The 57671-nt window shown below is 65.9% G+C and carries 42 protein-coding genes (1 of these 42 running past the window's edge); 24 read left to right on the plus strand and 18 right to left on the minus strand.

The features are described from left to right. Positions 1 to 469: 469 nt before the first annotated feature. Positions 470 to 1345, plus strand: coding sequence for an HNH endonuclease (locus VF632_RS18895; protein ID WP_331024491.1), 876 nt, complete (start codon positions 470 to 472; stop codon positions 1343 to 1345). A 48-nt stretch (positions 1346 to 1393) separates the two neighbouring features. Here the strand turns inward: VF632_RS18895 and VF632_RS28285 are convergent, their stop codons facing one another. The 5 genes from VF632_RS28285 to VF632_RS18915 all read right to left on the minus strand — a co-directional run bounded on the left by VF632_RS28285 (position 1394) and on the right by VF632_RS18915 (position 12896). After that, on the minus strand, positions 1394 to 2206 hold the full coding sequence (locus VF632_RS28285; protein ID WP_414682905.1) for a hypothetical protein: 813 nt from the start codon (positions 2204 to 2206) through the stop codon (positions 1394 to 1396). Further along, positions 2109 to 7685 (minus strand): hypothetical protein, encoded by a 5577-nt coding sequence (locus VF632_RS18900; protein WP_331024492.1) that lies wholly within the window; start codon positions 7683 to 7685, stop codon positions 2109 to 2111. The genes VF632_RS28285 and VF632_RS18900 overlap by 98 nt, the downstream gene beginning before the upstream one ends. Further along, complete coding sequence (locus VF632_RS18905; protein WP_331024493.1) at positions 7682 to 8209, minus strand: hypothetical protein; 528 nt, start codon at positions 8207 to 8209, stop codon at positions 7682 to 7684. The genes VF632_RS18900 and VF632_RS18905 overlap by 4 nt, the downstream gene beginning before the upstream one ends. Before the next feature lie 983 nt (positions 8210 to 9192). After that, positions 9193 to 10149: a hypothetical protein gene (locus VF632_RS18910; RefSeq protein ID WP_331024494.1), complete on the minus strand. Its 957-nt coding sequence runs from the start codon at positions 10147 to 10149 to the stop codon at positions 9193 to 9195. 1445 nt (positions 10150 to 11594) lie between these two features. After that, the gene (locus tag VF632_RS18915; protein ID WP_349264016.1) at positions 11595 to 12896 is read right to left on the minus strand and encodes a DNA cytosine methyltransferase; all 1302 of its coding nucleotides are present in this window, start codon (positions 12894 to 12896) and stop codon (positions 11595 to 11597) included. Between the two features lie 738 nt (positions 12897 to 13634). Here VF632_RS18915 and VF632_RS18920 point away from each other — a divergent pair. Beyond that, complete coding sequence (locus VF632_RS18920; protein WP_331024496.1) at positions 13635 to 14396, plus strand: hypothetical protein; 762 nt, start codon at positions 13635 to 13637, stop codon at positions 14394 to 14396. A gap of 18 nt (positions 14397 to 14414) precedes the next feature. After that, positions 14415 to 14624, plus strand: a complete 210-nt coding sequence (locus tag VF632_RS18925) for a hypothetical protein (RefSeq protein ID WP_331024497.1) — start codon at positions 14415 to 14417, stop codon at positions 14622 to 14624. Between the two features lie 78 nt (positions 14625 to 14702). On the opposite strand, the gene VF632_RS18930 is transcribed toward VF632_RS18925, so the two are convergent. From VF632_RS18930 to VF632_RS18940, 3 genes are all read right to left on the minus strand, one after another. Beyond that, positions 14703 to 15116, minus strand: a complete 414-nt coding sequence (locus tag VF632_RS18930) for a lipocalin family protein (RefSeq protein ID WP_331024498.1) — start codon at positions 15114 to 15116, stop codon at positions 14703 to 14705. A gap of 71 nt (positions 15117 to 15187) precedes the next feature. Continuing rightward, positions 15188 to 15745 (minus strand): hypothetical protein, encoded by a 558-nt coding sequence (locus VF632_RS18935; protein ID WP_331024499.1) that lies wholly within the window; start codon positions 15743 to 15745, stop codon positions 15188 to 15190. Positions 15746 to 16423: 678 nt separating this feature from the next. Continuing rightward, positions 16424 to 18889 carry a S9 family peptidase gene (locus tag VF632_RS18940; RefSeq protein ID WP_331024500.1) on the minus strand — a complete coding sequence of 822 codons (2466 nt, stop codon included), beginning with the start codon at positions 18887 to 18889 and terminating at the stop codon, positions 16424 to 16426. Between the two features lie 175 nt (positions 18890 to 19064). Between VF632_RS18940 and VF632_RS18945 the strand changes: the two genes are divergently transcribed. The 8 genes from VF632_RS18945 to VF632_RS18970 all read left to right on the plus strand — a co-directional run bounded on the left by VF632_RS18945 (position 19065) and on the right by VF632_RS18970 (position 27758). Beyond that, complete coding sequence (locus VF632_RS18945) at positions 19065 to 19370, plus strand: hypothetical protein (protein ID WP_331024501.1); 306 nt, start codon at positions 19065 to 19067, stop codon at positions 19368 to 19370. Beyond that, positions 19367 to 19645, plus strand: coding sequence for a hypothetical protein (locus VF632_RS18950; RefSeq protein WP_331024502.1), 279 nt, complete (start codon positions 19367 to 19369; stop codon positions 19643 to 19645). Before VF632_RS18945 ends, VF632_RS18950 begins: the two co-directional genes overlap by 4 nt. A 935-nt stretch (positions 19646 to 20580) precedes the next feature. Further along, positions 20581 to 23115 (plus strand): vitamin B12-dependent ribonucleotide reductase, encoded by a 2535-nt coding sequence (locus tag VF632_RS18955; protein ID WP_331024503.1) that lies wholly within the window; start codon positions 20581 to 20583, stop codon positions 23113 to 23115. A gap of 67 nt (positions 23116 to 23182) precedes the next feature. Continuing rightward, positions 23183 to 24700 (plus strand): DMP19 family protein, encoded by a 1518-nt coding sequence (locus VF632_RS18960; protein ID WP_331024504.1) that lies wholly within the window; start codon positions 23183 to 23185, stop codon positions 24698 to 24700. A gap of 242 nt (positions 24701 to 24942) precedes the next feature. Then, positions 24943 to 25155 carry a KTSC domain-containing protein gene (locus VF632_RS28105; RefSeq protein ID WP_349264015.1) on the plus strand — a complete coding sequence of 71 codons (213 nt, stop codon included), beginning with the start codon at positions 24943 to 24945 and terminating at the stop codon, positions 25153 to 25155. Positions 25156 to 25190: 35 nt separating this feature from the next. Next, complete coding sequence (locus VF632_RS28290; RefSeq protein ID WP_414682906.1) at positions 25191 to 26099, plus strand: TIR domain-containing protein; 909 nt, start codon at positions 25191 to 25193, stop codon at positions 26097 to 26099. A 5-nt stretch (positions 26100 to 26104) separates the two neighbouring features. Next, positions 26105 to 26797, plus strand: coding sequence for an adenylate/guanylate cyclase domain-containing protein (locus VF632_RS18965; RefSeq protein WP_331024546.1), 693 nt, complete (start codon positions 26105 to 26107; stop codon positions 26795 to 26797). A 709-nt stretch (positions 26798 to 27506) separates the two neighbouring features. After that, a complete protein-coding gene (locus VF632_RS18970; protein WP_331024505.1) occupies positions 27507 to 27758 on the plus strand; it encodes a hypothetical protein in 252 nt (83 codons plus the stop codon). A 148-nt stretch (positions 27759 to 27906) separates the two neighbouring features. On the opposite strand, the gene VF632_RS18975 is transcribed toward VF632_RS18970, so the two are convergent. From VF632_RS18975 to VF632_RS18990, 4 genes are all read right to left on the minus strand, one after another. Then, on the minus strand, positions 27907 to 28263 hold the full coding sequence (locus tag VF632_RS18975) for a hypothetical protein (RefSeq protein WP_331024506.1): 357 nt from the start codon (positions 28261 to 28263) through the stop codon (positions 27907 to 27909). A gap of 154 nt (positions 28264 to 28417) precedes the next feature. Further along, positions 28418 to 29236 (minus strand): hypothetical protein, encoded by an 819-nt coding sequence (locus VF632_RS18980; RefSeq protein WP_331024507.1) that lies wholly within the window; start codon positions 29234 to 29236, stop codon positions 28418 to 28420. Further along, positions 29237 to 30586, minus strand: coding sequence for a hypothetical protein (locus VF632_RS18985; RefSeq protein WP_331024508.1), 1350 nt, complete (start codon positions 30584 to 30586; stop codon positions 29237 to 29239). It lies immediately after the preceding gene. Then, on the minus strand, positions 30583 to 32037 hold the full coding sequence (locus VF632_RS18990) for a hypothetical protein (RefSeq protein WP_331024509.1): 1455 nt from the start codon (positions 32035 to 32037) through the stop codon (positions 30583 to 30585). The genes VF632_RS18985 and VF632_RS18990 overlap by 4 nt, the downstream gene beginning before the upstream one ends. Positions 32038 to 32493: 456 nt before the next feature. Between VF632_RS18990 and VF632_RS18995 the strand changes: the two genes are divergently transcribed. From VF632_RS18995 to VF632_RS19020, 6 genes are all read left to right on the plus strand, one after another. Beyond that, entirely contained in the window at positions 32494 to 32865 is a 372-nt protein-coding gene (locus tag VF632_RS18995; protein WP_331024510.1) for a hypothetical protein, read from the plus strand. A gap of 261 nt (positions 32866 to 33126) precedes the next feature. Further along, positions 33127 to 34707, plus strand: coding sequence for an Ig-like domain-containing protein (locus VF632_RS19000; RefSeq protein ID WP_331024511.1), 1581 nt, complete (start codon positions 33127 to 33129; stop codon positions 34705 to 34707). Between the two features lie 350 nt (positions 34708 to 35057). Then, on the plus strand, positions 35058 to 35447 hold the full coding sequence (locus tag VF632_RS19005; RefSeq protein ID WP_331024512.1) for a hypothetical protein: 390 nt from the start codon (positions 35058 to 35060) through the stop codon (positions 35445 to 35447). Between the two features lie 214 nt (positions 35448 to 35661). Beyond that, positions 35662 to 36048, plus strand: a complete 387-nt coding sequence (locus VF632_RS19010; protein WP_331024513.1) for a hypothetical protein — start codon at positions 35662 to 35664, stop codon at positions 36046 to 36048. An 867-nt stretch (positions 36049 to 36915) separates the two neighbouring features. Continuing rightward, positions 36916 to 37968 (plus strand): MBL fold metallo-hydrolase, encoded by a 1053-nt coding sequence (locus VF632_RS19015; RefSeq protein WP_331024514.1) that lies wholly within the window; start codon positions 36916 to 36918, stop codon positions 37966 to 37968. A gap of 300 nt (positions 37969 to 38268) precedes the next feature. Then, complete coding sequence (locus VF632_RS19020; protein WP_331024515.1) at positions 38269 to 40755, plus strand: patatin-like phospholipase family protein; 2487 nt, start codon at positions 38269 to 38271, stop codon at positions 40753 to 40755. A 248-nt stretch (positions 40756 to 41003) separates the two neighbouring features. On the opposite strand, the gene VF632_RS19025 is transcribed toward VF632_RS19020, so the two are convergent. Continuing rightward, positions 41004 to 42251, minus strand: a complete 1248-nt coding sequence (locus VF632_RS19025; RefSeq protein WP_331024516.1) for a DUF1343 domain-containing protein — start codon at positions 42249 to 42251, stop codon at positions 41004 to 41006. Positions 42252 to 42427: 176 nt separating this feature from the next. Here VF632_RS19025 and VF632_RS19030 point away from each other — a divergent pair, with 176 nt between their 5' ends. Continuing rightward, complete coding sequence (locus VF632_RS19030; RefSeq protein WP_331024517.1) at positions 42428 to 45136, plus strand: DUF5916 domain-containing protein; 2709 nt, start codon at positions 42428 to 42430, stop codon at positions 45134 to 45136. A gap of 75 nt (positions 45137 to 45211) precedes the next feature. Here VF632_RS19030 and VF632_RS19035 read toward each other — a convergent pair whose 3' ends face one another. After that, positions 45212 to 46444 (minus strand): GAF domain-containing sensor histidine kinase, encoded by a 1233-nt coding sequence (locus tag VF632_RS19035; RefSeq protein WP_331024518.1) that lies wholly within the window; start codon positions 46442 to 46444, stop codon positions 45212 to 45214. A 313-nt stretch (positions 46445 to 46757) separates the two neighbouring features. Between VF632_RS19035 and VF632_RS19040 the strand changes: the two genes are divergently transcribed. The 5 genes from VF632_RS19040 (at position 46758) to VF632_RS19060 (ending at position 53708) form a co-directional block, all read left to right on the plus strand. Continuing rightward, the gene (locus VF632_RS19040) at positions 46758 to 47216 is read left to right on the plus strand and encodes a hypothetical protein (protein ID WP_331024519.1); all 459 of its coding nucleotides are present in this window, start codon (positions 46758 to 46760) and stop codon (positions 47214 to 47216) included. Positions 47217 to 47668: 452 nt separating this feature from the next. Continuing rightward, complete coding sequence (locus VF632_RS19045) at positions 47669 to 49759, plus strand: hypothetical protein (protein ID WP_331024520.1); 2091 nt, start codon at positions 47669 to 47671, stop codon at positions 49757 to 49759. Positions 49760 to 49836: 77 nt separating this feature from the next. Beyond that, positions 49837 to 50400, plus strand: a complete 564-nt coding sequence (ytpR, locus tag VF632_RS19050; protein ID WP_331024521.1) for a YtpR family tRNA-binding protein — start codon at positions 49837 to 49839, stop codon at positions 50398 to 50400. 834 nt (positions 50401 to 51234) lie between these two features. Then, complete coding sequence (locus VF632_RS19055) at positions 51235 to 52425, plus strand: OmpA family protein (protein ID WP_331024522.1); 1191 nt, start codon at positions 51235 to 51237, stop codon at positions 52423 to 52425. Between the two features lie 101 nt (positions 52426 to 52526). Next, positions 52527 to 53708, plus strand: a complete 1182-nt coding sequence (locus tag VF632_RS19060; protein ID WP_331024523.1) for a hypothetical protein — start codon at positions 52527 to 52529, stop codon at positions 53706 to 53708. Between the two features lie 208 nt (positions 53709 to 53916). On the opposite strand, the gene VF632_RS19065 is transcribed toward VF632_RS19060, so the two are convergent. Continuing rightward, complete coding sequence (locus VF632_RS19065) at positions 53917 to 54339, minus strand: response regulator (RefSeq protein WP_331024524.1); 423 nt, start codon at positions 54337 to 54339, stop codon at positions 53917 to 53919. 285 nt (positions 54340 to 54624) lie between these two features. Between VF632_RS19065 and VF632_RS19070 the strand changes: the two genes are divergently transcribed. Next, a complete protein-coding gene (locus tag VF632_RS19070; RefSeq protein WP_331024525.1) occupies positions 54625 to 55197 on the plus strand; it encodes a hypothetical protein in 573 nt (190 codons plus the stop codon). Positions 55198 to 55275: 78 nt separating this feature from the next. Here VF632_RS19070 and VF632_RS19075 read toward each other — a convergent pair whose 3' ends face one another. The 3 genes from VF632_RS19075 to VF632_RS19085 form a co-directional block, all read right to left on the minus strand. Beyond that, positions 55276 to 55980, minus strand: coding sequence for a hypothetical protein (locus tag VF632_RS19075; RefSeq protein ID WP_331024526.1), 705 nt, complete (start codon positions 55978 to 55980; stop codon positions 55276 to 55278). Next, positions 55980 to 57041, minus strand: coding sequence for a nucleotidyltransferase domain-containing protein (locus tag VF632_RS19080; RefSeq protein ID WP_331024527.1), 1062 nt, complete (start codon positions 57039 to 57041; stop codon positions 55980 to 55982). Before VF632_RS19080 ends, VF632_RS19075 begins: the two co-directional genes overlap by 1 nt. Before the next feature lie 97 nt (positions 57042 to 57138). Further along, positions 57139 to 57671 carry the 3' portion of a DinB family protein gene (locus VF632_RS19085; RefSeq protein ID WP_331024528.1) on the minus strand. 1 nt of this gene lie beyond the right edge of the window, so the window shows 533 of its 534 coding nt (coding positions 2-534); the start codon is cut by the window's right edge — 2 of its three bases fall inside, at positions 57670 to 57671; the stop codon is at positions 57139 to 57141.

Genomic DNA, 57671 nt, shown 5'->3' on the forward strand with positions numbered 1-57671 from the left:
CGCCTCCAGCCCCCGAATCGCCGCGCGCACTGCGGGCGAGAGGACTTCACCAGCCGCCTCCAGCTGCTCTATGATGCTCATGGGCCACAATATGTAGTGGCTCATGTGAACAAAGTCTACAGTTTTGTACAACCCACTGAACGGTTACGACAAATCAACAGCGGCGCGTCCGTCCGCCCTCTTACTCTGCTGCCTCACACCGTTCCCGTCAACGGTCGAACGGTCAAGCAGACTACTCCGGTCGCACCCCTCGCGGCCACTGTTCGTTTGCTCCGAGATCATCATGCGCCTCCAGCCCGTTGATGTACCCTTTCCAGCCACGCGCGTCACATTGCGGCTCTCGCAGCAAGGCCGTAGTATCACCTGTGTCGTCTAATGGACGCTCACGGCACCAGGCCGCCAGCTCTGGCGCATCGAACGCGATCGGTGTCTCGGAACGTGTTTACAACTTCATCAATCTTGGCCTAAGATGCCGCTCGTCCTCGTTGAGAATGAGCGTACTGCCGGCGGGCGCTACGATGCTTGGCAGGACCTCACTGGCCAAAGGTACCATTTTCCGAACGCATACCGCCTGATGGTGCGGGAGGGCGAGGAGTTCGTCTATTACCGAGGCGTGCGGGCGAGCGGCGGCAGGCGGAGAGCGCATCCAGAGTACTTTGGCTACGGACGTATTGGACGCGTATGGCCCGACCCCGCCAACGATGAATCCGCACCAAAGCGAACCCGCAGCTGGTTTTGCGAGATTTCTGACTTTCAGCGGTTCGCATCGCCGGTTCCCTGGAAGCGAGACGGGCTGACGATTGAGGAGATCCCGCGGAACCTGTTCGGCAATGGCGTGCGGAGGATATCTCAAGCCGTGCTAGACGAGATATTGGTATTGGCAAGCCTGCTCGACGGCAACAGCAGTTATTTGACGAAACAAGGCGAGATCACCATCGACAGACGTTCTCTAGGACGCGACGGGAGTCCGACCCCTCGTCAGACAATTGTTACTTCTCGGATCGTGAGAGATAGCCGGCTCGCACGTGCTTTGAAAGAACTTCACGGCAACAGATGCCAAATCTGCGGAGACACACTTCTTCTTCCGGATGGAACCAAGTACTCGGAAGCCCACCACATTCGCCCGCTCGGGCAGCCGCACAACGGGCCAGACGTCGCGGCCAACCTCCTCGTTGTGTGCCCGAATCACCATGCCCTTTGTGATCTCGGTGGAATAACGCTGGATCTCTCGATGTTGTGCCATCATCCCGGCCATGTCATCAGCGACGACAGCGTTACGTATCACAATTCTGTGGTTCTGATGGCAGGCAGCGCCTGCTGTTCGAACACGGGCTCCCATAGCTAGGCTGTGGGATACAAGAGATAGAACTCCGCTACCCTTGCACGGATGTAGCTAATCCGTTCCCTCCCACTCGGGATCTAAAGGGCTTCTGCCCAAGATGATTCGCCCGGTCTGGCACCTCTCAGCCAGGGGGCATTGCGCGCAGAGGGGGTTGCGCGGGCGGCAGATAAGTGAGCCCAGATCGAGTATCGCCCAGTTTATCTCCTTCGTGTCTGTGCCTTCCACTACCCTAAATGCGAGTTGTTGAAGGTACGGATCGTACCGGATATCAGCGAGTTTGCGCGGCCCAAAATAGCGCTCAAGGACGCGAGCCATGTTGGTGTCCAGGAGCGGGGCGGCCTGGCCATGAGCGAAAAGGAGTACAGCGCTCGCGATGTATTGGCCGACTCCGGGCAGGCTCTCAATCTCGTCACGTGTCTGCGGAAATGCTTCATCACGTCGAACAATCTCCTCCGCCAACAACTTAAGCGATGCCGCGCGCCGCTTCCAAAGGCCTAGTGGGCGGAGTTCGTTTCCTAAATCCTCCTCCGTCGTGCCTGCAATCGATCCCCAAGTTGGGAACCGCTCCAAGAACCTTGGAAGGAATGCTGCAACTGCCGTTGCAGTGGTTCGCTGAAGTAAAGCTTCAGAGACGACGCGCTCGTATAGCGAAGCATTCGGATATCGCCACGAGAACGACCGTCCATCGGTGTTGTACCAGGCCAACAGCTTGCGCCGAAATGCCATAACCCGGGCGACTGAGACGTCGTGATTCAAAGCTGTATCGCTATGTTGCTGCCAACGATGGGTCTCCAGATGACACCGAAATTCCATCTTGGACCAGGGAATAGAACGGCGTGCCGAGCACAATTTCCCCGGGAACATCGAATGTCTTGAACAAGCACTGGTGGTTTCCAAGCTGACGAATTCGGTCAGACAGATGAGTCGTGTTCCCGGTTAGACCGAGTGACGCAAGCTCCTGTGGTGACACGTTCGGCACCTTGTGAATGAACCAGGACAGGAGCGGCTCTCGGTAATCCGTCGCCCCAGCTTTGAAATGGCGCAGGTATTGTGAAGCGAGGATAACGCCAACCCCGAATTCACGACCCTGCAGGAGGATCTTCCGGAGGACGTCGAACTCGTAACGCATGATGTTATCCGCCTCGTCCACCAGGAGGTACGAGTCGATCGTGCGTAGTTGTGGATCGGTCCCGGTGTACGGGCGCTTCGGAATGTGCAACATGTGCTCGTAGAACATGTTGAGCATAATAGCAACGAGCATGTTTTTCGTGCGGTCGTCCTGACCGAGCGCGTCCAGCGACAGGACGACGACACCGTCTAGGAACTGGCCAAATGTCGTTGTGCTGCCGGCTTCCCGCGCGAACAGTTCCATGTCAACCATGTCGCCGATGATTGACATGGGAGCATCCGGCTTCCCTTGGACATGCGCCTTGTATCGATCGTAAACATCGTAGATCGTCGGCTGGCCTCCTATGGCCTGGGCGCCTTGGTACGAATCACGGACTGCTTGCTTCAGGTTTTCGCGCTGTACGGGCCCGACGTTGCTATAGATTTTGTCCAGCACGTCGGCGAAAAACTTGAACCGGTCAAGCCAGGGCGCGGCGCCGCCGTGGGACCCTGATATATCAAACATGTTCAGCGGCAAGTTATGCGGGGTGACAACCCGCGCACCTACAGCGTCAACGAAATCGGGGGAACTGTAGTCCTTCTTATAGTCGAAAATCAGGAAACGCGGTCGCACGCCCCCGTTCAGTTCGGCTGACCGAGAGATCTGGTAAACGAGCGATTTGACGAGCTGCGTTTTTCCGGTCCCCAGGTCCCCTACAACTCCCATGTTCAGCTGATTCAGTGCGGTGAGGCTAGGCCGCAGGAATTTCTGTTCCGTCGTAAAGCCATCGATCGTTGAGCCGACCAACACCCGTACCCCGCCCGGAGAAGACGGCGTCGACGGGGCGTTGCCGACGAGCGTCGATTGCTTCACCTGTTCCGCGGTGCCCTGGGCATCTTGGTTCGAAGGCGGCACTGGAGGAGCACTCTCCGGTGGCAGGCTTTCCACCGTAGCTGGGACCTCGGATAGATGCCTGGGATCGGTGCCCTGGCCACGTATGGTTTCCGACCCCGGCACTCCAGAGGCTTCCGTAAACTGTGAGGGAGCGGCTGCAGTGGGGCGAAGTCCCCAGTCCTGGATTGCATCGCGGACCCGCGCGTACAACAGGGAGGGTTGTCCGCTAACCATGCACCCCGCGTCTTCGGCACTAAACACAATGGTTTCCTTGAAACCATCGCCGTCTATGTCCCGCGGCTGACTTGAGGTAGATGCATCGAAAATCAAGGCCCGTCCAACCGGATCAACCTGGATTTGCGCTTCGTCGCCCAGGATAGCTGCGATCACCGTGTGGTGTAAACGCGACCACTCACCAGGGCTCTTTGCTGCCGCAAGTTGCTGGCTATAGACCCGGAATCCAAAGTCCAAGATCGAAACTAGCAGGTGCTGGAAAGCGAGCTTCCAAATTACTGAGCCAGCGATATTCCCTTGTTCCCAGAGTTTACTGAGCAACGCGGACAACGCCGCAGCCTGCGAGAGCGCGTCTCGGCACGCCGCCACATGCATCACTTCCTCGCGCCGGTATTTGACTTCGATCGGCGTGATACGGCAGCGAACGGAGGAATCGGTAATCGATATGCTCGCAACTACGAGATCCGGGCGTAGAAACTGGCCCGTCCCAAGGCTCCGCTGCAGGTCCAGCAGGTAACCGCGGAACGGGTCGACTGGAATTACGAGCGAAACCTCGTGAGCGTCACCATCGCGAGCGAGTACGGGTGTGATGCTGGGGCCAAAATCCGCACCCCGGAACTCGTCCTGCAACAAGCGGCCGGCGAGGAACAGCCCGAGATCGCCGGCTGCCCCCGAGGCACCGGAGGACAGGCCCCGGACGGTCGGGATGCCACGGCGTGCCACCTCAAGCAGGATATCGGTGATGACCTGCGATTCGAGAGATTCGCATCCGGGCAGTCGTGCAAGCAGATGCTGAAGTGCCTCGCAGTCGATCTTCTTGGCGCGAGAGAGTAGGTAATAACCGTTGGTATCGCCCGCACGATGTGAGTACGACGGTAATTCGTAATCCCAGAGGTACACGCCATCCAACCATCCCCCAAGAAAGCAGGCGGGGTCAACGGCTGATGATGATACCGCCACGTATTCCGCTCGCTGTCCGAACATCCCCTGGATCACCTGCACGCTCGGAGCAAAGGTGTAGCCCATGCGCTCGTCTCGAAGGTTCTCGAGGCGTGCAACACTCCGCATAACGGCGTCAGCGAGACCGTCACCCGATGCCGGGCCAGCAGCACCCGTTCGTGATTCACTCAAGAACGCGCCCGACCCGGCCGCGAGTTGGGCCCGGACTCGATGACGGATGAGGGCGCCAAGGCCGAGCGGGGAGCCGAGTTCCATCGGCTCGGCTGCGGCATTCGAGGTTTCGAGTTGTGCGATAATCCCGAGGTCAGGCCTAGCTTCCGGGGGTATGTGGGCAAACCACTTCACGGCTCCCGACGTGTCCTCCGTGAGATTCGCCACTGTGGCGTCTTCTGGCCGCGCGCCAGGAGGGCGCTGGTCAAAGACCTGTAGTTGCCGTGTACCGAAGAACGAGGTGAACGGCGGCGTTTCCTCGTTCAGTGAAAACCTATCGCGCGCCCACGTCATGATCCCATCATTGCACGCGTCGCTGTGCCCGGCATTGCTCGCTACGGCCACGTTGAGCACTGGCTTCGCAACCATCAGCGAAGCAACGTCGTCTAGTGACCGGCGGACCTGCGCCACGCTGAACCCGCTGGAAACCCCGCCCAGTCGAAGCCCAAGTTCCTCGTCGAAGGGCGCAGTGCCGGATCGATTCGGTAGTCGATCCAGCCGGCTTCCGTTCCAGAGCACCGACCAATAATCTGATGTGCACTCCGTCGCTAAGAACGTCACCTGTTTAGTAAACCCGCCAGGTGTTCGGAGCGCCAAGGAGAGGACGTCTGGTACAGCGTCTGGGTCGAGGATGCTCCCGGCGGGGCACGGGATGTCCGCTCTCCAAGCATCCCACAGCGCACGCTGTGCAAGGCAATGCCACCCGATCCTGACAGGGTGGAGAGGTGAAACAAGCACTGCGTCGGGTTCCTGGGACAACGTGCAGCCATCAGCCTCCAGTGGGCTGAACACCACCAGGTCCGCCCAGACGGCCGTTGCCGGGTCCTCTTCTAACCAACGCAGGTACGATCGAACGTACGCGTCGACGTGGGCGGCGAACACCCCGTCTCGCATCCACGCGCCAAGCTCCGCCTCTTCGATTAGCCCATCCCCTTCATTGCCACGAATCCGTTGCGCGAGCGCTAGCCGGGCGTCGATAAACTCCTGGGGCGGCGACATCGCGTCGGGCGCCGGCCGCGGGTCATGCAGGAACCGTCCTCGCGAGAGGATCGTGTCTTCCGATAGTCCCCAGCTTGGCCGCCGCCAGCGCTCGCGGCAGTCGCTCGCTAGGACCAACGGGTAAAAAGACCGGTGGACGTCGGCAGCATCGAGCGCCCAAGCCTGCAGGTCAGCTACTCGATGCTGGCGATCCACCTGGACGACGGACCCACCACGTCGGTCCTTCAATCGGTTCAGGCGGATCAGTCGCTCGAATTCGCTTCGGGAACCATCGTTTGGCGTCTCGTCGTCTGACGTAATGTGGAGGCGGAGCCGTTCCTTTGTGCCGTCACCTCGCGAGTAATCTAGGTCGTAATAGCACTCCGCGGTCGCCGCGATTTCCAGCCCTGAAGGGCCAGTGAATCCCCGCGCCGAGACAGAGACGATCGCTTCGAGCGGCTCGGCACCGGGAACAGAGATGTCGATCCCTACGGCTCGCTCGGGCAAAACGACACCCGGGGCGACATACAGGTCAAGTAGGTGCCTACCCTCTCCCGTAACGACGATCTCGCATTCAACCGTGTACTTGTTACCGGCTTTGGCCTTTGAGGGCAGTTTCAGCTTCGTGGCGGTTCGGCAGCCTATTACGATCCCCGGCTCCCACTGGGCAAGGGAAACGATGCGCAATGCTGTTTTCTTTAGACCAAGGGCAGAAACGGCAAAACGGATCGGCTGCCGGTGCTTGGGGGCATCACCATCAACGAGACTGGCATTCTCTTCTACATTGAGTTGCCACTCGCGGTGACTTGATTTAGGCCCGGCCTCGCGAGTGACGGTCACTGCGATTGGCGCAGCTATGTCGTCGGGCACGGCAACAGAGAGTTCTACTGCATCTGCCACTACATGGGGGAGGCCGCGACCGGGGGGAACGATCGTATTCGTGCAGTGGAGCTCGAGCGTTCCGAGGGATTTGCCGCCCTCTTGCTCCAACAGTTCAGCAAGCCGCTCAGTAGTCAGCACTGCCCACCAGGATGGTGGATCGTGGATGCTGGTACCGGAACCTGGTGCGTAGTAGAACGAGGCCGCTCGTGCCAACGCCAGGGATACGTCGCACCGCGACTGGAGATGTTCCAGGCACGCGTCGATCGCGCCCTGTTCCTCTTCGCTGGCGTTCCGCTTAAGGTGCTCGGCTGTTGCCGCATATCCGTCATCCACAATGGACGACATCAACGCGTTTAGTACTCGGACCTGCTCCTTCGCATCGATCCGGCCGTCCGCGAGTGGAGGAAATCCACAAGCGAGACTCCAGTACCTCCCCAATGGCACTTGGGATGTGCCGATCGACAACACGCGGGAGATCGCTGCCCAGCTCTGCTGACGCTGAGCGTCGTGGCGATCCCCTTCATCGGCGGCGAGCACCGCCCTTTCCAACAGTGCGTGGGCACCTTCTCGGTCGACGGATTCGTGTTCCGAATGCCGCTCGATCGCCCGTGTCACCAACTGCTGCACGAAAGCGTCGTCCCACCAGTCCTTCGCCGCGGCGCTGCCACCGTTGTTATCCGCGGACACCCCGAACGGGTCGGTTGCCTGGTCGACCGAGAGGATGCTGTGCCGCGCCGGAACGGCGAGTGCAAGAAACCTAGGGCATGAAGGGTGGTTTCGGAGATCCAGTAGGTAGTCCGCGTCACAAAACCCGGAACTCCCGACGGAGGGATTGGCGCTGCCGTCCGATAGCTGGTCGGTGGGGAGCAGCACCGGCACGACCACCTGCGAGCCGTCGCCTAGAGTTGCCTCTATCCCTCCTGTTGGCGTTAGACATTGCAATACCGGCTCGAGGAACTCTAAAGGAGGTCCATGGAAGATGCTGCGGAGTTCGCCGCCCGGGTCTTGCAACGTGCGTACGGCACCACGCACCCGGTTTTCGATAAAGCCGGCAATCTCACGAACAAGTACGTTCACGCGCGTTCTCCTGTCACAGTCCTCACCACCTGGAACGGGGGGACGAGCAGCATTCCGCTCTCGGCATCGGGGCTATCGAGGACAAGGCCAAGCATTCGCAATTTTCTACCTAGGTCACTTTTCGTGATGTCGTCCCGATCAACCCCAATTCCATACCAAGCAAGGTGCTCGCAAAGGCGCTGTACGGAACGAGGACCGGCTGCCTCGGCAAGGCAGCAATGGACAAAAGCGAGCACTGCTACCGGCCCTAGGGATACGACCCACGGGGCAGAGGCGTAATCGGCGCGTTTCTTTAACTCATAGCCTTGATCGAATCCCCTGAGGTTTTCGTCGGCTGCTTGGCGTTGTCCGAGCACGTAACGGCAGAATTCCACGATATTCGAGCCGATGCCTCGCTTGCACGCGATGGTCCGGGCGTGTTCGTCCCGCATGGTGGCCAGTACACCAAGGATATCGGCATCGAGTAGTTCTTGCCGCCGCTCGCCAACTACCCTGAGGAAGGCTGCGAGGTCGGCTGCAGACAAGAGGCTGTTAATTCCGTGCCCTGCTTCCTCGAGATGCCAAAGCAACAAGTTAAGACCGAGTCGGGCGCTGAGGTACCGCGACGCGAGGTCGCGTACGATGGGCAACGCGGGAGCGCCGTGTACCAGGTGCGTCGTCGTATTCTCAATGATACCTGTACGAACATGCTCCTCGTCTGGCGGGGGGGCGCCCTCTAACACTGTCCGCACTGCCCGCCATAGCCGGTCATTAACATCGCACAGCCACAATACGTGGGCGACGGTGCCGAGCCGTAGGACTGCTTCCAAGAGGCTCAACCACTGCCGACGAGTCATGCAGTGCTTGGCCTGGAGAACAGCCGAAAGGTCCCGTGCGAGTTGCATTGCCGGGAGGTGGAGCCCCGCCTTGTCACTATCCGGAAGCGTTGGCATATCACGCAGGAGAGTTGGCTTCCACTCTGTGCCGGGCGTTCGCCGACGTTCCATCTCGGCCTGGAGCCAGCGCGCCCAAATATCATCCTCCGCTCCCACTGACAGGCCCTTGTACAGGTCGGCCCAAAGCCGCTGGGCAGCCTCGGCGGTCGGAGAGCCAAGCCGAATTACACGTTCTACGAGCTGGCCAGGGTTCCAGGGGTTCGCACTGAGACGGGCTGAGCCTGAGTACAATGCGACATCTGGAACCATGGGGCACAGTTGAAGGAACCGCTTTGCAGATTGGTTCTGCTGCTTTGGGCTCTCTAACGCGGAGTTTAGAACGGTGCGCCAGAAGCCAACGCTAAGGTGCGCTCCCGGCCCCTTCGTTTGGATGTTTGCTGCTTTGTCGAACGCTCGGCCGGCAGCAGGGACCGAACTCTCGGCGTGTGTACCGAAGCCTGATGCCCGGTATGTCGATGCGACGACTACCTCCGCCGTGGCGAACTCCGGCGCCGGGCGGATGTTGAATGCCGAACGGTCCTCATAAGCCTTGTGTGACGACGCCCAAGGTGCCTGTCGAAATGAATTTACAGTCATTCCGCTCCACCCTTCCTGACCAAGAACTGCTGCATCTCCCTCACGATGACCTCGTCTCGCACGCCGATCCGGATTTCTGCGCCGTCCAACTCGACCTCGTCTCGAACGATGTGACCAGCTAAACGTGCGCGCGCAGCATCGAGCGCCGCGACCACGGTGCCTGGTAGCGAGGCAGTGACCATCCCTGCTTGTAGTTCCTGAACCGCCCGAAACAATTCGTATGTCAGCGGGATGTGCTGTGCCGCTGCCTTTGGACCCACCTCCAGGAATTTCAGGTCAGCGGTGGGTCGCCCGGTGTTTGCGGCCGCTACGGACCGGACTTTCTGCTTGGGTGTTTTCAAGACCACGCGACGGGCTTGGGGGGGAAGCGGCTCCCCGAAAGTAGTGTTGAGCGTCGTAATAAAATGCTCACCAATGTTGAGCAGGCCTTGGACTTGTTTGGCCGACTGGTACATCAACCCCGGATCGCCTTGCACCACCTGCTCGAAGTCATGCAACGTCTTCACATCACGAACGACTCCAGTCCGGGCACCGAGATTTCTCCGGACTATCCGGCAACTGATATCACGGACTACCGCCTGAAGCCGTGCGGCAACTGCCGGCTTGTGCCGCCGGTTTTCCGCTGCGCCGAGCGTATCGTCACAATCCGCCAACAATTCAAGCACATCGATTTCAATGCGGGAGAGGACTTGGTATTTTCGTATGAATTGCAGCGCATCCCGTACGGAGTGGCTGAACCGTGCATCAACGTCACGCAACGCGATGCGGGTCTTGGCGCTGACATCCACCTCCAGGTCGGGATCAGCTTCAGCTGGGTCTAACGTGTCACACAGTTGATCAAGCTGTGACTTGAGCGTTGCCGGTATCGCTACATCATGCGACAAGGTGAGAAAATAATGGAGCCTGAGAAGTGGCACGTGGGTATGCAGCTTTAGCTCACGCAACTCCTTCATGATCCCAGCGCGTTTGAGTCGCGGCCACCGGGAGAATATAACGTGTTGGTACTGCGCTCCCATCAACACAAATGGTGCGGCGAACGCCGTTGGGTTAACCTTCCCTAATGTTTTTTGACTGATAGCCCAAAGCTTTGCTGCCCACTCGCAAGGGCTGCTGTCGGTGCTCGCATCGTGCTCGGGAGCGCCCGCCAGCAAGAACGATGTTAGAGAGAAGAGATCACGAAAGCTCCACCGCTTCCCCGTTGCAAGCTCATACCAACGCAGAATTCTGAGAAGCGCTCCGCGGTGCGGTTCGCCTGCGAGCAGCGCGCGACTGCGACAGAATGGGCACCGCTCCCCTGCGGCACAGGTTCCGGCCGCGGGCCACTTTTCAGCCGCAGTAGCGAGTTGGAGCACTTGGGCTGCAGGCGAAGACACAATCTCGGTAGAGGGGCGCTCAAGCAGCGACTCGACGTCCATCGGCCAGATTGCCACGTCGAGGTACCCAGCCAAAGGCCAGCACGAGGTAGCACTCGGGCTCAAGCTTACCGCCCGAGCGACAGCGTCCAGGAGAGCCCGGGTGCCGTGTCGTCCCTGCTCCGCGGCGACGATCGAAGCATCATCAAGCACGCCGCGGTTTATGCATGCAAGGTAGAGCTGGCCCGGCCCTGCGGCTTGCGCTGCTTCCAGGTCAAGCGCGAGGAGTGTAGCCGCGCTTTGCCCTGGCTGACTCGGGTCGCCAACCGAGGCGTCCTGCACCAACGTGAGCACGACCGGGTGCGTGAAACCGGTGATCCACGGGAGGTCAACGTCCACACGCCGTGGTACGACCGACCCGTCGGTGGGTGAGAAGAGAGTCCTGAGCTGGGCTTCCAACTCCCCTGGCATTCCGAGCGCCGACTCTAATGCCCGGAGCGTTTCCTCTACTGCCTCGGTCTTCCCGTTGCCCGGACCCCCAACTAGCAGAATCACACGCGGGGTTTGCGGAGTTCCAGCCGCGACAGCTGCAGCCCAGTTGCGTAACCGATGGAGCAGTGCCGTTTCGACAAGGGCGCCGGCCGGACGACCGCTGCTCCGGTGGAAGAGCCGTCGCACACCTCCTGACCGATGGCCAGCCCACTCGCGTAGCTCTGCGGGAAATGGCGCGACCTCTCCGGTGCCGGGGGGCGAGCCGGGACGGAGGGAAGGAACGGCTACGAGTGTCACGGTATTCTGTGTCGAAGCGAAGCGATGGAGCCGAACTAAGAATCTGGAGAACTACAGAGCGCTGCTCGGCCCGCGTAAACATGATGTTATCGAACGATACAGTCTAACTGGATGTGCCGCCAGTGGCGCCTTAGGTGAAAATGGGTCACACTGCCCGGTGACGAATAGTCGTGGGTCGCGAGCGCCGCTCCCGACATTCAGCGGCTGCGTGTTCTAAACTCACCACCGTGACTGCCGCGAGCCCTTGCTCGTAAACGCTAGGATTCTCTTGGTGATTCAAGCCCCGGGTCGGCCCCAACTCGCTGGTTGTCGATTTGCTCGATAAGCTCTCCCAAGCACTCCGCAAGCAGCGGTGGAACTGCGTTCCCCACCTGTGTATACCGTGGCGCCTCCTGCTTACGTGCTTTACCTCCCGTTGTGTACTTGCCCCGGAACTCGAACCAATCGGGGAAGGATTGCAGGCGCGCGTACTCGCGAACCGTGAGGATGCGCGGCTCCATGTAGTGCAACAGGTCGTCGGGTAAGGTTGTTAACGTGTGCGACGGCTCGTCCTGGTCAAGAACGACGGTATGATGTTTTTTTAAGCCAAGCCTCTCCCGGTCCGTCACAGACAGCCCGACGCCCTTTCGACAAGTTTCAAGGATTTCTTTGAACCGCTCGATGGTGTCTGGCCGGTGGTTAGCCAGCCTGAGGCTGTTCGGTTGGATGCCTCCGCCGTTGAGTAGTTTCTGATACGGAGTCAGGGGACCCTTGTAATCAATCTCACAAAAGCCAGGTGTTTCCGTACTGACGCGCTTTCCATTCAGGTCTACCATCAAGTCCGAGAGTGCCTCGCCTGCGCTAATTGGGCGATCCGTCGGGATTCCCTTTCGTTCGAGAAACGCCCCGCGGATCCCGGCGAGCATTTCGAACGGGTCAAAGGCTTCCGGGCGAGCGAGCAGATCTCGACGCACTCCGACAATGATGAACCGCGGTCGATGCTGCGCTACGCCAAACTGAGAGGCGCGCAACACAGCCGAGCGCACCTCGTATCCCTGGCGTTCCAGCGCAGATCGGATTTTTTCCGAGAATGGCTTCCGCGGTCGGCCTCGGCGTGGATTGTCGGCACGCTCCTTTTTTCCATGCGCAACCTGGATCCCAGCCACATTCTCTAGCAGGAGATACTTCGGCTGGATGAGAGACACTACGGCGATATACCGCATGAATAGTTCATTCCGCTCGTCGCCCCCTCGTCGCTGTCCGGCAAACGAAAACCCTTGGCAAGGTGGCCCGCCGACCACGAGATCTACCTCGCCCTGGAGCGTCTTCAACTGCTTCCGGTATCGCTTTACGAAACTCCCGATCTCATGTGGCTCGGTAGGCAGCCACTGTGGCCAGTCGAACCGCCCACGCTCTTCCGCGAGGACGAGGTTGTGCTTGAGGGTCTCGAATGCAAGAGGACTTTTCTCGATGGCGAACAGCCCCTTCCATCCGGCATTCATCAGGCCGAGAGAGAAGCCGCCGCACCCTGCGAATAGGTCGATGAATGTACGAGGTGGGTCCTGAGACCCTCGGTCCAACTCGCTCGGAAGGTCCGGCTGTGCTTCCCTCAATGGTGTTGACATCCGCAGTGAGTTCAAGCTATCCCTGGAGCACAGGGATGGACGTGCAGCAAGATATCGCCTCTAGCCCCAAGGCCCAAATATGGCCTTCGCGACTCGCGAATTGCTTCGCAGGCCACGAGCTACTTGCGACCGGGACCTGATAGCCCTCAGGATTCCGCGAAGCTGCAACTCTCTCGGGGGTAGCACTGGATTAGTGCCCGCTTGCACCGAAAACCTGCGCGGTCAGGCGAACAGGACGATTTCAAGGGCACACAGCAACAGCTTCGCTTCACGTCGTGCAGGTTTCTCATTCCCGCTTGTTTCGGAGGATTAGGTCAGATGTTACCGTACCAGAGGGCACAAATTGGAATGGCGCAGCTCAAGGCGGCTGTGTTCGAATTGCTCCAGAACGTTCCTGACGGAGGGCTTAGCAACGCGCAGGTCGGTCGGTCGCTCGGGATCTATTCAGGCCACGCCGGACATGAAGGCCACATCTCCCGAACTCTTCTGTCGATGCTGGAGCAGGAGGGCGTGGCTCGGCAGGATCCTGGCACCAAGCGCTGGGTTCTACGTAGACATACCACGGAAGCAGTCGAGGACTGATTTGCGCCGGAGCTAGTCCTCGTCCCGAATATTAGGTCAGCTGAAAATCGTATGCCCCGAAACGTCCGCCCGGTGGCCGAACCGGAGCGGGCTTTCGGCGTACTACGGCCCATGCTCCCGATCCGCATCGAGCCGCAGCTGCTCACGCCGTCCAGGGAACCCCCGGAAGGGGACCGCTGGATCCACGAGGTGAAGTACGATGGCTACCGCCTGCTCTGCCGGGTGGAGCACGGCCGCGCCCGCCTGTTCACCCGCCCGGGCAACGACTGGACGCTGGCCCTGCCCGGCATCGCCGCGGCGGTGGAGGCGCTGGAAACGGGCGACGCGTACCTGGACGGCGAGCTGGTGGCCATCGGACCGGACGGCGTGCCGGACTTCGAGGCGCTGCGGCGGTCCATCGGCGGGGGCCGCGGCGCGCTGCCGCTGGTGTACCAGGTGTTCGACGCGCTGTACGCGGGCGGGCGATCGCTGATGGGTGCAGACCTGCTCACCCGTAAACGGATTGCGGCCCAGCTGGTGCGGAAATCGCGGGTGGTGCGGTACACGGACCACCTCGCCGGCGGCGGGGCGGCGCTGTACCGGGCGGCGAAGGCGGCGGGGCTGGAGGGCATCGTCTCCAAGCGCGCCGACAGCCCCTACCGGCCCGGCGTCCGCTGCCGCGACTGGCAGAAGGTGAAGTGCTTTCACCGCTACACGTTCATGGTGACGGCCATCTCCCGGTCCGGAGCACGATTGAGCGACGAGGCCGGCGAGCACGTGGGCACGGTGCCCATCTACGGCGGCGCGCCCCGCGTGGGGCAGCCGGTGCAGGTGCGCGCCCTCTGGTGGCGCCCCGGGCGCAGGCTCAGGCACGCCGTCATCCAGGGCGGCTGATTTAAGCGATTTGGTGGAATGCACGGCAACCTCTTCAAGCTGCGCGGGTTCGCGACCAGCCGCACCTGCCCCGCGTGCCGCAGCGAGACCATGCGCACGGAAGCGTACGGCGCGCTCGACACGCTGCTGAGCGTGGTGAAGCTGCGGCGCCGATGGTGCCGCCGGTGCCTTCGCCAGTGGATCGCGCCGCGCAACCTGCACCCGCCGCGCGACGAGCCCTACCTTTGACGCGCCACGGCCCGCCTCCCCCCCGGGGAAGCGGGCCGTTTCGCGTGCTGGAGTGCGTGAGTGCGTGAGTGCGTGGGATCAGCGCACGAACACCCACGCCCCGCCGAAGGGCATGGCCAGCGTCAGCGTGTTGCCGCTCACCACCCCGGTCACGGGCACCGCGTTGGCATCCACATCCTCGTAGAACAGGGAGATGGTGCTGCCGCTCGAGGTGTAGGTGCCCTCTTCCGTCGTCACGCGGCGATCGGGGATGGGTCCCGAGCCGGGAACGGACGATTCGATCGTGAAGGAAAAGCGGCCACCGCGGCGCAGCTCCAGGCTCCCCGCCTGGATGCTGGTCATGGGGTCCAGCGTCGCGGGAACCGCGGTGCCGTTCACGGTGCGCAAGGTGTATTCGCCCGTGATGCCGTCGCTCCCGGCGGGGTCGCCGCAGCCCGCCAGCGTGGCCGCCAGGGCAATCAACATCGCAATCAGAAATCTGCCGCGCAGCATCTTACATCTCCTGTAGTTCATCACATCGATGGGTAACGAAACGCGGGCGATGGACCGCGCGCCGGGCTGCGCTACTGGATCCGCAGCCCCAGCCCGATGGAGGTGGTGCCCAGCATGTCGCCCCGAAAGCGGGGGATCACCGCGCCGCGCAGCGAAAGGACCAGTGCCGTGTGCAGGATGAGGGGCGTCGACGCGTCCAGCCGTCCCTGCAGCCCCAGCGCGCCGCCCTCGTTTTCCCCGCGAAAGTACTCCGGCCCCGCCAGCACGCGGGTGGTGGCTCCCGACGACCAGGATCGTGAGACGCCTGCGAGGGCACCCACGGAAAGCAGCACCGGGAAGGTGTCGAAGCATCCGCCTTCGCGGTCCATCACGCACATCAGGTCGCCGCCCATGGACGACTGCGCCCCGGCGGTTACCGCGCCCACGAGGGTTCCCGTGCCGGACCGGCCCAGGTTCACCCCCACCACCAGGTCGGCGGCCGCCCCGCCACGGTTCACGTAGGAGCCGCCGCTGCCCGTCCGCACGCTCAGGCTGGCGTCCACCGACACGGGAAAGGGCTGCTGGGCCGCCACCGCGGGAGCCACCATGGCCGCGGCGCCAAGGCACAGGATGAAAATGCGCTCGATCACGGGAAACCTCTCGATGAACGGTGAACGGGACGCTCGCCGACGGGAAGGCGCGGAAACAACGGTTCAGCGCGCCCAATTGTGACGTGGCGGGGGCCGGAGCCACTGAAGTAGCGGCGAACCTGTCATCCTGGGGCCCAAGTGCACCGCACCGGCCCGCGGGGATGAGGCGCGTCGAGGCGAGCCCCGGTGCTCTGGCGGGCGCCCCCCATCCCCAGCCCTTCCCCCGCAAACCCCGCGGGGGAAGGGAGCCAGTCCGGTGCCATCCGGCCGGTACCATCCGGGTGAGGGCTCGACTGCCACGGCTCACACGGAATTAGCTCCTCTCCCCCGTGCAGTTTACGGGGGAGAGGTTGGGAGAGGGGGGCGGCCGCGGACGCGCCGGCTCCTCCTGGGGCGACTGAAGTCGCGGCAACGACGGCCCGAAGTCCGCCTTCGCGGACTGCATGCGAAGTCGTGCGCGCAGGGCCAGCCGAAGCGCAATCGAATTCTCCCCTCTCCGCATGCGCAGCATGCGGGGAGGGGCCGGGGGAGGGGCCTCCCGAGGCATGCGCCGAAGCGGGTCGAAACGCCAGGAAAAACGATGGCGGCGGACCGAACCAGTCCGCCGCCATCGCATCCCCTCACGCACTCACGCACTCACGCACTCACGCACTCACGCACTCACGCACTCGCTGCCCCTCACCGCGAGGCCGGCGTCGCCGTCGCCCCCCGCGGCTCGGCGCGCTTCACGTACCGGTCCAGCCAGTTGATGGTCTCGGCGATGGTGTGCAGCGTGCTTTCGCGGGCGCGGTAGCCGTGCGCCTCCAGCGGCAGCACCACGTAGCGAACCGTGGCGCCGTGCCCCTTGAGCGCGGCGTAGAAGCGCTCGCTCTGGATGGGAAAGGTGCCGCTGTTGTCGTCGTTGGCGCCGTGGATCAGCAGGATGGGCTCGTTCACCTTGTTGGCGTAGGTGAACGGGCTCATCCGCGTGTACGTGTCCGTAGCCTCCCAGTACGTGCGCTGCTCCGCCTGGAATCCGAAGGGCGTCAGCGTGCGGTTGTAGGCGCCCGACCGCGCGATGCCGGCGCGGAACAGGTCGCTGTGCGCCAGCAGGTTGGCCGTCATGAAGGCCCCGTACGAGTGCCCGCCGATGGCGATGCGCTCGCGGTCGGCCACGCCCAGCTCCACCACCTTGTCCACCGCCGCCTGCGCGCTGGCCACCAGCTGCTCCAGGTACGTGTCGTTGGGCTCGGCCTGGCCCTCGCCCACGATGGGCATGGACGGGTTGTCGAGCACCGCGTACCCGGCCAGCAGCACGAAGAGGTGGCTGATGCCCCCCGGGCGCGAAAAGCGGTTGGGCGAGTCCTGCACCTGCCCCGCCGACGCCGCGTCGCGGAACTCCGCGGGGTACGCCCACATCAGCAGGGGCAGCCGGCCGTCGCGCCGCGCGTCGTAGCCGGGCGGCAGGTACAGCGTGCCGCTCAGCTTTACCCCGTCGGCGCGGGTGTAGGTGACCAGCTGCCGCTGGATGCCGGCCAGCTGCGGCGCGGGATCCGGAAAGTTGGTCACCGCCCGCGCGCGCCCGTTCGGCAGCGTGCGCACGAAGTAGTTGGGCGGCTCCGTCAGGCTTTCGCGCCGGGTGAGCACCTGGCTTCCATCCGGCCGCAGCACGGCGACGACGGACTCGAAGTACGGGTCCGCCGCCCGCCACAGCCGCCGGCTCTGCCCCGTCCCCACGTCCATCACGTCCAGGAACGGGTAGTCGCCGCGCTCCGAGGCGCCCGCCGACGTAAGGAAGATGCCGCGCCCGTCGGCCGTGAACTGCATCACCGTGTGCCCGCTGGGGGTCACCGTGAACAGGGGCGAGCCGGGATCGCCGTAGCGGTCCTGGTAGCCGCGGTCTACGAGAAGGCGCGGCGCGGTGGCCGGGGCCGAGGGGTTGATGGCGTAGCGGCGCTCCCACCGCGTGTTCCACCAGCGCGAGGTGGCGATGGCCAGGTCCGGCCGCCCCCACCAGATGCCGGCGAAGCGGTGCTCCAGGTCCATGATGCGCGTGGGCTGGGCCGTGAACGGCGCATCGAGCGCGAACACCCGGTCGCGCACCGCCGCCTGCCGCCGCGGATCGCCCCCGTCCTGCGCCTCGGCCCACACCAGCGTGGCCGGCGCGTCGGACCGCCACTCCACGCTGCGCGGGCCCACGGGCACCGCGTCGAACGAGGAGGGCAGGTCGTCGGTCAGCGGGATGTCGGCCACCAGCTTCACCTGGCGCCCCGACATGTCCCACACCGCCGTCTCCGTGGGAAAGTTGGACGCGGGTACGATGTAGCTGAAGGGGCGCTTCACGCGGCGCACCAGCAGGAATCGTCCGTCGGGCGAGGGGCCGAAGCCGAAGAAGATCCCCGGCTGCCCCACGTCGGCCGGGGCGCCGCCCGCCACCGGAACGCGGCTGAGCTGCGCGGTGAAGTAGTACTCGAACAGCCGCTCGTCGGATGGGTTCTGCAGCAGGTCCTGGTAGGTGCGCACCGGCGCCGTGCGCCCGGCGTTCTCCTGCACGATGGGCGCGCCGGGCACCTCGGACGCGCGCGGCGGCTCGCCGCGGGTGGGCACCACGCGCGCCACGATCAGCCCCGAGTTGTCGGGAAGCCAGCGGAAGGGCGAGCCGATGGTGGCGTTCAGCTCGGCGCCCATCAGCCGGCGCGCCTGGCCGGTGGCCACCTCGGCCACCCACAGCTCAAGCCCGTTGCCCACCACGTTCACGAACGCCAGCGACCGCCCATCCGGCGACCACTGGGGATAGGAAACGCGCGCCCCCGCCGGAAGCTGCACGGCGCGCGAGCGTCCCGTCGCCAGGTCCTGAAAGGTGATGCCGGTGCTGTACGACGCGCGGGTGGCGCTGATGCCGTTGGTGCGCGGGCTGATGCGGAAGCCGCCCAACCGCAGCTCCGGCTCGGCCATGGTGGCGATGCTGGGCAGCCCTTCGCGGCCCAGCAGCGCCAGCGTCTGCCGGTCGCGCCCCACTAGCACCGCGGGCGTAGGCTGCGCATCGATGATGGCCGGGATGGGGGCGGGCGGCATTAGGTAGCCGTCCTGCGCGGCCGCGGGCGCCGCGAAGGCGGCCACGGCGGCGGCCAGCGCGAGGGGCCGCCGGAGGAGAGTGGGTTTCATCGGGCACTTCGGGGCACGGGGCACGCCGGGCCGCCCCGGAAACGGGGCGGCGCTGGAACGAACGTCCAGCCAATCTGCGGAGATACCCGCCGGTGCGAAAGGCCGTCCGTGGGCGCCCGTCCGGCATGGAACGTGAAAGGCAGGGCAGGCTCAACCCGACCCGAGGAGAGACGCCATGGCAGGCAAGCGACCCGACCAGCACAACATCGACCCGCGCGAAGCGGGCGCGACCGACTACAAGACCCTGCCCCAGGTGGGCCACGGCCAGGGGGCGCAGGACGAGACCACCGCGGCCGACAAGCACGCGATGGCGCAGCAGGCCGCCTCGTCGGGCATTCCGTTCAACCCGGCGCACCCGGCGCCCTCGGTGCACGCGCGCGCCGGCCGCCCCGTGGGCGAGGACAGCGACGTGGCGGAAGAGGGCAAGGAGCGCGAGGCGCGCGGCAACACCGACCCGCGCGACGAGGGAGTCGGCGCATGACCACGGAGCGGACGGCCGGCCCAGGCCCGCGCAAGGAGATCGGCGGCGCAGCCCACTCGCAGGTGCACCCGCCCCACGTGACGGAGAACGATCGGGGCGCGCAGGTGCAGGGTTCCATGCAGTCGCCGACGCCGGTGCCCGCGCTGCCGGCCAACGCGCACGGCCAGGACGTCGTTCCGCCCACCGCCGGCGCCGACTACATCGACGACGAGAGCATGTACGAAAAGCGTCCGGCCGAGGACAAGAACCACCACCCGGCCGACGACATGCCCTGACGGGAGCGTCGCGAACCGGGCCTGGCGCTCTCCGGGGCGTCAGGCCACTCGTTGGATGGGGGCCAGGACGGCGTTGCCGGTCTGGCCCCTTTCACGCGGGGGACTGACGGGGGCCTCCGAATGGGGTATCTTCCGCGTCTCTCCGTGGGCGCCCCCGGCCCTGCTGGGGCGACTGAAGTCGCGGCAACGAGGGCCCAAAGTCCGCCTTCGCGGACTGCCCTCCCCCGGCCGCGCCGACACGCGTCCACCCTCTCCCACAAACAGCGTGGGAGAGGGGGTACACTTCGGGGCTTGGGTGCGCGGAGGCGGGGCCCGGCGCGTCCGCGGCCGCCCCCCATCCCCAGCCCTTCCCCCGCAAACTGCGCGGGGGAAGGGAGCCAGTCGAGTGCGGGGGGCCAGCCAAAGCGCGCTCGAATTCTCCCTCTCCCCTGCGAAGCGGGGGAGAGGGCCGGGGAGAGGGGGCTCCCGCGGCATGCGAGGCACCCTGTCGAACCCCGGCTCGAAGTTGCTCCCCTCTCCTGGCGCAGTTTGCCGGGGGAGGGGCCGGGGGAGGGGCCCGCCGCCGCATGCGAGGCACCCTGTCGAACCCGGCTCGAAGTTGCCCCCCTCTCCCGGCGCAGTTTGCCGGGGGAGGGGCCGGGGGAGGGGGAACCCCGTCCGCATCGTAAACCTGTTCGTCCAGCCCTTCCGCGATCGCCCGCACCCCGCCTTGATCATCGCCCCAAACACCTGCCGCTGACGCCCGCGGTACACACTTTGCCAGCGCAAACAAACCCCTTGACCCACTAGATGTAGGGGTGTATCCTCTGACACACGCTAGATGTGGTGTCGCACGGGTCTGGTGACCGGCCCGTCCGGAGTCACGTCCAAAGCCCTTGAAGTAGCTCGTGTTCGCCGCCATCGACCACCGCCAACGCAGCCCAGGAGTGCCACGAATGACCCCTCCCTCCGCCGCCCCCACCGCCCCGGGCATCGACCTGCCCCTCGCCGACCTGTCCGACAACGCGCGCATCGTCCTGGCCAAGCGCTACCTGCGCAAGGACGACAACGGCAAGCCCGTCGAGGAGCCGGAGGAGATGTTCTGGCGCGTGGCGCACACCATCGCCAGCGCCGACGCCCGCTACGGCGCCGGCACCGAGCAGGTGAACGCGCTCGCCCGCGAGTTCTACCTGCTGATGACGCGCCGCCTGTTCGAGCCCAACTCGCCCACGCTCATGAACGCCGGCCGCCCGCTCGGCCAGCTGAGCGCCTGCTTCGTGCTGCCCGTGGACGATTCGCTCAGCAACGGCCAGAGCGGCGTGTACGACACCCTGCGCTCCATGGCCATGGTGCACCAGTCCGGCGGCGGCACCGGCTTCTCGTTCAGCCGCATCCGCCCCACGGGCGACATCGTCCGCAGCACCACGGGCGTGGCCAGCGGGCCCATCAGCTTCATGTCGCTGTACGATGCGTCCACCGAGGTGGTGAAGCAGGGCGGCACGCGCCGCGGCGCCAACATGGGCATCCTGCGCGTGGACCATCCCAACGTCGAAGAGTTCATCGACTGCAAGCAGGACATCACCAAGATCACCAACTTCAACATCTCCGTCGCCATCACCGACGCCTTCATGCGCGCGGTGGACAAGGGCGAGGAGTACGACCTGGTGAACCCGCGCACGGGCGAGCTCGCCGGCAAGAAGGACGCGCGGCAGATCTTCGACAAGATCGTCCAGAATGCGTGGCGCACCGGCGAGCCGGGGGTGTTCTTCATCGACCGGGCGAACTTCTACAACCCGGTGCCGCACCTGGGCGCGTACGAGGCCACCAACCCCTGCGGCGAGCAGCCCCTGCTGCCGTACGACGTGTGCAACCTGGGCTCGGTGAACGTGGGCGCCTTCGTGCGCGACGACGTGCCCGCCACCGCCGACTGGTACGAGCGCATCGACTGGAAGGAGTATCGCCGGGTGACGCGCCTGGCCACGCACTTCCTGGACAACGTCATCGACGCCAACCAGTACCCGCTGCCCGAAATCACCGACCTGGCCAACCGCATCCGCCGCATCGGGCTGGGCGTCATGGGCTTCGCCGACCTGCTGGTGCGCCTGGGCATCCCCTACAACAGCCCCGACGGCGTGGAAGTGGGCCGGCGGGTGATGGAGTTCCTGGACGAGGAGAGCAAGAAGGCGTCTGAGACGCTGGCCGAAAAGCGCGGCGCCTTCCCCGAGTGGGAAAAGAGCATCTGGGGGCCGGACGAGACGGCCGCGCGCGCGCCCAACGGCGAGCGCATCCGCCCCGTGCGCAAGCTGCGCAACTGCAACGTGACGACGGTGGCGCCCACGGGCACCATCTCCATCTTCGCCGGCTGCTCGTCGGGCATCGAGCCGCTGTTCGCCGTGGCCTTCATGCGCAACCAGGCCGGCTCGCTGATGCCCGACGTCAACGAGGATTTCGTCAAGGCGGCCAAGGACGGCGGCTGGTACAGCGCCGAGCTGATGGAGCGCATCGCCCGCGAGGGGCACATCCACTTCGCCGAGGTGCCCGAGTCGGTGCAGCGCGCGTTCTCCACCGCGCACGACATCACCCCCGAGTGGCACGTGCGGATGCAGGCGGCCTTCCAGGAGCACTGCGACAGCGCCATCAGCAAGACGACCAACTTCCCCAACGAGGCCACGGTCGAGGACGTCCGCAAGATCTACGAGCTGGCGTTCGCGCTGGGCACCAAGGGCGTGACGGTGTACCGCGACGGCTCCCGCGACGGGCAGGTGCTGTCGACGGGCGCCACGAAGACGCCGGCGCAGCAGGCCGAGGAAGTGGCCAAGGCGGCCGAGATCGGCGCGAAGGCGGCGGAGCAGGCCGAGCGCATCGCCAAGCTGGAGCGCGAGATGGCGCGCCTGCGCGGCGAGCTGAGCCAGGCCGAGCAGGTGGCCACCCAGGCGCGCCGGCACAAGCGCAAGCGGCCCAACGTGCTCAAGGGCACCACGCGCAAGATGAACTCGCCGCTGGGCGACGTGTTCGTCACCATCAACGAGGACCGCGAGGGGCACGAGTTCGAGGTGTTCGCCACGCTGGGCAAGGCGGGCTCGGTCGCCATGGCCGACGTGGAGGCCATCGGCCGGCTGATCTCGCTGGCGCTGCGCTTCGGCATCCCCGTGACGGACGTGTACAGCCAGCTCCGCGGCATCAGCTCCGACCGCGCGGTGGGCTTCGGCGAGAACAAGGTGCTCTCGGTGCCCGATGCCATCGCCCAGGCGCTGGGGCTTCACCAGCGCGAAAAGGCGGGGATCCAGCAGGAGTTGATTCCCGAGGTGGTGGGCGGGGCCACGGAGGTGGTGACGCTTCCCGAGACGCTGGAGCAGCCGCAGCTGTCGCTGATGAACTACGCGTCCGAGGCCGAGACCTTCATGGGCACCTGCCCCGACTGCAGCAGCCAGCTGGAGTTCGCCGAAGGCTGCAAGAAGTGCCACGCCTGCGGCTACTCGGAGTGCGGGTGATCGCGGGATAGCGGCTGGCCCGGGCTGGCGAAGGCCAGCCCGGGCCAATTTTACAAGCAGGACTGACGTGGCGCTTTTTCGCAAAAACGAACCTTTCCAGGGCCTCCTGGCGCCCGAGATCTGGGTCACCCCGGCGGAGCTCCGTTCCCGACACCCCGACACCATGCTCTTCGCGGTAGTCGGCTTTTGCAGCTGGTGCATGGGCGAGGCGTGGCTGATCAGGGAGGAGGTTCAGCCCGATGCGTGGCTGATCTTCGATACGAGCACCTACATTTCGGAGGTCAGAAACGGCGGGCACGGCCAGTACGCTGGCAATACCGGGATGAGGCCGGAGGTGCTGGACGCGGTTGAGGCGGGGCTCGAAAGGCTGGGCATGAGCGAGCTTCACGCCATCTTCCGGCGGTTCAGGGACGCTCTCGACGCCGATCCGGCCCTGAAGCGGAAGACCATGGAGGGCTATGGGTTCGGCGACATCCCGGATGTGATCAACGATCTCGACGACGCCTTTTACAAGTCGGAGGATCCGAAGCGGTTTTACCCCCGGGCGGAGAGCTGGCTGAAGGAGGCGCCCACCGTCGTTGCGCTTACCCCGCGCCAGATCCGGGCTCGGCAGGCGGCGATCGTGGCAAGCAACAAGCGGCTGCACCAGCGCCGCGCCGCGGCGTTGCGGCGATCGCGGCCATCGCCCCGGGAGGTCGTGGTCGGCGCCGTCCTTCGGCTGTGGGACCTGACCGGCCTCCAGCGGCCCGGCGAAGACGTGCTGGATTACGCCAGGCGCCAGATCGCAGGGCGGCCGAATTGGGGGCGGGAGGTCACCGAGGCACTGGCGGCGCTGGTGCCGCCGTTCTATCCGGCGGTCCAGGACGGGGATCATGAAAAGGTGGACGAGATCCTCTCTGCCTATCGTGAGATCCACGCGCGCTTTCGGATCGAAAAGACGTCCCGATGGCCCGGCGACATCCGGTTCTACGCCAACCGGCTGCAATATGCCGGCGAGCGGCTCGGCCGGGTGGACCTGCTCGAGCGGGCGGCCGAAGCCTGGAACCACGCCATCGTGGCCGGACCGTCGGACTACGATTACGACCCGGGCGGAGCCTGGCGCTCGCTGGGCCAGACGCGGGTCGAGCTCGGGCGGCTCGACGAGCGGCACGTGCCCGCCGTCCGGAACGCGTTCGATGCGTTCGATAGCGCCATCGAGATCGACTTGAACGATCCGAGGAGAAGCGCAACCTCCGGCTATCCGGCGGCCGACCTGTTGAGCCGGGCGGAGGCGCATCTCGTCCTTGCGACGAAGCAGGACCGTGCCGGGCATCTCCAGGCCGCCAGGAAGGCGATCGCCGAGGCTTGCCCGCTGATGCGGCGTTCGGCGCGCGGCCAGCTGAGGGCGGTCCATGCCGAGCTGCTGACGCTGCTGCCGCCGGCCGACGTCCCCGCCCGCGACCGAGCTCGCGCCGTCAAGCGCCTCGACAAAGAGATCGCCTGGGAGCTGGAGGAGGACGGCGGCCCCCGCGCCAATCCGATGCGCCTCAAGCGCCTCCGCCGGATGCGCGCGGCGCTCGCGGGCGATCCCGAACCGCCGGACTGAGCGCGGCAACGCCAAGCGAGACGCTGGAGCCGCGGCAGCTGTCGCTGATGAACCACGTGGCCGAGCCGAGACCTTCATCGGCACCTGCCACGACTGCAGCAGGCAGATGGAGTGCGCCGAACGCTGCAAGAAGTGCCACGCCTGCGGGTATTCCGAGTGCGGGTGAGGGGGATGATGATGGAGGCCCGTGGTTATGCTGAGCCGCGGGCCCATTGCAGAAACTGTGATGTGGAGGGTGTCTGATGAACTACGTTGCCGTGACCTCGTCGAACATCGCGGCGATTGGGTACGATGAGCACCGCGGGGTGTTGGGAGTGAGATTCAGAGCGGGGCGCGAGTACTGGTATTCGGGCGTTTCGCGCTCTGTTTACCAAAGTTTCCTGGGCGCCGGTTCGAAAGGGCGTTATTTCGAGACGTTCGTTAAACGGCTATATGGTTGCGTCAGAGTGGGATAGGCACAACTAACATACTCGCCTCCGCACCGAGTGGAATGCTATCTCGTTTTGAAGGTCCTGCGGGTTTTGCCCGTCTGGTGGATGCCCTCCGCCGTCAGCGACTCGTGCACAGTGACACTGCCATCGCTGAGCAGTTCGCCCGGACGGGTACGCTACGCTTCTTTGCCGCTGGGGCCCATGTCGTCTCCGAGGATGGTGACGACAACTCCGTGTTCTTTCTCCTCACGGGCGCGGGGTCCATACGGGTTCGCGGACGCGAGGTCGCCCTCCGGCGGGCAGGCGAGCACGTGGGTGAGATGGCTGCGATCGATCCCGCGGCACCGCGGTCTGCATCGGTAATTGCGGTTGAGCCGACTGTTGCCTTGGAGCTAAGTGACGTGCAGTTCCTGCACGTCGCGGATGCGAACCCGAGAGTATGGCATGCGGTGGCGACTACGCTCGCTGAACGGCTGCGCGAGAGAGATCAATACGTTCGGCCACGGAGAGGGCCCTCCGGTCTGTTTATTGGATGCTCCGTGGAGGCTCTTCCCATTGCGCGGGCCGTGCAGGTAGAACTGGACCATGACCCAGTCATCGTAACAACCTGGACAAATGCGGTGTTTGGGGCGTCCCAAACAGCCTTGGACTCACTTGAGGCGCAATTGGTTCAAACCGACTTTGCCGTCGTAGTCCTGTCTCCGGACGATACGATCTCGAGTCGTGGCCGTCGCCGTGCTGGTCCTCGCGACAACGTGATCTTCGAACTCGGCTTATTCGCCGGAGCCTTGGGCCGTGGTAGGACGTTTATGCTGATCGAGCGCGGTGCTGATCTGAAGCTTCCGTCTGATCTTGTTGGGATTACACCAATTACCTACAAACCGGGCGGTTCGGATACACTATCCGCTCGGATTGCCCCGGCCTGCGAGGAAATCAGGCGGGCAATCCTGTCACTCGGACCCCGTTGATCACGATGCCGCTTCACGAAGATCTTGCCTCAACCGTAGCGCAGACGTTCAAGTCTCAATGGAGCGTGCGAAATGGTACCACCGTGCCCATTCCCGAGCGGCTCGCTCTTGGCAATGACGCGGTGCAACTCGAAGCAACTGTGCTTTACGCGGATTTGTCGGATTCAACCGGGTTGGTTGATTCCTATGAGCCGCAGTTTGCGGCAGAAGTTTACAAGACATATCTGCACTGCGCCGCGAAAATCATTAAGGAACGGGGAGGGGAGATCACCGCCTACGATGGTGATCGCATCATGGCGGTTTTCTTGGGAGAGCGTAAGAATTCTTCGGCAGCGTGGGCAGCCTTCCAAATCAATTATGCGCGGCTCCATATCATTATGCCCGCGCTAACAGCGCAATATCCTAAAGCCACTTACGAACTGCGTCACACGATCGGGATTGACACAAGTTCTTTGTTTGTGGCTCGTGAGGGTGTCCGTGGCGCTAATGATCTCGTGTGGGTTGGGAAAGCCGCAAACCATGCGGCAAAACTATGCTCATTGTCGTCGGACACGCCTCTCTGGATCACCGGTGATGTCTACGCAAGACTCAGGGACGACCTGAAAACTACCAACGGCCAATCCATGTGGGAGAAGCGACGGTGGACACAGATGAGCGACAGGACAGTCTATTGCTCGACATGGTGGTGGAAGGTTTAGGTTGTGCTCAGATGTAAGCACGACTGTTTGGAAGCTTGACGAACCAGACGATTCCCATAGTCGGGTGCCAGCGGGAACCACACAACCAGCGTGGTGGCACAGCGCGGCCCGTGCGACTGTAGGAGTTTCGTGAAAAGTAACATACTACGGAAATTCTCCGGTGCGTGCCCAACCCAGCTCACCGTCAACCCGGGTCTGCTTCGGTAAACGCCAACTCAGCCGACGAATAGCAGGTTGGGCGGAAGCTAAACTGGCCGCGCGACCGCACGCTTAGATGCGAGAGCGCGCCAACTGCGTGACGGGGCTCGGCAGCCGCAACTCTGGAGTTGCGACTGCCGTTCGTTCAGCGAGAGAGCCTGCGGACCACCTCCCGCGCCCCCCGCCTGTAGACGGTTAGGCAAACCAACTCACCCGCCGCATCCCGGACCTCCCAGAATCGGCTTTTGTCCTGCTTCTGGATCGAGTAGCCGGCCTGCTGCTCCAGCGTGGACCTCGGCGGGACCGTGTGCTCCACAACCATAGTGGCTCCAATCCTCTTGACCCGTGCCGCCCGGCAGGGCTACCGTTGTCGGTGGGCGGCCTTCGGGTCGTTCGTGTGAGGCTGGTCGGTTCTTCTTGGCGGGAGAGCGGCCAGCCTTCTTTTCGCCCTGCGTGGAAATAACCTAGTACCGCACGGGGGATTTGTCAATAACCACGTACCAGTCCGGCGATGGACTTCAAAGAGGCGACAGACGTGCTCTGGGGCACGCAGCCCGTGACCGCGGCGGACATGGCCGAGCGGCTCGGGAAGGACCCGCACACGATTCGCCGCGCGCGGATGAGCGGGCCGAACGCGCGCTCGGCGCCGAAGGGGTGGGAGGCGGTGGTGGCGGACCTGGCGGAGAAGCATGCGGACGAGCTGGAACGGCGCGTCCTGATGCTGCGCCGGCTCACTGTGGAACTCCGGACGGAGGACAGGTAGCGCTCGGCGCGCGTTTGCGTGCAGATGCATCGTGCTGCGATCGCCGGGCGAAGGCGGCCAATCACCAACGTCATGCGAAAGAGGCCCTGCCCGGATTGGGCGGGGCCTCTGTGCGCGCGGTCGGATGTATCCGCCTGCCGGCCGGAGCTCAGTCGCGCGTCTGCTGGGCGGGAAGGAGGATCTCCAGTGCGCGGTGCCTACCGACCCCCTGCACCTCCCGCGGCTCCACCGCCGCGAGCCTGCGCAGCACGGTAGCGGCCCAGGCCAGGTTCCGTACGGGTTCCGTGGCCGTCAATCTAAGCACCTGCGGGTCGCCCGTCGGTTCGTCACCCCGCGCCTTGCGGATCGTAAGGAGACCTACCACCGCCTCGGAAAGAACTTCGGGAGTCGCGTTCTCGGCTCGCAGCAGGATCACGTCCGCGGCCGTGCTGCCGGGACGCCGCAGGAGGACGGCGTTCGCACCGCCGTAGCCCATGTTGGACACCAGCACGATGGTAGCCGGCACGCTGCGCTCAATCCTGGCAGCAGCCCCGGGGGGAGCCTGGGCCCGGAGATCCTCGCAGACGCCGAAACCTCCGACCAGGAGCGCCGCGGCAAACGCGGCGCTGCGAAACAGCTGGGACAACTTCATGAGAGCCTCTTTTCCATGAGGGGACAATTCAGTTGGAATAGCACGTCGTCTCATACTCGTATCCCTCGAATTCCCAGTAGCTGCCGTTCCACACCTCTACTCTGTACGTCGTCGTCTGGCACCAGCTGCCCCCGCTTGAAGCCGCGGAACCATCGCCACCAGACCCACTGCCGCCATCGCTTGGACCGGAGCCACCCTCCTCACCCGGCGGGGGCGAATCCTCGTCCTCCTCTTTCGGACAGGAGGGCTGAGTAGCGGCCGCTTGCGCGAAGCCGGGGCTGGCGGTCTGGTTGATGGTACCCCAGGCACCAGCCCAATACGTCGTCCGTGCAGATTGGAGTACGTCAAAATTAGCGGTATGGTCGCAGCTCGATCCGACGGTGTATTGAAACGGCTGGCCTTTGATCTGTGCTTGTGGGAAGATAGTCGCCTGAGGGAATTCTTCTGAAGGGCTTGCTACATGACTGGTGCCATGCAAGATGCCGAGCGTGAGCTTCATCACACCGCGATTGCCATACCATTCGCTACTGCCGTAACCCTCGGCGATTTTGTTGTTCCACTGCACCCGGGCTCGGACGCTCTTTACGTACGGCGTGTAATTGTCGGGAACTTGGGATTCATTCTCAAAATACGGGAGTTCCTGGCCGTCATCCGTGATGATCGTGGCCTGATGATTTGGTCCCGTCGACGGTGCCGGAATCCTGCCCGGCTGCGTTATGTCCGCGCATCCAACCGCGGCGGTTGCGGTACACACCGCAACCATGATTCGTCTCCAACGGTGTTTCATCCCGGGCTCCTGGTGGGATTGTGGTGGTGCACCCTGCGCGTCACGATGCAGCAGATCCATTCAGGATGGGGTCCGAGGACACTCCACCCGTACGTGGATCAAAAGTGAGAACAGGGTGGTTCGCTCGCGGTCCATCGCGGGTCCCGAGATCAGAATCTCGGACGGGCCAGTCTGGCCCGCCGCGAACGACGCGTCGTACGGTGAAGGAATGCTCCCCAGCAGCACCGCGGTGCCGGCTGAATCCCGAGCGAACCGGATGTCGCGCCCGGGCGAGCCCGGCGGCGCGTGCTCGGAAACCCAGAGATTCACGCCCTGCGAGAGCGGAAGGAACCACACCTTCGTGAACGGGTGAAGGGCCGGATCCAGAACGACGATGGGACCGTCACCCTTCTGAATGCTTCCATGCATCACGTGCGCTTCGGAGCGTGAAGAACCCTCCGGTCCGGGGACCTCGGCCCACCACGTGAGGACGGGTCCGGCCGGCGAGTCGTCGAACCAGGCACGCCGCACCTCGGAGCGGCTGCTGGACACGGCCCTGTGCAGGATGCGCCACGTGGGCTGGCGCACCCAGAGGAGGATGGAGCTGCCGTCCTGGCGCAGGCGCAGATCCGCCTGCTGCGACGCCACCACGAGCCCCAGGTCGTCGGAGTACGCCAGGTCCGGCACGGCGTAGCCGCTGCGTACGATCTCATACGTCCAGTGCCCGTCGATCTTCTCGTACACGATGAAGGCGCCGGTGCCGTTCGCGGCCCTGTGCGGCAGTGCCCACGCGATGCCCTTGTCCGTGGCGATCAGTCTCGAGCCGCCCCTCGCCCTGATCGGTGTGCCCTCGTCCGGCGCGGGAAACGGCAGCCGCTCGAGCACCGTCCACCGCTGCCCATCCAGAACGCCGTGCCACAAGGCCACCGTGCTGTCGCGGAGCGTATCCCGCGGAGCGACTTCGGCGAATACCACCGCCCATGTTCCATCGGGACGGGCAACCGCCCTGATGCCTTCGGTCAGGTGCAGAGGAATGGGAGAGGTGACTACTCGGGCGGGCCCGGACGGTGGGAGCACGGCTCCGAAAACGCTGTCCTTCGCGAGTTGCTGCCACTTTCCCTCGGCGCTCTGCCGAAGCATGAGGTTGTAGCTGCCCGCCAGGAGCATTTCGCCCCGGCTGGAACGGCTCATCATTTCCGGGTAGATGTAGAGCTGCCGGCCCTCCGTATCCATCAACCGCTCGCGAGCTACTTCGTGAACCACACAGCGGCCGGCGGCGGACCCATGCCCCGTGTGCCCATCGGTGCGGCCCTGAAGCGCGCTCGGGGGTGCCGAGTGAACCGCGCCGCAGGCCTGGAGCAGCGTGGCCAGGATGACGACGGCGGTGGCCTGCGCGAGGCGCGGAAGGTGGCTGCCAGCACTCGCCCTCATGCCTGCCCCGGTGGGTCGCGGACGATTTCCGAGATGGTCGGCAACGGGAGCCCTGGACGGAACGCGGATCGGGAGGGATGCAGCAGATCCATCCAGGACGAGGTCCGAGGACACTCCACCCGTACACGGATCAAAAGCGAGAACAGGGTGGTCCGCTCGCGGTCCATCGCAAGGCCCGAGATCAGAATCTCGGACGGGCCAGTCTGGGCGGCCCCAAAAAACGCCTCGTACGGTGAAGGAATGCTGCCCAGCAGCACCGTGGTGCCCGCGGAATCCCGAGCGAACCGGATGTCGCGCCCGGGCCCGCCGGGCGGCGCGTGCTCGGAGATCCAGAGATTCACGCCGTGCGAGAGCGGAAGAAACCATACCTTGCTGAACGGGTGAACGGCCGGATCCAGAACGACGATGGGCCCGTCGCCCTTCTGAATGCTTCCATGCATCACGTGTGCTTCGAAGCGTGAAGAACCCTCCGGTCCGCGGACCTCGGCCCTCCACGTGAGGACGGGGCCCGCCGGCGAGTCGTCGAACCAGGCACGCCGTACCTCGGAGCGGCTGCTGGACACGGCCCTGTGCAGGATGCGCCAGGTGGGCTGGCGCACCCAGAGGACGATGGAACTGCCGTCCTCGCGCAGGCGCCGATCCGCCTGGTGCGACGCCACCACGAGCCCCAGGTCGTCGGAGTACGCCAGGTCCGGCGTGGCGTAGCCGCTGTGTATGATCTCGTAAGCCCAGCGCCCGCCGATCTTCTCGTACACGATGAAGGCGCCGGTGCCGTTCGCCGCCCTGTGCGGCAGTGCCCACGCGAGGCCCTCGCCCGTGGCGATCAGTCTCGAGCCGCTCCTCGCGTAGACCGGTGTGCCCTCGTCCGGTGTGGGGAACGGCAGCCGCTCGAGCACCGTCCACCGCTGCCCATCCAGAACGCCGTGCCACAAGGCCACCGTGCTGTCGCGAAGCGTGTCCTGAGGAGCGACCTCGGCGAATACCACCACCCATGTTCCGTCGGGTCGGGCAACCGCCCTGATGCCTTCGGTCAGGTGCAGAGGAATGGGAGAGATGACTACCCGGGCGCCCCCGGACGGTGGGAGCACGGCTCCGAAAACGCTGTCCTTCGCGAACGGCTGCCACTTTCCCTCGACGTTCTGAATGAGATTGTAGCTGCCCGCCAGGAGCATTTCGCCCCGGCTGGAACGGCTCATCACTTCCGGGTAGATGTAGAGTTGCCGGCCCTCCGCATCCAGCAACCGCTCGCGAGAAATTTCCTGAACCACACATCGGCCGGCGGCGGACTCATGCCCCGTGTGCCCATGGGTGCGGCTCTGAACCGCGCCGCAGGCCTGGAGCAGCGTGGACAGGACGAGGACGGCGGTGACCTGCGCGAGGCGCGGAAGATGGCGACCGGCAGCACCGGCCCTCATGCCTGCCCCGGTGGGACGCAGACGAACGATTCGCAAACGAGAGCCTTCCGAAAGGGCCGCGTCACGGCGCGAGAATGTTCCCCCGGTCGGCCTGCGTTGGGCCGCTGGATGGGCGCGAGTCGTGCGGGGCCTCTCTTCGACGCGAGCGGACACTGCCCTCAACAGGGGCTTTTGTTTGGGCGCAAAAGGCGCGCCAGGGCCGCGTGGGGATCGGGCTTGGCAGGCGCGCGGACCAACTCGGAATCGCGCCACTTCGTGCTCATATCGAGCACGTCTGAAAGACCGTTTCGGTGTCGCAGTTCGGCGCGGCGGATGAGCGGGCCGAACGCGCGCTCGGCACCGGAGGAGTGGGAGGCGGTGGTGGCGGACCTGGCGGAGAGCACGCGGACGAGCTGGAGCGGCATGTAGAACGGCTGCGAGTCTTGGCCGCTGAGCTACGTAGTCGCGCATCGCCGTGAGGCGCCGAACACCTTTGTGCGCTCGAGGCCGGTTGTGAAAAATCTGCTGTGGATCGACTGCATCGCAGGCGCGCTCGCCGGAGTGCTGGTGCTGTTGTTCAGTGGGTGGCTCAGCAGCCTGCACGCGTTGCCGCGAGAACTCCTGCTGGCGAACGGCGCGATGAACCTGCTCTACGCATCGTTCTCCTTCAGCCTCGCCGTGCGGGCGAGACGGCCGCGGTCATTGATCAACGTGCTGGTATTCGCGAATCTCTCCTGGGCGATCGTGTGCCTGTGCCTGGTTACGGTTTTCGCCGGGTCGGCGACCGCGTTCGGCATTGGGCACCTGGTGGGAGAGGCGGTTTTCGTCGGAGGGCTGGCGGGACTGGAGTGGAGGTGGCGCGACCAGCTCCTCGCGGCGGCATGAGGCACCCCCGGACTGCCGCCCGCACTCTCCCGTGCGCGCGCACGCGATACGCTGATCCCCGCGATCGATCCCCCCGAGGTCGAGTCCGGCGTTGCCGACCGGGCATGTTCCCATTACGCTTCCATCCACTCACCGCCACCTGTCCCGGTAGTCCGTTCCATGATCCGAGCATTGCGTCCCGTACTCGCCGTCGCCTGTGCCCTCGCCTCCGTGGCCCTGAGCGGTTGCGAAAACCCATCGGGGGCTGACTCCGTCGAGAGCGTGCGGGTTGCCCCCGACACCGCCTACGTGCGGATCAACACCGCGCAGCGGCTGGAGGCGACCGCCCTGGGCAGGCGCGGCCCGGTACGGAAGGCCCCGCTCACCTGGACGAGCGCCGACAGCACCATCGCCAGTGTTTCGGCGGAGGGAGTGGTGACGGCCAGGAAGTACGGAGTGACGACGGTTACGGCGGCGGCGGGTGCGGTTTCGGGAAGCGCAACGGTGTGGGTAACCGGCACCCCGGGTGCGCACATCGCTTCGGGCGACGCAGTCGAGGACACGATCGGCGCCATCCTGCTGGCACCGCTGGTGGTGGAAGTGCGCGACTCGTTGGGAGTGGCCATGGTGGGCCGGGAGGTCGTCTTTTCCGCGGTCCCCGGCTCCGCCTCGTACCCCCGCGAACCGATGACGATCGGGCTCGTTCCCGCGGGCGGTTTCGGCCTCGCGCAGCGGGTCGTGACCGACGCCGAGGGACGGGCGGCCGCGCGGGTGCGGATGGCCACGCAAGCCGGACCCGCGGCCATCACGGTCCGGGTAGACGGCACCGTCTACGCCGGTACCGCGCACTACGCGGTTCGGCCCGGTGCTCCCGCCCGCGTGCGGCTTGCGCCGCGCGATACGGTGTTCTTCGCCGGGCGCCAGGTGGCGCTGCGCACCTCGGTGATGGACCGCATGGGACATCCCATCGCGGCGCCGGTGGCGTACTCCGCCGCCGGGGGGGCAGTCACCGTGAACGCGGCTACCGGCGTGGTCACCTCCAGCGCGTTCGGAACGTCGTTCGTCGTGGCCCGCGCGGGCCAGGGCGTCGACAGCGTTCGCGTGTCGGCAGCGCCCGAGGGCGCGCTGGTAGCCGCCACCCCGGACGGAATCGTACTGATGAACTTCGACGGCACGGGACGCCGGGTGCTCGGCCCCGGAACGCATCCGGCGTGGGCGCCGTCGGGCGACGCCGTGGTGTACACCGGGAGCACCGGGCGGCTGGTGACCCAGGGCCTTTCCGGGGCACCGGCTCCGCTCGCCAGCCTCGTGGTGGGGGCCTGGCCACAGTACAGCCGCGACGGCACCTGGATCTACTACCAGGACTACGGCCCGATGCGCGCCCGCGCCGATGGCGGGCGATTCGAGGGGTTCGGGCCTGGGAGCGGCTCCGGCCACCCGTCTCCCTCACCCGACGGATCGAAGGTCGTTCACTACCAGGAATCCGGGCTGGGGGCGAACATCCGCATCTTCGACCTGGTTACGAAGCAGCACTCGCCCGTGCTGGCCGCGGGCCACGCCCCCACGTGGTCACCCACGGGCGACCTGATCGCGTTCAACGAGGTGCGCCCGGAACTGCCCGACGCTCTCCGGTTGGGGGGGCTGATGGTGATCCGGCCCGATGGCACGGGGCTGCGCCGCATCGCGCCCACGCAGGGGTACTACTACTTCTCGCCGCGCTGGTCGCCGGATGGCCGGTGGGTGATCGCCAGCGGCCGTTCCGCGGTGCACCTGGTGCACGTGGAGACCGGGATGATCATCCCCCTGCCGTTCTTTGACTACGTATACGGGGTGGACTGGCGGCCGGGGCCGCTGCTGCCGTGATCCGTGCGGGGTACGATGAAGATTTCGTGAACGCAAGTTCTCCTTGCCGCAACTGGTCGCGATGCGATGAAGGCGCACGTGCACTACAATGCGACGCGCTCAGCAGGACGGCCGGCAAGAACCCGCCACGATTCGCCGCGCGCCGATGAGCGGGCCGAACGCGCGCTCGGCCCCGAAGGGGTGGGAGGCGGTGGTGGCGGACCTGGCGGAGAAGCACGCGGACGAGCTGGAGGGGCGGGTTGGGCAATTTCGGGCTCTCGCTGCAGCCTCCGCAGCAGGTAAGCGCGAAGACGAACCGCAACCTTGTGCGCGGAGTCGGACGGTTCCACATCCGGCTGACAGCATGACCAATGGCGAAGCTGCTCAAGGCACTTGGCGGGATGTTCCTGGTGGTGACCTGTGTCGTCGTCGTGAGTGTGGCACAGCGGAATCTGATGCACGCCGAAGCGCATGGCACCGTGCCGGTCGAGCGCCTCGCCGAGCGCGGAAGTGAGCTCGAGAAGTCGGTCACGAAAGCGGTGATCGACTCGTTGGCTGTGGGGCCGTACCCGCCCGAATGGGACTGGTATGCCCGCCGCGACGTTTCCACCGATGGCGACACCATCCGGTTCCGAATCTACCGCACTGAAGACGCGCGCCTGCTCGGCCGAATTCTCCGCCCCAAGCCCATCTATGCGGGCGGCGCCACGTACGTCATCTCGCAGCGACGGCTCCGCGGGCGGGCCATCGGAGTCCGATGAACTCCCCATCGATGCAGCCCATCCCATATCGTTCGAGATCCTCGTTCTTTCCGGCTATCGAGCGTTGGATATAGCCGGGGCATGAACTCGCCCTTCTGCAGCCTTGGCTTCCGGCGCCCGACATGATGTCTCGAAACCGGGGATGGGTCGTTTTTGAACTGTGCGGCCCGAACAGGGCACGCGCAGGACACGAACCAATACGGAGAGACTAACGATGCGCATGATCGCCCTGGCCCTGCTCACCCTCTCCCTTGCATCGGCCGCATGTGGCCGGGACCTCGCGACGACCGCCGAGGTGACCGCATCTCAGGTCCAGGTACGCCGGACGGATGACGGCATTCGCCTGATCAACAGCACCGATCGCCCCGTCGCCTTCGCCGTGTGGAACACCGGGTGGCTTGCGGCGTTTGCACCCTGCACGGATACGGGGCCAGACTGCTCGCGGCTAGCTCCGGGCGCCAGCGTCGTCGTTCCCCGATCGCAGGTCGCTGGCAGCAGCCCTGAAATGGAGGAAGTGATCGTCCGCTGGTGGCACGTGGTCCCGGACGGCGCGGGTGGATACCGGGCGGAGACGGTCCACGAGGTCCGTGTCCCGTCCTGAGCCGCGCGTCAGATCCGTCACCGCCGATCGCGCGACGCGTTGACGCCCTGGGCAGAGTGGACCGGAGCCGCGGAACATCGACCCGCACACGATTCGCCGCGCGCGGATGAGCGGGCCGAACGCGCGCTCGGCACCGAAAGGGTGGGAAGCGGGTGACGGACCTGGCGGAGAAGCACGGAGACGAGCTGGAGCGGCGTGTGAAGCCACTACGGCAGATCTCGCGTGCGCTCCGCCGGTAGGACGGTGCTGGCTCGCAGCGGGTAACAACGAGTGACGATTTTTCTTGTATTTGCTTGGCGGGAGCATTTAATTAGAAGGATCCGCACGCTTCGATCCCGGATTGTGGTTGAGCACTCACAGCCTACCGGAGGGACACTCACCGGGTTCTGCACAATACCACCATCCCTTGGCGGCAGGGCTCTTCTATCAAGCCAAGGACCGATCGGGGCCGAAGGCGTCGTGCACGTCCCACCGTTTACGTTCTTCGGTGGACAACGCCACGGCCGCAGCTCGTGGACAACTCGCAATAATCCTCCGGCAACGTGCGCGAGCGTGCTCGGGGTGCTCGCCCGGCGCGCGCAGCGCTCGGCCCCGATCCGCGGGGCGGAATGCTTCTCTCCGCCTCGGACAACACGTTCGCCTCAGTCTCAGGTTATCAGCTAGTCGAGTAGGCCCATTCTACTCTACTGCGCAACGAGATGCTGCGGGAAGGAATGGAGTTGGACCTACAGCATCTGCATCCGCTCTTTCCCCGCGGTGCAGTTCGGGGGGAGCATCACGGGCCCAAGTCCCGGACAGCGGAAGTCCCCTTACCGCGGTCGGTTCATCCCACCGCGAGTCGTTCCCCGCCTTGACAAGAACCTCATAATGCGAAGACCCCTGCTCTGGCTTGTCTTTGGTGCCTCGTCTGTTGCCGTCGCGGGATGCGCGTTGGTGCTGCGACCCTCCCACGCGATCGGGGATTACAAAGATTATCTCATCAACGATATACGACCTATCAGGAATGGAACGATCAGGGTCACGTTCCTTGGGACCTCGACCCTGCTCCTGGAGGACGACAGCACGAAGCTCCTGATAGACGGATTTATCAGCCGGCCACCCCTGCGGCATGTACTCATCCGCGGCCTCAGGACCAACACCGCGGTTGTTGACACTGTCTTGAACCGGCTGGGAGCGCGCCGCGTTGACGCCCTGTTCACGGTGCATTCGCACTACGATCACGCGCTCGACGCAGCGTACATCGCCAGGACCAGACATGCGCTACTGTACGGATCCGAGTCTACGAGAATGGTGGGCTTGGGGGGGAGAGTAGATCCTGGGAGAATCAAAGTATTCGTAGAGGGGGAGCCGGCAACGGTAGGTGAGTTCCGGGTCACGCCTTTCCGCTCCACTCATTCCACGCAAAGCTGGCCGGTCAGTTTTCTCGGCCAAATCACTGACCCGCTTCGGCAGCCGGCGCATGTGTCGCAGTACCGGGAGGGCGGCTCGTTCGACCTGCTCATCCAGCACCGGAATCACACGATCCTAATAAAGCCGAGTCCGTTCCTGGATAGCCTGCCAACGGGTCTGAGAGCCGATGTCGTCTTTCTCGGCATCGGGACACTGGGAAAGCGCGATACCAACTTCAAGCATGCCTACTACGAGCGATGGGTACGCGGAGTAGGAGCCAGACACGTGATCCCGATCCACTGGGACGATTTCTTTGCCCCGCTCTCGGACGACTTGCCTGCGGCACCGTGGGTCGTTGACACCAAACCACGGGCCGCGTTCGATTACCTCATCGGCTGCACGCAAAAAGACAGAATTGGGTTCCAGATCCTGCAGGGCTTTGGGAGCATTCTTCTCTTTTCACCTGACGGGCCGCCGACCCGGCCCCCGGCGCGCCCGCCCGTTCTCCACCCCCGGTGCCCGCGTGGATGATGTGCGCCTGGTTTTACAAGGACGGGTCGACTCAAAGATCCAACGATGTACGGCCCCACGGCGTCGTACCAGACATAGGCCCGGGCGGGACCTCCGGCCAGCGCAGGAGTCGAAAGTCGCTTCCCGAGAGCGTGGCTTTCGATCCTACCTCAAGGTCCGCGGGTGACGCACCCAGAAATGTCCCTGTTCCTAAGGGCTGGCGAAGATCCTCGCTCCGCGCTCGGAGGACCCGCGTAGACGATGCGCATGTAGCGGCTGGCACGCTGCGTTGATTGAACCCTTTGGCCTGGAGTGCACATCATGACCTTCGTCGGACGTCGCTTTCTGCTGATTCCCGCCATCGCAGGCCTGCTCGGCTGCATGGCGAACCCATTGCTGTCGCAACCTGAGCAAGACAGTGTTCCGGTCCTTGTGAGCGTAAGCGGGGGAATCAGTCTTGGTGCGTATGAGGCAGGGCTGAACTGGGCCTTGGTGGAGTTTCTCCGGGCCTCCAAGCACCCGGACTTCAGACGTTCGGTCGGACTCGGCAACAGCTTCTTCTATCTGGGAACAGCAACCGGGGCTTCCGCAGGAAACGTGAACGGCCTGCTGTCAGCCGTGGAAGCGTGCGCCGGCACCGCTCGCGAGCCGGAGCAAAGCCTGTTCTGGAGAATGTGGGTCCATACGGGGATCGAGCAGTTGATGAACGAGCAACTCAACGATGATCGAAACCGAGCGCTCTTTCACCGAGACTTCTTGAATGGACCCGTATTCGGCAGTGTTGTGAAGCAGATGAATCAGCCGGGCTCGGGCAATTGTGACATCCCGGTTGGCCTATCGCTGACCCGAGTGGTTCCGGACAGCGTTGTCCTGGATCCAGATAGTGCGATTTGGATTCCGACCCAGCGTTTCGTAGCCGCATACCGGGTACGAAGAGCAGCGGACGGCCGCCTTCAGTTTATACAGCCTCATCCCGGGTTGCACGCAGACATCTCCGCCGGAGAGCTCGTAATCGCGCCGGCCGACGGCGAAAGGCGGATCAGCGGCGACTCTATCCTCAAGTTTGTCTCCGCATCGGGAGCGTTTCCGTTCGCATTTGAGCCGGTAGTGCTGACATATCTGGATCGCGATTCACTCAATGCGGATTGGGAATGCAGGAGTGGGTCAGAATGTAAGCTGGAAGCCACATTCGTGGACGGGGGCGCATTCGACAACAACCCCCTAGCGCTCGCACTCTCGTTGTTTCTATCAATCCCGGGGACAGACTCGATGGACGAGCGAGTTCGGCTGGTCTATATCGATGCCTCGCTTACGCGAGACAGCTTACACACCCTCTCTGCGGGTGACCAAAGAGCCGTGCCAGCACCGCGCGGTTTGGCGGGAGTCCTCGACGTCGCCCTTCCGCTGATTACCAGCGCACGAAAGTACGAGTTGCATTCACTTTCCCGTTCTCTCGCGCAGCTTGGCCCGACAGGACACGTGCAGCGGAACTGGTTGCGAGCCACAAGTCGCTCGCAACCCATCTTCGGTGAGCATCTTGGGGCTTTTGGCGCGTTTCTGGGTAGCCCACTACGGGAGTATGATTTTTACGCCGGAATGTATGACGGCCTCCGCTTCGCAGCGCAAGACCTACTCTGTGCAGGGCGGGCAGATACAGCGCAAGATCGCGCCTGCATCGCCGAACGCACGCGAGATTTGCTTCGCTCGCCTCATATTCCCGTTGGCCGGGTGGCTCCCCGGGCGCTATGGCATTTCTTCCGGGACGAGTACCCGAATGCCGCCGCGGATGATCCGGCCACGCTCGTTGTCGACACCCTATCGCCGGGTGTGACCGAAGAGCACGCGGTCTTAACACGCGCGCGTATCTTGGATGCGCTACTTACAGCAAACCACCGGGTCCGATACGAGTCGCGCTGGAGCGATACCTCATGCGCAAGATACCGTTGGCAGGAGCGATTGACCTGCATAGGTGGCTTCGCCGAAGTACTCAGAATCGCTGCAACGCCGGAAGTCCGGAAAGAGGTCGCTTTATGGACGCGCGAGCCAGCCTGTAGCTGGGCACGATCAGCGACTGCACCGGAATCGTGTCCAGTCGATGGCACTTTCCAACGGTTGCTAGTCAATCCCGAGGAATTCACGGTGGAACTAACCGATCGCGTCGTTCACCAGCTCTGGCGAGTGGAAGATGCGCTCGGGTGGGACACCGCCACGGCAAGGTACTCCCGGGAGAACCTCATTGAATGGGGGGAGATGCTTTATCGGGGGGTAGGCCCGCGGCGAGCGGTGACGTTTGGTTGGCGGCGAGGGTGGGATCTTGACCCGTCGTCCATCCAGACTCTCACCGAGCACAAGGGTCGGCGCCTGATGCAGTTCCCTGTCCCTTATGGATTAAGCTGGGCAGATGGTAACGGGGTTGAACTGTCGTACCGTCCCACGCTGTACCCGTCCCGCCAAATGAGAGTGCTCTCGGTGATTCTGCCGGCGAGCGTCACCGCACGCAGCGGAGGGACCTACGATCTCAGCGGAGGGCTCGGTATCCGTCTGACTCCGGAAACGCTGTCTCCGTGGGTTTCGAGCATCGAGGCTGCTTGGCAACCGCTTCACAGCTTCGATCCGGGCGAGCGTGCTCACGGTTCGCTCCAAACAGGCACACTCACACTCCAGCTCATTGCGGACCGACTCCGACTCGGCATCCGGTACCTTGATGATCCGGATCCAGCATTCAACGGCGGACACCGCGTCTGGTACTCACTCGGAATCGCGGATTTCAACGGGCTGATGTACTGGATGAGACGGACGCAAAACTGACCCTCAGGTTGAGTTCCCGCGTTCGCGAATCAGGGTCGTGGTCGATTGCGCGAACGCCGTGCGAATGCCCTCCAGGATGCCTGACCTGTCGCATCCGCTAAGTGAAACGAAGCTTGCGGATCACGGCTACGATGCCGATCGGACTTCAACTGCCAGCCCGCCGCACTTCTGCGAGATTGCTCAATCGATCAGGTGAAGGCCAGCTACGGGAGAGCTGCCGGCTCTCCTGGTTGTCGAGCCCCGGGAGACTACGGGTAGAGCAGGTACGGCTTGCGGGCCGCGCGGAACTCCTCGGCCTCGCGGTCCCACTCGTCCAGCAGGGGGAGGAGCCGGCCTCCTTCGATGGCGAGCCTCACCTTGTCGGAGCCGGTGAGGCGGTCGATGGTCCGCGTCCACGCGAAGTCGGCGGGGTGCTGGCGGCGGATCTCGTCGATGAGCAGGAGCGCCGTGCGCACGGGGCGGTACGCCTGCCGGTCGGTGACGACGAAGCGGATCCCGGGGATGGCCTGGCCCGGGAACTTCCGCGCCGTGGGCTCCATCGGCAGCGTGACCGCCTCGAAGCGGATCCCCGGGAGCTGCTTCGCGTTCATGATGGCCGCGACCCGCGGGGCGTCGAGCCACGAGGCCCCTACCTGCTCGAAGGGGCGGTCCGTACCCCGCCCCTCGGCGACGCTCGTGCCCTCGAAGTACACCGTTCCGGGGTAGCTCGTCAGCGCGGCGAGGGAGCGCAGGTTGGGAGACGGGTTCACCCAGGGGAGCCCGGTCTCGTCCTGCCATTGCGAGCGCCGCCAGTTCGCCACCCGCGCCACGATGAGGTTCGCGCCGATCCCGTACTTCTCGTTGAAGAGGGTCGCGAGCTCGCCCACCGTCATCCCGTGGCGCGCCGGGATCGGGTACATCCCCACGAACGACGCGAACCGGGGGTCGAGCAGGGCGCCTTCTACGATCTCGCCCCCGATGGGATTGGGCCGGTCGAGCACCACGAACGGGATCCCCTTCGCCTTCGCGGCCTGCATGGCGAGCGCCATGGTGGAGACGTACGTCCAGGTGCGCCCGCCCACCTCCTGAAGGTCGTACACCAGCACGTCCACATCCTTCAGCATCGCCGGGGTGGGGGCGCGGTCCTCGGACAGATACAGGGAGTAGACCGGCACGCCCGTCTTCGGATCGACCTCGTCCTGGATGTGCTCCCCGTCCATGACGTTCCCCCGGATGCCGTGCTCGGGAGCCAGGAGAGCCACCAGCGTCAGCTCCGGGTGCTGCGCGATCAGGTCGATGTCCGGCGTCCGCGCCCGGTCGATCCCGGTGTGGTTGGTGATGAGCCCCACGCGCTTCCCCCGCACCGCCGCCGGCAGGTCTGCCAGGAAGGTCTCGATGCCGGGGCGAACCCCCGCTGCCGCGGCGGGGGAGGTGGCGACCGCCGCCCCCGGGTGCTCTGCCGGAGCAGGAGCCTGGCAGGCGGCGAGCAGCAGGAGGGCGGGAGCGAAGGCTTTCATCGGCTCTCGGGGCGGCGGGGGAAAGATGGCTAACAATACGACTCCCCCGCCCCGCCGAAACCCCCCGCACCGCAGGCCCTCGGTTGCGATGGATTCCAGCCGGACCCATACTCCCGGCGCGGCTGAACCCGCGGCCCTTCCTCCGCCCGCCTGGACGTCCCGAATCCCCCGCTGCCATGCATGCTGGAACCCTCGCGGCCGTCGCGTTCCTCTTCTCCGCGCCGCTCGTGGGACAGGCCCCGGCGCCCGGGTCGCAGAACGATCCCCGCCCCGCCGTCCGGGCGGCCGCCCGGAGTTCCGCGATCGTCATCGACGGGCGGCTCGACGACGCCGCGTGGATGGCGGCGGAGGTGGCGGGCGACTTCCGCCAGCAGCAGCCGGACGAGGGAGCGGCGCCCACCGAGCGCACGGAGATCCGCCTGCTGTACGACGCGAGCGCGGTGTACATCGGCGCCCGGATGTTCGACTCCGGAGGGCCGTCGGGGGTGCGCAAGCTGCTGGTGCGGCGCGACCAGCTGCTCAACGACAACGCCTCCGACAAGATCGCGGTGGTGCTCGATCCCTACCGCGACCGCCAGACGAGCGTCTGGTTCGAGCTGAATCCGCTGGGCGTAAAGGGCGACCGGCTGAACTCGGATGCCTCCTTCGATCCCGTCTGGGAGGGTGCGTCGCGCGTCGATTCGCTCGGGTGGACCGCCGAGTTCAAGATTCCCCTCTCCCAACTCCGCTTTCCGCGCGATTCGCTGCAGAGCTGGGGATTGCAGGTGTGGCGGACGCTGGCGCGGCGCAACGAGTCGAGCATGTGGGCCTTCTGGCGGAGGAACGAGCCGGGCGGTCCCGGATACTTCGGCACGGTGACCGGTCTGGCCCTGGCCGCGCAGCCGCGGCGCCTGGAGCTGCTGCCGTACCTGGTGCAGAAGGGCACCTTCGCGGAGCCGCCCGCCGGCAACCCGTTCCGCAGCCGGCGGGAGCTGGGCACGCGCGCCGGCGGGGACCTCAGCTACAGCCTGAGCTCCAGCTTTGCGCTGGATGCCACGGTGAATCCCGACTTCGGGCAGGTCGAGGTGGACCCCGCCGTGGTGAACCTTTCGGCTTTCGAGACGACCTTCCAGGAGAAGCGGCCCTTCTTCGTGACGAACGCCGGGGGATTCTCGTTCGGGGGGGTGAGCTGCTACCTCTGCAGCAACGCGTCGGGCCTCAACCTGTTCTACACGCGCCGGATCGGACGGGCGCCGCAGCTCGCCGGCCTCGTGCAGCCGGGGAACTACGCCGACTTCGCGGACGCGGCCACCATCCTGGGGGCCGCAAAGATCACGGGCCGCACGAAGGGCGGGCTCTCCGTCGCCGTGCTCGAGGCGCTCACGGACGGAGTCACGGCGCGCTACGTTCCCCAGGCCACGCCGACGGATGAACCGGCGAGCCGCGAGATCGAGCCCATGACCAACTACCTGGTGGGCCGTGTGCGGCAGGACCTGCGAAACGGCGACACGCGGATCGGCTTCATCACCACGATGACCCGCCGGTTCATGAGCGACCCGGCGCTGACCAGCCGGCTCCACCACCGGGCCGAGGCCGCCGGCGCCGACGTCCAGCACTACTGGGGTGGGCGCGGCTACTCATTCACGGGACAGGTGGCCTTCTCGAACGTGGCCGGAGACAGCGGCGCGCTCCGGCGCACCCAGCGCACCAGCGCCCACTACTTTCAGCGGCCTGACCGGAAGGCCACCAGCGACGGGCTGTTCGACATCCGCTACGATCCCGCCCGCACGTCGCTGCGCGGCTACGGGATGTACGCCCGGATCGCCAAGGAGAGCGGGAACTGGCGCTGGGAAACCGCGCAGAACTGGCGGAGCCCGGGCTTCGAGGTGAACGACCTGGCCGCGCTCACCCGCACCGACTTCCGGTGGATGCAGGCCAGCGTCCAGCGGAGCTGGACGAACCCCACCCGCTGGTACCGGGGGGCGTCGTTGACCGTCTCCGCGCAGCAGCAGCTCAACTACGACGGCGACCGCACCGACCTGCAGGGGGGGATCCTGGGGGAGATCACCTTCCGCAACTACGTCCAGGCACGAGGCCTGGTGATCACCCACCCGCCGACGTACGACCCGTACCGCACCCGCGGCGGGGTGATCGTCCGCAGCGCGGGATACCACCTCTTCTCGTCGACCCTGAACGGTGACACCCGCAAGCGGGTGAGCTGGACGGTGGGCGGGCAGGGTGGCCCCAACATCGCCGACAACGGCGGGTTCGTCACGGGGAACGCCAGCCTGGTGCTCAAGCCGGCCGAGAACATACGCATCAGCCTGGGCCCGTCGTACCTGTGGGACGTGGACCCGCGGGCCTTCGTCACCAACGTCGCGGACTCCACGGCGAGGCAGTTCGGCGGGGTCCGGAGCGTGTTCGCGCGGCTGGAACAGCACAACCTGTCCATGAACGCGCGCATCAACGCGACCTTCACCCCCAACCTGACGCTGGAGCTGTTCGCCCAGCCGCTCCTCGCGAGCGGCAACTACAGCGACCTGAACGAGTACCGGGCACCGCGCACCACCGACGCGCTGGTCTACGGGCGGGACGTGGGAACGATGAGCGAGGCCCGCGACACCACGGGCCGGGTCACGCGGTACCTCGTGGACCCCGACGGCACCGGCCCCGCGGCGGGGTTCGAGGTCGCCAACCCCAACTTCAACTTCCGGTCGCTGCGCGGGACCGCGGTGGTACGGTGGGAGTATCGTCCGGGCTCGACGCTCTTCTTCGTGTGGACGCAGCAGCGCTCCGGCTCGGACGCATTCGGCGATTTCGATTTCAGCCGCGAGCGCTCCGCGCTCTTCCGTGACCGGCCGGTGAACGTCTTCCAGGTGAAAGCCAGCTACTGGCTCGGCAGGTAAGGGGCGGAGCGAAGCATCTGCTTACAACTTCGTCCGGGACTTGCGGATCGACTGACCCCCGGGCCACGCGCCGGACTATGCCGCCGCGAGCGGCAGGGTGAAGAAGAAGGTGCTGCCCTCGCCCGGCGTGCTTTCCACGGCGATCCCGCCGCCGTGCGCGGCCACGATGCCGTGCGCGATGGTCAGCCCCAGCCCGGTGCCCTGGCGGCCCGCCCGCCGCGCCTGCCAGAACTGCTCGAACACGTGCCGAAGCTGCTCGGGCGAAATGCCCTGGCCCGTGTCGGCGACGGAAAACACCGCGTTCCCATCCTCCACCCGCAGCCCCAGGGTGATGCAGCCGCCCGCGGCGGTGAACCTCACCGCGTTGCCCGCCAGGTTCCCCAGCACCTGCAGCACCCGGTCGGGGTCGGCGCGTAGCTGGGCGCCATTCCCCGCATCGCTGAAGGCGAAGCGGATCCCCTTTTCCTCCACGATGGGCCTCAGCACCTCGCAGGCGCCGCGCAGGATGTCGGAGGCGTGGACGGCCCGCGGCTCCATCGACAGGTGCCCGGCCGCGATGCTCGCCGCATCCAGCAGGTCGCCGATCATGCGGTCCATCTGCTGGGCGGCGCGCCTCACGATGGCCAGCTGCCGGCGCACCGGCACGGGGCCGTCGTCCGCGGGAAGTGCGTCCAGCAGGAACTGCGCGCTGAGCTGAATGGTGTGCACCGGGTTGCGCAGGTCGTGCGACACGATGGCCAGCACCTCGTCGCGCATCCCCACGGTGTGCTGCAGCTCCACCTCCACCCGGGCCCGCTCGGCCAGGTCCATCCGCAGCTCGATCTCGGTGCTCACCGACGCCGCCAGGTCGGTAAGGTTCAGCACGTCGTCGTCTGTCCAGTGGCGCACCACGTAGTCCATCACGCACAGCGTTCCGATGGCGTGCCCATCGGCCGTGAGCAGCGGGATGCCGGCGTACGCGGTGACCCCGAACTGCGCGATGGCGGGGTTCTGGCCCACGATGGGGTGCTCGCGCGTGTCGGGAACGATCAGCGGTTTTCCGAGCACGACGGTGTGCTTGCAGAACGAGAACTCCAGCGGCGTGGCGCGCTCGGTGGCCAGGGGTTCCGGCATGCCCGCGCAGCTCATGTAGAACTGCCGGTCGCTGTCCACCAGCGTCACCGTGGCCAACGGCGCGTTCAGCAGCCGGCTGGCCAGCCTCGTCAGCCGGTCGAACGCCGCGTCGGTGGGCGCGTCCAGCAGCCCGGTGGCCCGCAGGCGCGCGAGCCGTTCGGGGCTCTGGACGATGTCAACTACGGTAGTGCTCATGTCGCCCGGCGTTCGTGCGCGCGAAAGGACCGCCGTCCGTGCGGTGCCCCATCCATCCGTACGACGAGATGCGGAGGAGCGGATTCCCTTGCGGCGTAAGCTCCGTGCCAGGAGCAACTTTGGCGCCGGGCACCCAGCGCGCCGAAGTCCTCGCCCAAGCCGACTTCGCTCGAGAGCCTTGCGTACGCGAACGTTTGACGTAAGCTATTCGCAACGATACTTTCGGGACGATACGTTCGCCTTCCCCCCCCCATTTCGTTTATCGGCGTGGGGCGCACAGGTGATGGATACTCGATTCGTAAGGCCGGATACCATGAAATCGGTACGCGTGTTTGTGCTGCTCCTTGCCACGACGCTCGCTTCCGGGTGCGAGTTGATCGACCGGTTGGCCGGCGAGTACGACGGGAAAAGGCCCGCGAAAGAAAACGTCGTGAGCGAAGCCGTGATCATCCGGTCCTTTCAGCGTGACCCCGCTGGCACTGCGGAAGCGGGACGGCTGCGGCGGATTTACCTGGATCGCGTTCGCTACCTGGACGCCCGCGCCTTTCATGATGTGAACCGGATCATCCTGGGAGAAACCGGTGATTTGACTGCCTTCATCGAGTCACTGAACCTTGCCGTCGGTGACACCGTCGTAGTCTCGACGGACTACCAGGGCGTCTACCACGGGGGCGCGGCGACGGGCGTGGTGCCGAACTGGCCGGGAGACCGCTACATCGATTACCCGGTCGCCGTTCACCGGTTGGTCGAGATCAGGCGCAAGACGCCGTAGGACCAGACGGACTCTGTGTTTACGTTGCTCCCGGCCGCATCCGCGGCGGGAGCACGTGGCGCTGGTTCCCCGACGGGGCTTGTGGCGTGAGACAGGGGGCACACACCAGGCTCGGGCGCGGTGCGTCCAGTGCCGGGGCCGCGGCGGCGCCCTGTCATGGATGCAGAGGCCGCGGCTCGCTTACACGTCCGCCGCACCCGCTGCACCCGCTGCACCCGCCGCGGCTGAGCGCGGCCAACTGAAAACCGAGGGCCTCATCCATCCCGTCGACGGGATACGGGGGAGCGGATTCCCTGCGGCGTAAGCTCCGTGCCAGGAGCAACTTTGGCGCGGGGCACCCGGAGCGCGCATATTGTGGGAAACATCCGCCTTTCTTACATTTCACGCTCACCCCGCACATGCTCCCGCGCCGTAAATCCGCGCTGATCGACCGCTTTCCGGACGTGCATCCCATGAAGATCGCTCCCTACACCCTGGTTGCGGCTGCCCTCCTGGCGCTCACCGCCTGCGAGCCGCCTACGGCGTCCAAGCCCAATCCGTCGTCCGCCGTGGACGTGGTCCTCGGCGGCACCGCGGGCGAGATGGTGGTTGTGGCAGCCTCCGATGGAGCTCTCCAGGCGCAGTGCACCGTCGATCTCCAGGCGACCGCGAAGGGGTCGGCGGGGCGCGCCGCCCGGTGGGGGGAGGGCCGGATCATCTGGTACTACGGCATGGACCGCTCGGTGGTCCGCGACACCGCGCCGGTTCCCGCCCAGGAGGTCATCACGGCTTGGGCCGTCAACAGCATCGGCGCCGGCGCCACCCAGAACTCGCGGTGGACGCTCCGGGCCGACGCGCCCTTCAAGGCCACCATGGAGATGGACTACGCGGAGGAAGGGGGCGACGGCAGCGGCACCGCGAGCTACACCTTCACGTGCGGGCCCACGCCGCCCGCCGGGGGCGCACCGGCGCCCGTGGTGCGAAACGTCCAGGTTTCTTCGGAGGCGGGTGGAGACTCGATGGCCCTTCCTGGCCGGGTGATCACCATCCGCTACGAGGCGCAGGGCGAATGGGGCGTGTGGGAGAGCGGCGTGCTGATTACCGGCGCGTTCAACGCCCAGGTTCCCGTGCGGAACGCAGTCACGGCGGGCGGCGGCGGAACGGTGACGGGGACCGTGCAGGTGCTGGTGCCCGCCGAGGCCGCCGTGGGCCAGCCCATCCAGGTGCAGGGATACGCCGTCGACCCGTTCCTGCAGCGTGGAGTGGCGGCGCCGCCCCGCCCCATGCGCGTGACCAGCAACGTGCAGCCCATGGTGCTGTCGGCCTATTTCAAGACCTCTCCCGTGTACCAGGGACAGACGCACCGGCTGGTCGGGCGCTTCGCGGAAGGCGACACCATGCAGCTGTCGATTCAGACGCTGCACTCCCTGGGACCGGGATGGGTGGTGTTCGCCCTGGGTGGAGGGGTGAACGCCCGTGACTCGGTGGCGGTTCCGTTCAGCGCCGGCGCGCTGGACGTAAAGCTCCCGGTTCGAGCGGGGTGGGCGGGTGCCTCCACCCTGTCGGTGCAGGTGCGGAACAACGAGGGAATGTACAGCATCCCGGTGACCGCGCCCGCCGACAGCTTCGGCATCTATCGCGGGCGCACCGCCCCGGTCCGCTCCGCCACGGTGGCCACCCCCGCGGGTGACATGGCGCTGGACCACGCGCGCGGCCTGCTGTACCTGGCCATGCCCCACACGGGCCGGGTGCAGGTGGTGTCGCTTGCGACCCTGTCGGCGACTTCCCGCGCGGTCACCAGCACATCCGGCGGAATGGGGCTGGACCTGACGCGTGGGGGCGACACGCTGATCGTGGCGCTGGGGGCGGAGAGGGCCTTGGCCGTGCTGGACCTTTCCCGTCCCGAAGCCGCGCCGGTGAAGGTTCCCCTGGCGGTGGACGGGGTGGAGATGATTCCCATGCAGGTGCGGGTGGCGGCGAACGGAAAGGTGCTGGTGATGGGCGAGATCGTGAGCACGGCGCAGCGCCGCGTCGTGGAAATGTCGAGCTCCGGAACCGGCCAGCGCCTGCGGGCAGACGCGGAGCAGGCGGGGGCGTACTTCCTGGTGCACCGCTCGGCGGACCACGGACGTCTTTTCTTCGAAAGTCACGATCACCACTGCGCGACGGTGTACGATTCCGACACGGACCGCTTCGGAACCTGCCGCCCGCTCGTAAACGAGGGCACGTGGTCGTCGACGCCCTCCGGAAGCCGCTTCGCCTCCGGGTACGACGTGCACGACGCCGCCGGCGGAAGAGTCCGCACGTTTCCGCTGGTCACCGGCGCCCCGATCCGGTACACGACCGGCCTCACTCCCGACGGATCGCACCTGTACGCCTCGGCGGCGGGCGGACTGGTGAAGCTCAGGGTGTCCGACGGAGCCTATATCGAGCGCCTGGCGCTTCCGACGGTGGTGGATGGGCGCATCCTGTTCACCGGCGGGGGGCGATACCTGGTGGCGGTGCACGCCCGTGTGGGCTACTGGACGGAAGCCACCGAGATCCACGTGGTGGATCTGCAGTAAGGGCGGCCTCCCGCCGGAGCGCGCGAGGCGGTAGGTTGGGGCGGTCAAAATCCCCCCAACCGCTGGATGGAGCGCACGTGAACGTCAGCCAGAACCTGTTGAGCTCCCGCGTCCCCAACCTGCCCGCCGACCCGGAGGAGGTCGCTGCCCTGCTGCGCGGCGCCGGCTTCGAAGTGTCGCGCGTGGTGCCGCTGGCGGAGCTGCTGCGCCCCGTGGTGGTGGCGCACGTGGAGTCCGTCACCCAGCACCCCAGCGCCGACCGGCTGAAGGTGTGCGTGGTGAACGACGGCACCGAGCAGAGGCTGCAGATCGTCACCGGCGCGAACAACGTGGCGGCGGGCGCGTACTACCCCGTCATCCGCAGCGGCGTACGGCTGCCCAACGGCACCAAGATCAAGCGCGGCAAGCTGCGCGGCGAGGTTTCGGAGGGCATGCTGGGCTCTGCCGATGAGCTGGAGCTGGGCACCGACCACGCGGGATTGATGACGCTGCAGGGCGAGCCCGCGCCCGGCACGCCGCTGCCGGATGTGATCGACACGCCGGGCGTGGTGTTCGTGATCGACGGCAGCCCGGAGCTGGACGAGATCGTCCGCGCGCTGGGCGGCGAGGCCCCGGAACGCGCGCCGGATCCGACCGAGTAGCGTAGGCGAGCCAGGGCGCGGCGGCGGTCAATGCAGGCCGAGGCCTCGGCTGCCGTGGGGCCCTCACCCCGCCGCGCTGCCACGCGTGCGACCCTCTCCCGCAAGCGGGAGAGGGTGTACACACTAGGCCGAGCGTGCTGTATCCGATTCCGACATAGCGAAGAGGCCTGTCATCCTGAGGCCCAGGCGCACCGCGCCGGCCCGCAGCACATCCGCCGCGGTCCGAAGGATCTGGCCGCGGACACGACGAACTTGGGCGCGGTAGCGGTCACCGTAGCCGAGGCCTCGGCTGCCGTGGGGGGCCCTCACCCCCCCGCGCTGACACGCGTGCGACCCTCTCCCGCAAGCGGGAGAGGGTTTATACATCCGGCTCAGGCGTGCTGTACTCCATGCCGACGTCGCGAAGAGGCCTGTCATCCTGAGGCCCAGGCGCGCCGCACTTACCCGCAGCACACCCTGCGCGGGCCGAAGGATCCAGCCGCGGACACGTACAAGGTAGGGCGCGGCAGCGGTGATGGATGCCTTGGCCGCGACTCCTTCACACGTCCGCTGCACCCGCCGCGGCGGAGCGTGGTGATCAAACACGGAGGGCGCGGAGATCGGCTGATCTCCGCGCCCTCACCTCATGCAGGCACCACAGCCTCCCCCGCTCGTGAGTTGGACGAGAGTGGCGGGGATCGCGATGGGTGCTCGGCCCGCGCGGCTGTGAAGATGAGCAGAACTGCTCACGCTGGTACGCCTGGCATCCGGTAGCATTGTGGCAGCCCGGCGCGGACGGATTTCCCGCGTGCCGCAAGCTCACAGGACCGGAACGACATCCATCCAGGAGAACCCATGAACCATCGGTTTCGGGCGGCCATCTTCGCCCTCGTAGCGCTCGGGGCCGTGCTCCCCGTAGATCAGGCCCACGCGCAGCTCGGGCGACTTCGCGACCGCGTGCGGCAGGGTGCAGACCAGGTGCGCGGAGCGATTGGCGGAGGCGAGCAGGCCGCGCCCGCACCCGCGCAGGGCCAGGAAGCCGGCGCCGGCCAGGCGGATGCACCGGCCGAGCCGGGTGCGCCCGTGGCGTTCGTCAACTTCGACTTCGTGCCGGGCGAGCGGGTGCTCTTCGCCGAAGACTTCACCCGCGACAACGTGGGCGATTTCCCCCGCAGGCTGGAGCTGCTGGAGGGCAACGGCGAAGTGGCCGAGGTGGGCGGGCGCCGCTACCTGCGCGCCGCGGAGGACCTGAAGTTCGCCATTCCGCTGACCGAGGCGCTGCCCGAGCGGTTCACGCTGGAGATCGAGTACATGGCCGCTGAGGCCAGCCTGGCCGAGATCTACCTGGCCGAGGGCGAGCACGGCTACGACCGCGACGGAAAGGCGCGCGCCACCTTTCACGTGGGCACCAACTTCCGCACGGTGGCGGGGCTGAACACGCAGGACAGCCGCTCCACCCAGGGCGGGTTCCAGGGCTACCAGCCCAACGTGCCCTTCTTCGTGCGGCTGATGGGCGACGGGCGCTACACCAAGATGTACGTGCTGGGCACGCGCGTGGCCAACGCGCCCAACTTCGACGTGGGACGCGGCCGGCAGATCGTGGTGAACATCCCCGGCAGCGGGGTGGCGGGCAACGAGGGCGCGTACATCGCCAGCATTCGCGTGGCGGCCGGCGGGCGCGACCTGTACGACGCGCTGTCGGCGGACGGGCGCGTGGCGGTGCAGGGCATCCTGTTCGACACGGGCAGCGACCGCATTCGCCCGGAGAGCGCACCGGTGCTGCAGCGCATCGGCAACATGCTTCGCGGCCACGCCGACCTGCGCCTGAAGGTGGAGGGGCATACCGACGACGTGGGCGCCGACGACGCCAACCTGTCGCTTTCCACCCGCCGCGCCGCCGCGGTGCGGCAGTACCTGGTGGAGCGCTTCGGCATCGACGCGGCGCGCCTGGAAAGCCAGGGCCTGGGCGAGACAAAGCCGGCCGCGCCCAACACCACCCCCGAGGGGCGCCAGCAGAACCGCCGCGTAGAATTGGTGCGGCTGTAGATGAGACGAGGCGCGGGCGACCCTCGCCCGCGCTACTCCACTAATCCCCGCCGTCCGCCCCGCTCCCGGGGCGGACGGGTATCCATAGAGGCGAGATTCCCATGCACATCAGGCATATCCTCATCGGCGCGGCCGCCGCCGCCGCGCTCGGGGCCGACGCGGCCCCCGCCCAGGCTCAACTGCTGGCCCACGTCCGTGCCCGCGTTCGCCAGCAGGTAGAGCACGCGGCCGACCAGGCCGCGAACGCGGTGGAGAATCGCATCCGCGGGGCGGGCTCGTCCACATCCGCCGCCGATCCGGCGCAGGCCGCGCCGGCCGCCGCACCGTCAGCGTCTCCAGAATCTCCGGCCCGCGCGCAATCCGCATCGCGCTCGGTTGGAGCCGACAGCCTGCCCGTGCGCCCGGCGCGGCGGGCGGCGCTCGCCACGCCGTTCGTGGACGCGGACCTCGCGTGGATCCTTCCGCTGCTGAGCGCCCAGGCGGCCGACATGCGCCGCGGCACCAATCAGTTGGCCGCGGAGATCGACGTCCTCCGGAGCGTCATGACCCCGGAAGCGGGAGAGGCGCGGGTAGCGCGCATCCGGTCCGGCCAGGTGCACGCGATGGACGAGGTGCGCGCGTTCTCGGCCCAGGCGGCGGTGCCCGCGTCCGCCCGCTACCAGGCCGGGTGCAGCGCGGGGCTGACGGAGGCGATGGGCGGACTGATGGTGAGCGCGGTGTTCACGGGGGCGTCGGTGGAGGAGGCGCGCGCCTTCTACGTCGGCCGCGGCTGGCGGTGGACGGGGCAGTGGGACCTCGGCTACCAGGTCCGCTCGCCCGACGGCCGCCTGCTGATCATGATGAACGATCCGCGTGGCTTCGGGCCGGCCGCGGCGGTCAAGATCGGCAGGGACGCCCGCGAGGGCCGCATGCCCGGGTACGATGCCTACATCCCGTGCGCGGACCTGGACGGCGCCGTGATGATCATGCAGGTGGAGGCGCGCGGCGAAGGCGGCGAGCTGGCGGTGCGGGTGAACCAGGCGGGCGCCGCGGCCGTGCAGTCCAGCGCGGAGCGACTTCCCTCCGCGCTGCGCCAGGCGGGGCTGACGACGGAGGAGTGGAACCAGGTGGTGACGATGATCTGGGAGGCGGCGACTGACGACATGTTCGCGGCGAACCGGGCGGGGCTGGACGCCGCCGCGGGATCCAAAGCCGCCGGCGACCGCCGCCGCGCGAACGTCGCCTGGTACACGCGCAACCAGGCGGTCATCGACCCCGCCGTGCAAGCGACGACCGCGAGCTGAGCAAACTGGGCGCATCCGCCGAGTAACCGGAACTGCATTTCACGCAGAGGTCGCAGAGAGTACAGAGAGGACGCAGAGGGAACAGGCGATCGGCGGAACATGGGCACGAAGAAAGGGCGGAGGCGTGGAGAAAGGATCTCCGCGCCTCCGCCCTCATTTCCAACGGCGGACGCTCAGGTCCGCATCATTCGCGACGCTGCCGGGAGGATCATCCCTCCGGCCGGGGCGGCAGCGCGGCATTCACCGCGGCGCGGAACCTCGCCCGGTCCACCGGCTTCTGCAGCAGCGCCGTGACCAGCGGCAGCCCTGGGCGCGGCGTCTCGCCCCCCTCGCCGGTCACCACCACCACGGGGATGGCCGCGGTGCGCGGGTCGGCGCGCAGCCGCTCCACCAGCCCCCAGCCGTCCAGCCCCGGCATGCGGACGTCGGTGAGCACCAGGGCGGGAAGGAGGGTGCGGGCGCACACCAGCCCCTCCCACCCGCTGCCGGCCGCGACGGCGTTCAGCCCCATCGTGCGCAGCACCAGGCAGTGCAGGTCGCGGTCGGCGGCGCTGTCGTCCACCACCAGCACCATGGCGGCGGCGGGGCGAGGGGCTTCGTCGCGGACGGGGGACACGGACAGGGGCTGCATGATACCGCAATTCGGACGCGTTTCCGGCAGCCGCCAAGGCGCGCATCCGGAGATGTTCGGTTTCTGGGGAAGCTAGCGGCCCAGTGCGCGCCGATCATGAGCCGATCTGCTCATCTCCCGGAAACATTCAGCTCCCCCGGTGATGAACGAATGGTAAGAACGACTCATGTGGCGGTGGATGGGCGCGGGTAGACTTGTCTTCGCTTCGGCGAGGGTGGCCGGAGCGCAGCGCCGGGGCGCCATGCCGCGGCCACACCGAATCCGCATCCTCGTGAGGGCATACATATGATCAAGCAGCTGATTTCCCTGGGCTTCGTGCTTTCCCTGGCCGCCTGCGGCGCCAACTCCGACGACGTCATCGGGTCCGGCAACGAGGGCACCGGCTCGGGATCGCTCAGCTTCACCTACACAGGCGACGGCGGCAGCGGCACCTTCCAGGCGGCGGGTGCGGCGCCCACCAACAACTCGCTGGGCACCTGGGCCGGCGGCGCCCGCGTGAACGACGAGGGCGAAACCACGGTGCTCGTGACCGCCGTCACCAAGTCGGGAAGCGACTACGACATGATCGGGATCCAGCTGGACGGGAACGCGCCCGGCACGTACGACATGGGCGGCAACTGCGAGACCAACTGCGCGTATGCGGTGGCGGCGTTCGGGATCACTTCGTGGACGGACTCGGGCGAGCGTGCGTGCTTCATCGACGAGGGCACGGTAACGGTGACGGCGCTCTCGGCCACGGAAGCCCGCGGCACCTTCTCGGGCAAGGGCAGCTGCATCACCGGCGAGGAGTTCGACGAGCCCTTCCAGGTTTCCGGCGGCACCTTCGACGTCAAGGTGATCGACCTGGGCAACGGCTGATGCCCCAGGGTACGGATCTACGAAACGGGCGCGGAGACCGGTTGGTCTCCGCGCCCGTTTCGTGTGGGATGCGCGTGATTATGCGTAGGCCGGCAAGCGCCCCATCGCGCGGAGGCAAATCTCCAACTCCGCCGCCAGTTCGAATCCCTGGACGGGCGACTCGATGATCACGGGCACGTGGGGCGGGATGAGCGGTGCAACGCGCTCGAAGTCGTCGGCAGCCGCCTCGCTCAGGCGCACGTGCCGGCTTTGCTCGTTCAGCTCGCTCAGGTGAACCTGCGCAATGCGCTCGCCGAAGTCGTGCACCATTCGAACGGCCTCGCCCATGGACGGATCGCACTGTCGCGCGTGCGCCAGGTCCAGGCAGAACGACGCCGCGGGAAGCCGGTTGAACACGGCGCGCATCTCCGCCGCCGTCCGTCCGATGGGCTTCCGGCGGTCCATGTTCTCCACGCAAAGCGTACTTCCGAACTCCGCCCACACACCGGTGTCGTGCAGCGTGTCGGGGTGAACCACCACCTGCCATCCGCGCTCGGCGACGGGGCGAAGCGCCCGAGCCACGATGCGTTCCTGCGCACGCGGGAACGCGCTGGGCGCATGAACGGAAATGTAGTGGTAGTCCCCGAGCGGCAGCGTGGAGAGGTCGGCGACCAGGGGACCGAGTTCATGGATGCGCAGCGCCGAGAGCTCGATGGCGTCCGTCTGATGACCGAACAGCAGGGCGAGCGCGGCACGGGCATCCGACCACGCGATGGATCCGGTAGAGAAGCCGATGCACTCCATCAGAACACCCCGTAGCGAATGGTGAACTCCCGTAGCGGCCCCTCGAAGAAAAGCCGCGTCAGTGCATCATGGAACTGGGTTCCCAACTGGCGTGCCTCCTGGAACACCGCATTGGAATCTGCCTCTTCCGGGCGCAGCCGCTTCAACGTTTCACGCTTCGCGGCATCGTTCATCACACCCAGGAACTCGTCGTACGTGTCGAAGATGGCTCGCGCTACAACCGAAGTTTCACCGAAGGAATCTAGCACGACGCGCGCCACGATGTCCAGCGGCGTTGTTCTCACGAGTTGCGCGAGAAACTGCGTTACCTGCCGCGCGTCGTGATACGGGTTGCTGCGGCGCGCGCCGCGGAACTGTTCGCCACACAGATAGCAGCTCAGCAGCCCCGCGCTGTACAGCAGCTTTCGCGACAGGCGCAGCTTCGTGGTGCGGAGCGCCCACTTGTCGGCCTGGCGCACGCGGCGCTTGTGGGCGAAGTCTACGGCCATGGTCCGCCAGTACCGCGCAAAGTCGTTCAGAAGGAATCGCGGAACGCGGAACGGGGTGTCGTTGGGGCTCAGCAGGTCTTCTTCGATGTACCGCGTGAGGATGCTCTCCACCACGTGCTCGTACGCGCGGCCGGGCCCGATGCACGCCGACTCCAGCAGAAGGAGCAGGCGTTGCGTGGTGTTCTGGTTCGTGTCGTCGTCACCCCCGATCTTGTGGATCAGGTCGTGGCTGAAGGTGAGGCTTCCGAAAGCACCGCCGGCGGTCGGGGCATTGATGCCGAGGGAGCCGAGCTTTGCCCGGATTCGCTGCGTGGTGTCCCAGTGCTCCGGATTGGCGGCGCCGTCCACCAGGAGGGTCCAATCGACGTCGCTTCCGGCGGTGAACTCGTTGCGCGCTAGCGAGCCGAACACGACCAGCGTCGTATCCTGGGGGACGGCCGCGGTAAGGTGAACCCTCAACGCCTCGAGCTTGGCCGCCGAGCGCTCGCGTGAAGCCGTGATGTTCGGCCACTCGGCGCCGCACGCGTCCCGAAGCTGGAGAACGGGGGCGGGGAGATCGACGGCAAGGCTCAACGTGTTCAGTTTCATCCGCCCAATGTAGCGACGGATGATCGAACGTGGACAGAGTGTCGGTCGCCCCTCGCGAGATCGGCGGTTCCGCTCGATACCCCTACTGCGACCAGGGCGGCACCACGCCGTTCATCCGCGCGTAGGCGATGGACTGGCCCAGGTGTTCGTTCATGTGCGCCAGCAACTGCAGGAGCACCGACCACTGGGGCACGTCGCGCCCGTACAGCTTCGTGGTCGCAGCCAGCTGCTCGTCGCTGATCCCGCGCACCACTTGCCGCACGTGCTCGTGCGAGCCGCGCAGCAGGTCCAGCACCTCGGCCTTGCGCGCGCGATTCTCCACGCTGTCCGCGTCCAGCCCGCGGGGCGCGGCCACGCCCATCGCCGACGAGGGATAGTAGTAGTTGTAGTGGCCCACGTGGGCGTACACGCGGGCCACCGGCATCACCCCCTCCGCCGGGCTCCACGCGTAGCGGTCCTCCGGCATGGCCTCCGCAAGCTCGATGAACTTGATCATCGAGTTGTTGAACTGGCGAAGGAACTCGTCGCGAAAGTTCGGCGGCGCGGCCTGCGCGCGGGCCTCCGTCGCGGCGAGAACGAGCAGCAGGGGCAACAACAGCAGGCGGATCGGTCGCA

Source organism: Longimicrobium sp. (assembly GCF_036388275.1).
Lineage (GTDB): Bacteria > Gemmatimonadota > Gemmatimonadetes > Longimicrobiales > Longimicrobiaceae > Longimicrobium.

Bases quoted from the DNA above. Each gene is read 5' to 3' on its own strand.
- VF632_RS18895 (WP_331024491.1), top strand. From the start codon at position 470: ATGCCGCTCGTCCTCGTTGAGAATGAGCGTACTGCCGGCGGGCGCTAC.
- VF632_RS28285 (WP_414682905.1), bottom strand. From the start codon at position 2,206: ATGTTCCCGGGGAAATTGTGCTCGGCACGCCGTTCTATTCCCTGGTCC.
- VF632_RS18910 (WP_331024494.1), bottom strand. From the start codon at position 10,149: ATGAAGGAGTTGCGTGAGCTAAAGCTGCATACCCACGTGCCACTTCTC.
- VF632_RS18920 (WP_331024496.1), top strand. From the start codon at position 13,635: ATGCTCCCGATCCGCATCGAGCCGCAGCTGCTCACGCCGTCCAGGGAA.
- VF632_RS18925 (WP_331024497.1), top strand. From the start codon at position 14,415: ATGCACGGCAACCTCTTCAAGCTGCGCGGGTTCGCGACCAGCCGCACC.
- VF632_RS18930 (WP_331024498.1), bottom strand. From the start codon at position 15,116: ATGCTGCGCGGCAGATTTCTGATTGCGATGTTGATTGCCCTGGCGGCC.
- VF632_RS18940 (WP_331024500.1), bottom strand. From the start codon at position 18,889: ATGAAACCCACTCTCCTCCGGCGGCCCCTCGCGCTGGCCGCCGCCGTG.
- VF632_RS18945 (WP_331024501.1), top strand. From the start codon at position 19,065: ATGGCAGGCAAGCGACCCGACCAGCACAACATCGACCCGCGCGAAGCG.
- VF632_RS18950 (WP_331024502.1), top strand. From the start codon at position 19,367: ATGACCACGGAGCGGACGGCCGGCCCAGGCCCGCGCAAGGAGATCGGC.
- VF632_RS18955 (WP_331024503.1), top strand. From the start codon at position 20,581: ATGACCCCTCCCTCCGCCGCCCCCACCGCCCCGGGCATCGACCTGCCC.
- VF632_RS28105 (WP_349264015.1), top strand. From the start codon at position 24,943: ATGAACTACGTTGCCGTGACCTCGTCGAACATCGCGGCGATTGGGTAC.
- VF632_RS28290 (WP_414682906.1), top strand. From the start codon at position 25,191: ATGCTATCTCGTTTTGAAGGTCCTGCGGGTTTTGCCCGTCTGGTGGAT.
- VF632_RS18965 (WP_331024546.1), top strand. From the start codon at position 26,105: ATGCCGCTTCACGAAGATCTTGCCTCAACCGTAGCGCAGACGTTCAAG.
- VF632_RS18970 (WP_331024505.1), top strand. From the start codon at position 27,507: ATGGACTTCAAAGAGGCGACAGACGTGCTCTGGGGCACGCAGCCCGTG.
- VF632_RS18980 (WP_331024507.1), bottom strand. From the start codon at position 29,236: ATGGATCTGCTGCATCGTGACGCGCAGGGTGCACCACCACAATCCCAC.
- VF632_RS18985 (WP_331024508.1), bottom strand. From the start codon at position 30,586: ATGAGGGCGAGTGCTGGCAGCCACCTTCCGCGCCTCGCGCAGGCCACC.
- VF632_RS19005 (WP_331024512.1), top strand. From the start codon at position 35,058: ATGGCGAAGCTGCTCAAGGCACTTGGCGGGATGTTCCTGGTGGTGACC.
- VF632_RS19010 (WP_331024513.1), top strand. From the start codon at position 35,662: ATGCGCATGATCGCCCTGGCCCTGCTCACCCTCTCCCTTGCATCGGCC.
- VF632_RS19015 (WP_331024514.1), top strand. From the start codon at position 36,916: ATGCGAAGACCCCTGCTCTGGCTTGTCTTTGGTGCCTCGTCTGTTGCC.
- VF632_RS19020 (WP_331024515.1), top strand. From the start codon at position 38,269: ATGACCTTCGTCGGACGTCGCTTTCTGCTGATTCCCGCCATCGCAGGC.
- VF632_RS19025 (WP_331024516.1), bottom strand. From the start codon at position 42,251: ATGAAAGCCTTCGCTCCCGCCCTCCTGCTGCTCGCCGCCTGCCAGGCT.
- VF632_RS19030 (WP_331024517.1), top strand. From the start codon at position 42,428: ATGCATGCTGGAACCCTCGCGGCCGTCGCGTTCCTCTTCTCCGCGCCG.
- VF632_RS19035 (WP_331024518.1), bottom strand. From the start codon at position 46,444: ATGAGCACTACCGTAGTTGACATCGTCCAGAGCCCCGAACGGCTCGCG.
- VF632_RS19040 (WP_331024519.1), top strand. From the start codon at position 46,758: ATGAAATCGGTACGCGTGTTTGTGCTGCTCCTTGCCACGACGCTCGCT.
- VF632_RS19045 (WP_331024520.1), top strand. From the start codon at position 47,669: ATGAAGATCGCTCCCTACACCCTGGTTGCGGCTGCCCTCCTGGCGCTC.
- VF632_RS19055 (WP_331024522.1), top strand. From the start codon at position 51,235: ATGAACCATCGGTTTCGGGCGGCCATCTTCGCCCTCGTAGCGCTCGGG.
- VF632_RS19060 (WP_331024523.1), top strand. From the start codon at position 52,527: ATGCACATCAGGCATATCCTCATCGGCGCGGCCGCCGCCGCCGCGCTC.
- VF632_RS19065 (WP_331024524.1), bottom strand. From the start codon at position 54,339: ATGCAGCCCCTGTCCGTGTCCCCCGTCCGCGACGAAGCCCCTCGCCCC.
- VF632_RS19070 (WP_331024525.1), top strand. From the start codon at position 54,625: ATGATCAAGCAGCTGATTTCCCTGGGCTTCGTGCTTTCCCTGGCCGCC.
- VF632_RS19075 (WP_331024526.1), bottom strand. From the start codon at position 55,980: ATGGAGTGCATCGGCTTCTCTACCGGATCCATCGCGTGGTCGGATGCC.